The organism is Streptomyces sp. XH2 (assembly GCF_049725035.1).
GTDB classification, from domain to species: domain Bacteria; phylum Actinomycetota; class Actinomycetes; order Streptomycetales; family Streptomycetaceae; genus Streptomyces; species Streptomyces roseoverticillatus.
In genome coordinates this window covers 190,333-248,003 of record NZ_JBMMMZ010000015.1, presented here as the reverse complement: position 1 = coordinate 248,003, position 57,671 = coordinate 190,333, and the positions used below count along the sequence as shown (strand labels likewise).

Here is a 57,671-nt window from a genome sequence, read left to right as displayed (position 1 = left end):
TGACGCGGCCGTCGCTGATCTCCTTCAGGTAGCGCCCGGTGCCGCTGATGGTGCCGCCGGTGCCGACCCCCGCCACGAAGTGGGTGATCTTCCCCTCCGTCTGCTCCCAGATCTCCGGGCCGGTGGAGTAGTAGTGCGACAGGGGGTTGTTGGGGTTGCTGTACTGGTCGGGCTTCCAGGCGTTGGGCGTCTCGCGCACGAGGCGGTCGGAGACGTTGTAGTACGAGTCCGGGTGCTCCGGGTCGACCGCGGTCGGGCAGACGACGACCTCGGCGCCGTACGCCCGCAGCACGTTGATCTTGTCAGTGGAGACCTTGTCCGGGCAGACGAAGATGCACTTGTAACCCTTCTGCTGGGCCACGATCGCGAGGCCGACACCCGTGTTGCCGGAGGTCGGCTCCACGATGGTGCCGCCCGGCTTGAGCTCACCGGACTTCTCCGCGGCCTCGATCATGCGCAGGGCGATCCGGTCCTTCACGGAGCCGCCCGGGTTGAAGTACTCGACCTTGGCAAGAACGGTGGCCTTGATGCCTTCGGTCACGCTGTTGAGCTTCACGAGCGGGGTGTTGCCAACGAGCTCAATCATCGAATCGTGATACTGCACGGTGATCTCCGCGGTCGGGGGCACTAGCGGTCTCGCGTACCCATACGGCCAGCCTAGAACGCATCCGGCCGCTCCAACGGCGCGTTGCAGAAGCGGGCGCTCGGGGCAACCTGCTCATAGCGTGCCCTGCCAAGGGTGCGGTGTTTTTATGAAGTGTTTGTAAAACCGTGTACACGGCCCGCCGGCCGTGCTGCGAAGCCCGGTGACCGGCGCTGCGGAGGAGGTCCGGCCCATGTCACCCATCACCACATCGAGGGCGAGGGTCGCCCGGCGGATCGCCGCGGCCGCCGCCTACGGGGGCGGCGGGATCGGCCTGATCGGGGCCACGGCGGCGGGCGTCCTGCTCACCGAGGTGCGGCTGGCCCGCCGCGTGGTCGGCGGCTTCAACGGCGCCCCGCCCCACGCGGACGGCCGCTACGGCTCGGCGTTCGTGCACCGGCTCGGCCGCGAGCCGCTGCTGCTCGGCCTGCTCGGCGACTCCACAGCCGCCGGCCAGGGCGTGCACCGGCCCCGCCAGACGCCGGGGGCGCTGCTCGCCTCCGGGCTCGCGGCGGTCGCCGAGCGGCCCGTGGAGCTGCGGAACGTCGCCCTGTCCGGGGCGCGCTCACACGACCTGGACCGGCAGGTCACGCTCCTGCTCGACGAGACGGACCGGGTGCCCGACGTCTGCGTGGTCATGATCGGCGCGAACGACGTCACGCACGGGATGCCGGCGGCGCGCTCCGTACGGCTGCTGTCGGACGCCGTGCGGCGGCTGCGGGAGGCGGGCAGCGAGGTCGTGGTGGGCACGTGCCCCGACCTCGGCACGATCGAGCCCGTCTACCAGCCGCTGCGGTGGGTGGCCCGGCGGCTGAGCCGCCAGCTCGCCGCGGCGCAGACGATAGCGGTGATCGAGGCCGGCGGCCGCACGGTGTCGCTGGGCGACCTGCTCGGCCCGGAGTTCGCGGCGAACCCGCGGGAGCTGTTCGGGCCGGACAACTTCCACCCCTCCGCGGAGGGGTACGCGACGGCCGCGATGGCCGTCCTGCCGACGCTGTGCGCGGCGCTGGGCCTCTGGCCGGAGGACGAGGAGCGGCCGGACGCGGCCCGGCGCGAGGGCATCCTGCCGGTGGCCCGGGCGGCGGCGGAGGCCGCGGCGGAGGCGGGCACGGAGGTCACGGCGGCGCGGGGCCGCTGGGCGCTCCTCAAGCACCGCAAGCGGCGGCGGCTCCCGGCCCACACGGACCCGACGCCGCACCACGTGTGGTCGAAGATGACCCGGGGCTGACCCCGGCTCCCCCTTCGAAGGCCGCGGGCGCATCCTTGACCGCACGGGCAGGGCGCCCGCGCCCGCCCGGCCGCACGCCGGAGAGGAGAGTGCGAGGGGTCACAGTGACCAAGCCGTGACCCGAAGCCTACGGGCGGGTAACTTCCACCCAGTCCTGCTTTTCTCACGCCCTGGAGCCGTGATGCCCGAAGCCGTGATCGTCTCAACCGCCCGCTCCCCCATCGGTCGCGCCTTCAAGGGCTCGCTGAAGGAGATGCGCGCCGACGACCTGACCGCGACGATCATCAAGGCCGCGCTCGACAAGGTCCCCGGGCTCGACCCGCGCGACATCGACGACCTGATGCTCGGCTGCGGCCTGCCCGGCGGCGAGCAGGGCCACAACCTCGGCCGGATCGTGGCCGTGCAGATGGGCATGGACCACCTGCCGGGCTGCACGATCACCCGCTACTGCTCCTCGTCCCTGCAGACGTCCCGGATGGCGATGCACGCCATCAAGGCCGGCGAGGGCGACGTCTTCATCTCCGCGGGCGTGGAGACGGTCTCCCGCACCGTCAACGGCTCCTCGGACGGCATGCCCGGCAGCCACAACCCGTTCTTCGCCGACGCCGAGGCCCGTACCGCCGCCCGCGCCGAGCAGGGCCTGGGGGTCCCCCCAGCGGTAGCTGGGGGAGAGTGGCACGACCCGCGCGAGGACGGCCTCGTGCCCGACGCGTACATCGCGATGGGCCAGACCGCCGAGAACCTGGCCCGTCTGAAGGGCATCTCGCGCGAGGAGATGGACGAGTTCGGCGTCCGCTCGCAGAACCTCGCCGAGGAGGCCATCAAGGCCGGCTTCTGGGAGCGCGAGATCACGCCGGTCACCACCCCGGACGGCACGGTCGTCAGCAAGGACGACGGCCCGCGCGCGGGCGTGACCATGGAGGGCGTGGCGGGCCTGAAGCCGTCGTTCCGCGCGGACGGCCGGGTCACCCCGGGCAACTGCTGCCCGCTCAACGACGGCGCCGCCGCGCTGGTGATCATGTCGGACACGAAGGCGCGCGAGCTGGGACTGACCCCGCTGGCCCGGATCGTCTCGACCGGCGTCTCCGCCCTCTCCCCCGAGATCATGGGCTTCGGTCCGGTCGAGGCGAGCAAGCAGGCGCTGGCGCGGGCCGGCATGAGCATCGGCGACATCGACCTGGTCGAGATCAACGAGGCGTTCGCGGCCCAGGTCATCCCGGCCTACCAGGCGCTCGGCATCGACATCGACCGCCTGAACGTCAACGGCGGCGCCATCGCCGTCGGCCACCCCTTCGGCATGACGGGCGCCCGCATCACCGGCACGCTCATCAACTCGCTGCAGTGGCACGACAAGCAGTTCGGTCTGGAGACGATGTGCGTGGGCGGTGGCCAGGGCATGGCGATGGTCATCGAGCGGCTGAGCTGAGCCGCAGCGGAGGGTAGGGGTCGCCCGAGGCACGAGGGCGGCACCTGCCCGCAGTGAAGGCGAAGCTCGGCGCGACCGGGAAAACGAGCGGCTGAGCTGACGACGGACGTGTTCACGGGCCTCTGACGCAACCGTGACCGAATCGCCCCCAGGATGTGACCAACGTCCCGGGGGCGATTCGTTTCCGCAGGTCAGTGATGTTGAAGGGACAACGTCCGGGACGTAGGTCCCGCCCGCTTCATGACGTTTTGCACTGGGGTCACCAGAAAGAGGGCCTCAAGCTGAGGTAGGAATCTGGGGGATCCATAGCAACCGGGAGTACGTCAGTGAGCGCCATGTCCCTTGCCCTGCTGCTGGCCGCGGCCACCGCGACGGCCGCGGGCGCCGCCGCCCTGCACGCCACTCGCGGCCTGCGCCGCCAGATCTCCGCCCTGAGCGCCGAGCTCACGGCCGCCACGGCCGCCATCGCCGAACGCACCGCGCAGGCCACCGTGCCCGCCGCGCGCACCGCCCCCGGTGCGGAGCTCGCGGAAATACGGGCGGCCGTCGCCGACGCCCTCGCCGAGGAGCGCGAGCGGGAGCTCGCCGAGGCCCGCGCGTTCTGGGCCGCACAGGAGGCCCGCGACCTCGGCGGAGCCGGCGACTCCCCCTCCCTGCTGGGCGGCCTGGCCGGTCTCGACGACCTCACCGAGGGCCCGTACAGCGGCCTCTACCTGCCCCGCCAGGCCGACTTCGCGGGCCTGGAGCCGACGGCCGAGCTGACCGAGCTCACGGAGCTGACGGAGCTCACCGGCCTCGCCGGGCTCGCGGAGTTCGCCGAGTACTCCGAGGCCGCCGCGGCCGAGGCCGAGGCCGCGGACTCCCCCGAGCTGGCCGCCGCGCGCCGCCGCCACCCCTCCCACCCGGACTTCTCGCCGGTGCCGCCGCGCACCGGCGACCACGAGGCCACCGTGGAGCGGCTCACCGAGCTCGCGCAGGCCCGCGTCGCGCTCACCGACGTGCGCCCCGGCCCGCTCGGCACGCTCGACGTCTACGTCTTCGCCGACGGCACCACCGTCTGCATGACCCCCGGCCACCGCGAGACCGCCGAACGCCTCGCGGACGCCCTGCGGGCCGGGGAGGAACCGGTCCTGCTGGGCGGCTCCGGGGTCTCCGGCGCGTACGCTCTGACCTTCGGTTGCGGGGCGGAGAAGATCTACGTGCTGGCCGACCGGGTCATCGCGTCGCTGTGACGTGATGACGGCCCGAGGCGGCGTACGGCCTGGCGCCGGTCCGGCACCGCCGGACAGCGCCGTCGTGGCTGATCGCCGCGGCGGCGGATTCAAGGATGCGGAGCATCCTTGACCTGACCGCCACCGGTGAAGGGGCCTTGCCCCTTCGAATCCGCCGCGACGGCGATCAGCCACCACGGCGGAACTCGGCGGTGCCGAAGCCACCCCGGCCCGTACGGCCCCTACAAACCACACCTCCGCGCCGCCGCCTCCACCAGCGCCACCGCCTCCCCCGCGCCCTCCCCGCCGGAGGCGGCCAGCGCCTCCGCCAAATCGTGACCGGCCACCGCCACTTGGTCGGCGACCGCGAACATTCCGGCCTCGGGCATTTCCCTGGGCACCCCGGCCCCGGGTTCTTCGATCCGCTGCGCCCGCGCCGCCAGTTCCCGGGCCAGGGACAGCGCCTCCGCGGCCGCCCCCCTGCTCAGGCGGGACTGCGGCAGAGCACGCAGCCGGTCGGCGAAAGCGTCCACGGCGGCCAGAAGCGACGTCACATCATCCACAGCGCGAGCCTATGCGCCGTTGCGGGAGTGTTGCCAACGTCTGCACACTCGGGCACGGTGACATGAAGGACCATCATTCGACGCGTCCGGAGGCGCCGATGTCCCACGTCTTCTCCGACGAGACCCACCGGAATCTGCTCTCCCGAATCCCCCACTGCACCGGCCGTGAAGTCGCCGACTGGCTGCGCACGGTCGAAGAAGGACCCTCCCTCTTCCGCTTCGAGGAGAAGGTCAGCTGGCTGCGCGGAGAGCACGACCTCGCATATGGCCACGCCAAGGCGATCGTCCACGAGTACGACCTCCGACGGGCGGCTCGGAAGCTGCTGTAACGGGCAGCGCCCCCCGCACACCCCATGCGCACGCGTACGGCGAAGGGCCCGGGAAGATCTTCCCGGGCCCTTCGTCACGTCGTCACGCGGTCGTGAGGCGCGTCGGCGTCAGTCCTCGTTGAGGATGCCGACCAGCTGCAGCATCTGGACGTAGATCCACACCAGCGAGACCGTGAGGCCGAAGGCCGCGAGCCACGACTCCTCGCGGGGCGCGCCGTACTGGATGCCGTCCTCGACCTGCTTGAAGTCGATCGCGAGGACCGCCGCACCGATCAGCACGCCGGCGACGCCCACGAGGATGCCCAGCCAGCCCGTGCGCAGGCCGAGGCCGTCACCGCCGCCGAACACGGCGAACAGCAGGTTCACCATCGTCAGCAGGACGAAGCCGATCAGGGCGGCCGTCACGAAGCGCACGAAGCGGCGGTCGACGCGGATCAGGCGGGTCTTGTAGGCGATGAGCACGCCGACCGAGACGAGGATCGTGCCGAGCACGGCCTGGACCGGGGCGCCCTGGGCGTAGTGGTTGTAGGCCTTGCTGACCACGCCGAGGAAGAGGCCCTCGAGCGCGGCGTACGCCAGGATCACGGCGGGCACGGGCCTGCGCAGGAACATGGACTGCGCGAACACCAGCACCGCCGCGACGAGGCCGGCGCCGAAGCCGAGCCCGACCGGGAGGTTCATCCCCCAGCCGACGGCCGCACCGAGGATCACCAGGCCGAGCGACATGCCGGTGCGCATGACCACGTCGTCCATGGTCATGCGGCCCGTGGCGGCGGGGGCCTGCGGATACCCCTGCTGGAGATCCGGGCCGCCCTGCGCGTAGGGGTTGGTGGCGTACGGGTTGGCGGGCTGCGCGTACGGGTTGCTCCCGTAGGGGTTGCCCTGGGCCGCGGTCCCGGCCTGCGGCGCCGCGTTGAAGCCCGCGTAGCCGTTGTTGCCGCGGAACCGCCGCGAGAAGACCGGGTTGCTGCTCCTCATCCTCACTCCATCCATGGCCACCCTGCGCGGCCTTGCGCCCCAGGGTAATAGGTAGGCAAAGGAATGCGCTCGTGCTTGGGAAGGATCTTTTCCGGCACGCTCCCCCGCCGCTACGGGGAGAACGCAAACGGGTGGCACTCGGTTCCCTACGGAGAGTGCGGGACACGGAGCAGGTGAGTGCCCGGAGCCGGACTTGAACCGGCACGGCCCGAAGGGCCAGCGAGGTTTAAGCTCGCCGTGTCTGCATTCCACCATCCGGGCAGCGCTCTCGGGTGTACAGGCGTACAGGCAGGAAAGGCGCGCGAGCCTCCCTGGTAAGAGGAGAGCAGGACGAGCCTAGCCGGGGAGCGCCCCCCAAACAGCGGAACGATGACCCGAGGTTGTCTTATTTTATTGGCAACTGAGGGTGCATCAGTGCAGGAACGACGCCAAAGGCACATGCCACGGGCCGATACCCCCCGTTCACCGGGGCGGCCCGGGCGGGGTAGGGAATTGTCGCAATCTCGCCGCCTTCCGCCCGGTGCCCGGCCGCCCCCGCCGCCCCGCGCGCACCACCCCCGGCCCGGCCCGCGGTGTCATACCCAAGGAGGAGGAGCGGCGGCCCGGGTCCGACCGAGGTCTGCCCCGGGAACGGGAGCTGGGTCTGACCCCGCGCGGCCGATCGGCGCCGACGATGGAGTGGTCCGCCCGAGCCGTCGTCCTGATAGGAGCCCCCCACCGTGACCACCTCCCCCTACGGCGTCCAGACCGCCGCCCGCCCCACGGCAGTGGCAGCCCGCGCCACGGGCCTCACCAAGGTCTACGGACAGGGCGAGACCCAGGTGGTCGCCCTGGACGCGGTCTCCGTCGAGTTCCGGCAGGCCGAGTTCACCGCGATCATGGGCCCCTCGGGCTCCGGCAAGTCCACGCTGATGCACTGCATGGCCGGCCTGGACACCGTCTCCGGCGGCTCGGCCACGATCGGCGACACCGAGCTGACCACGCTGAACGACAAGAAGCTCACGCGGCTGCGGCGCGACAAGATCGGCTTCATCTTCCAGGCGTTCAACCTCCTCCCGACGCTGACCGCCCTGGAGAACATCACCCTGCCGATGGACATCGCCGGCCGGAAGCCCGACCGGCAGTGGCTGGACATGGTCGTCGACACCGTCGGCCTCTCCGGGCGCCTCAAGCACCGCCCCAACCAGCTCTCCGGCGGCCAGCAGCAGCGCGTGGCGGTCGCCCGCGCCCTGGCCGGCAAGCCCGAGATCATGTTCGCGGACGAGCCCACCGGAAACCTCGACTCGCGCTCCGGCGCGGAGGTCCTGGGCTTCCTGCGCAACTCGGTGCGCGAGCTCGGCCAGACCGTCGTCATGGTCACCCACGACCCCGTGGCCGCGTCCTACGCGGACCGCGTGGTCTTCCTCGCCGACGGCCGCATCGTCGACGAGATGCGCGAGCCCACCGCGGACGCGGTCCTCGACCGCATGAAGCGCTTCGACGCCAAGGGCCGCACCAGCTGAGGCACGGCTCCGCCGTCCCCCCGCTTCCGACGACGGCCCGGCACGGGCCCACTCCCCCAGGACACACAGACCATGTTCCGTACCGCCTTGCGCAACGTCCTCGCGCACAAGGCCCGGCTGCTGATGACCGTCCTCGCCGTGATGCTCGGCGTGGCCTTCGTCTCCGGCACCCTGGTCTTCACCTCGACCATCTCCGCCGCCCAGAAGAAGAGCTCCGAGAAGGGCTTCACCGGCGTCGACGTCGCCATCCAGCCGCACCGGCAGGACGGTGACAAGGGCAACCCCGGCGACGCCCCCAAGCTCACCCAGCGCCTGCTCGACCAGGCCGCCGCGGTGCCCGGCGCGGCCGGCGCCACCGGCACCGTGGGCGGCTTCGCCGCCATCGCCGACAAGCACGGCGAGCTCATAGGCGAGGGCTTCGGCTCCACCGGCTCCAACTACTACCCCGGCACCGGCGGCAAGGACGCCCGCTACCCGCTCAAGAGCGGCCGCGCGCCCCAGGGCCCCGGCGAGATCGCCCTCGACGCCAAGACCGCCGAGCGCGGCGGCTACAAGGTGGGCGACACCGTCCGCGTCTCCGTCGACGGCCCGGTGCTCCAGCAGAAGCTCGCCGGCATCTTCACCACCGACGACGGCAACGTCTCCGCGGGCGGCAGCCTCGCCCTCTTCGACACCACCACCGCGCAGAAGCTCTACGCCAAGCCCGGCGAGTTCGGCGAGATCCACGTGAAGGCCGCGGCCGGCACCTCCCAGGCCGCCCTGAAGTCCGCCGTCGAGAAGATCCTGCCCGCCGACGCCGAGGCCACCACCGGCAAGCAGCTCGCCGACGAGCAGGCCCGCATGATCGCGCAGGACCAGGACGCCCAGCGGACCATCCTGCTGACCTTCGCCGGCATCGCGCTCTTCGTCGGCATCTTCATCATCGCCAACACCTTCACCATGCTGGTCGCCCAGCGCACCAAGGAGCTGGCACTGATGCGCGCGGTCGGCGCGAGCCGCCGCCAGGTCACCCGCTCCGTACTCATCGAGGCGTTCCTCATCGGCACCGTCGCCGGCGTCGCCGGCCTCGTCACGGGCATCGGCATCGGCGTCGGCCTGCGGTCGCTGCTCAAGGGCAACGGCGCACAGCTCCCCGACGGCCCGCTGGTCGTCGAGCCGTCCACGATCGTGGTCTCCCTCGCCGTCGGCATCCTCGTGACCATGCTGTCCGCCTGGCTGCCCGGCCGCCGCGCCGCGAAGATCCCGCCGGTCGCCGCGATGAACAGCGTCCACGCCGTGCCCACCACGCGCTCCCTGGTCGTGCGCAACGCCATCGGCGGTGCCCTCACCGCGATCGGTACCGCCGTCGTGCTGACCGCCTCCGGCAGCAACACGATGGGCATGGGCGCCGGCATCGTCCTCATCGGCGTCTTCGTGCTGACCCCGCTGCTGTCCCGCCCGATGATCGCCGCCGCCGCGCCCGTGCTGCGCCTGTTCGGGATGCCCGGCAAGCTCGCCCGGCAGAACGCGGTCCGCAACCCGCGCCGCACCGCCGCGACCGCCTCCGCGCTGATGATCGGGCTGACCCTGATCACCGGCATGACCGTGATCGCGGGCAGCGTCCAGCAGGCCATCGACAAGATGGCCACGTCCTCCATGAAGGCCGACTACGTCGTCTCCATGGCCAGCATGACCTCGCTCTCCCCCGACGTGGAGAAGAAGCTGGCCGCGCACCCCGACGTCACGGCCACCAGCCCGCTGCGCATGTCCCCGTCCCGCATCGACGGCGACTTCGAGAACCTCACGGGCGTCAACGGCGCCACCATCGGGAAGCTGACCAAGCTCGACTTCACGGCCGGCTCGTTCGCCGGGCTGTCGGGCGACAAGGTCGTCATCGACGACGCCACCGCCCGCACCCACCACTGGAAGCCCGGCTCCTCCTTCCCCGTCACCTTCGAGGACGGCAAGAAGGGCACGCTGACCGTCTCCGGCGTCTACAAGGGCAACGACCTGATGCGCGGCATCATGGTCGACACCAGGACGATCGCCCCGCACCAGAGCGAGATCAGCGACCGCCAGGTCATGGTCAAGACGAAGAACGGCGCCGGCGAGTCCGTCAAGGAGTCCCTCCGCAAGACCCTGGGCGACAACCCCGCCATCCAGATCCAGACCAAGAAGGACATCTCCAACGGCATCGCCAAGGGCATCAACCTGCTGCTGAACGTCCTCTACGGCCTGCTGGCCATGGCCGTGGTCGTCGCCGTCCTCGGTGTCGTCAACACCCTGGCGATGTCCGTCTTCGAGCGCCAGCAGGAGATCGGCATGCTGCGCGCCATCGGCCTGGACCGCAAGGGCATCAAGCGGATGGTCCGCCTGGAGTCGCTGGTCATCTCGCTCTTCGGCGGTGTGATGGGCATCGGCCTGGGCGTCTTCTTCGGCTGGGCCGCGGGCGACCTCCTCAGCAAGGCCCTGAACACGTACGAGCTCGTGCTCCCCTGGGGCCGGATGGGCCTGTTCCTGCTGCTCGCCGGGGTGGTCGGCGTGCTGGCCGCGCTGTGGCCGGCCCGCCGGGCGGCGAAGCTGAACATGCTGTCCGCCATCAAGGCGGAGTAGCGGGGCACCCGCCCGCCGACGCGCAGGGCCCGGTCCGTACGGACCGGGCCCTGCGCCGCGTTCAGCGCCAGTCGCGCGCCCGCAGCGGCATCCCCGCCGCTCCCGACTCCGGCGTACGGACGGCCAGCACCTGGTTGACGCCGATCCGGTTGCGCTCGAAGGACAGCGCCGACGCGGCCATGTAGAGACGCCAGACCCGGGCGCGGCCCGCCGAGGTGAGGTCCACGGCCTCCGCCCAGTGCTTCTGCAGGTTGGCGACCCACTGGCGCAGCGTCAGGGCGTAGTGCTCGCGCAGCGATTCCACGTCGCGCACCTCGAACCCGGCCTCCTCCAGCTGGGCGACGGTGCGGCCGACGGGGGCGAGCTCGCCGTCGGGGAAGACGTAGCGGTCGATGAACTCGTCGACCTCGTACGCCTCCTCGTCCTTCAGGGGGCGGCGGGCGATCTGGTGGTTGAGCAGCCGGCCGCCCGGCTTGAGGAGGGCGTGGACGTCGGCGGCGTACTCGGCGTAGCGGGCGGAGCCCACGTGCTCGGCCATGCCGATGGAGGAGACGGCGTCGAAGGGGCCGTCGGAGATCTCGCGGTAGTCCTGGACCCGGATCTCGACGCGGTCCGCCAGGCCGGCCTCGGCGACGCGCTTGCGGGCGTAGGCGGCCTGCTCCTCGGAGAGGGTGATGCCGACGGCGCTCACCCCGTACTCGCGGGCGGCGTGCAGCACCATCGAGCCCCAGCCGCAGCCGACGTCGAGGAGGCGCTGCCCGGGTTCGAGGGCGAGCTTGCGGCAGACGAGGTCGAGCTTGGCGCGCTGGGCCTCTTCGAGGGTGGACTCAGGACTCTCCCAGTACGCGCAGGAGTACACCATCGAGGGGCCCAGGACCCGCTCGTAGAAGGTGTTGCCGACGTCGTAGTGGTGGCTGATGGACTGCTTGTCGCGGCGCAGGGTGTGCAGCGGGCCGTTCGTCCTGCGGGCCTCCTCGCGGGGCGGCCGGGGCGGCAGCCCGGGGCCCGCGAGCTTGATCAGCTCGCCGCCCGCGGCGCGCAGACGCGGGTCGCGCACGGCCGCCAGGAGGGCGGCGAGGCCGGAGCGGGGCGTGCCCTCGCCGCGCTCCCAGAGGGAGCCGGCCAGGAGGTCGAGCGCCTCGTAGAGATCGCCCTCGACGTCGATGTCGCCCGCGACCCAGGCCCGGGCGAGGCCCAGCTCGCCCGGCTTCCACAGCAGCCGGCGCAGGGCGCGGCGACGGCGGATCACCAGGACGGGCGTACCCGGAGGGCCGTACTCGCTGCGGTCCCAGGCGCGGATCCGGAGCGGGAGCGGGGCTCCCAGAACCTCTTCCGCGAGCGCGGTGAGCCGTCGAGCGGCGTCGGCCATGTCGCACACACCTCCATGATGCAAGGTCAGGAGAAACGTTCAACTGACACCTAAACACCAAGAGTCGGCACGGTAGTCCCGTTCAGTCAGATTAGATCAACTGTCGGTGGCCGGACATACGGCAACGGCGTCCACCCCACGGATTGGTGGACGCCGTTGCCGACTGGTTGACCGCGGCCGAGCCGCGACCGCCGTTAGGAGGCCTTCGCCTTCTCCGACGGGACGGAGTCGGCCTTGGGCTGCGGGGCCGGCTTCGCGGCCTCGTAGAACTCCTCGCGGGGGTTCTCCATGGCACGCAGGGAGACGACCTCGCGCTTGAGGAACATGCCGAGGGTCCAGTCCGCGAAGACGCGGATCTTGCGGTTCCAGGTCGGCATGGCCAGACCGTGGTAGCCACGGTGCATGTACCAGGCGAGGCGGCCCTTGAGCTTGATCTTCATCTTGCCCATGACGATCATCGCCACGCCCTTGTGGAGGCCGAGGCCCGCCACCGCACCCTTGTTGGCGTGCTTGTACTCGGTCTGGGCGGCACCGAAGCCGCGCATCGCCGAGATGACGTTGTCGCCGAGGACCTTGGCCTGGCGCAGCGCGTGCTGGGCGTTCGGCGGGCACCAGGCGTTCTCGTTGCCCGCGGCGCGGCCGACGAGGTCCGGAACCTGGGCGTTGTCGCCCGCGGCCCAGATGTAGTCGGTGCCGTTGACCTGGAGGGTCGGCAGGGTGTCGACGTGGCCGCGCGGGCCGAGCGGCAGGCCGAAGCGGGCCAGCGCCGGGTTGGGCTTGACGCCCGCGGTCCACACGATCGTGTTGGAGTCGACCTCGAGGCCGTTCTTCAGCACGACGTGGCCGTCGATGCAGGAGTCCATCGACGTCGAGAGGTGGATCTCGATGCCGCGGCTCTCCAGGTGCGCCTTGCCGTACGCGCCGAGCTTGGGGCCGACCTCGGGGAGGATCTTGTCGGCGGCGTCGACGAGGACGAACCGCATGTCCTCGCGCTTGACGTTCGGGTAGTACTTGGCGGCGTCGCGCGCCATGTCCTCGACCTCGCCGATGGTCTCCGCACCCGCGAAGCCACCGCCGATGAAGACGAAGGTCAGCGCCTTGCGGCGGATCTCCTCGTCGGTCGTGGAGTCGGCCTTGTCGAGCTGCTCCAGGACGTGGTTGCGCAGCCCGATGGCCTCCTCGACGCCCTTCATGCCGATGCCGTTCTCGGCGAGGCCGGGGATCGGGAAGGTGCGGGAGACGGCGCCGAGCGTGACGATCAGGTAGTCGAAGGGCAGCTCGTACGCCTCGCCGACGAGCGGCGCGACGGTGGCGACCTTGCGGTCCTGGTCGATGGTGGTGACGCGGCCGGTGAGGACCTCCGCCTTGGGGAGCACGCGTCGCAGCGGCACCACGACGTGGCGGGGGGAGATGCTGCCGGCAGCTGCTTCGGGCAGGAAGGGCTGGTAGGTCATGTACGAACGCGGGTCGACGACCGTGACGGTCGCCTCGCCGTACCGCATCTTCTTGAGGATGCGGCGCGCCGCGTACAGGCCGACGTACCCACCGCCTACTACGAGGATCCGTGGACGCTCCGTGGTGCTCATGATTCGAGTATCCAGCACTCTCCGCGGGCATGCTCGTGAGCCCCTTCACAAGGGGCCTGAGGGTATCTGCTACACTCCGCCGCCGCCGTGACCCATGCCATACGGCCGTAAGGGAACCACTTCGGCGTCGAACGCGTTGGGAACCCCTGTTGAACTGGCCTTGTGGGCGTCAGGTTGACTAGACCACTGCCGCAACGGCGATCACATAAACGCTCCTTTAACCCGCCCGAAACCGGACGGCGTCCCGCCGCAGGGACCACCGGAGCCCCCGGAAGGGCCCAACGGACCCCTTCGCGCCGCCAACGCTCCCTTTTTTCATGTGAAGGATTTCACGAACTTTCTCCCGGAGGCCCCCGGAGGGGCCGTCACAGGACGCCTTCTCAGGCGATGGACCAGGCGATTCCGTCCAGAATGTCGTGTTCGCTCACGACGACCTCATGGGCGCCCACGCGCTCCATGACCGCCTGCAGGACGAGGGCTCCGGCGCAGATCACGTCGACCCGGCCCGGGTGGATCACGGGGATCGCCGCGCGCTGCTCGTGCGTCGAGGCGAGCAGCCTGCCGGTGATCTCCCGGACCTGCTCCAGGGAGATCCGCGCGTGGTGGATGCGCGTCCAGTCGTACTCGGTCAGGCCCAGCGCGACCGCCGCGACCGTGGTCACCGAGCCGGCGAGGCCGACGAGCGTGCGGGCCTCCTCCAGCGGGACGGTCTCCTCGGCCAGGTCCAGCGCGGCCTCGACGTCCTCGCGTATCGCGGCGATGCGCTCCGGCGTGGGCGGGTCCACGACGGCGCCGTCCGCGACGAGGTGGCGCTCCGTCATGCGCACGCAGCCCACGTCGACGCTGCGGGCGAAGAGAGAGGGGCGGCGCGAAGCGTCTCCGGCAAGGGTGGTGGTGGGCGACGGGCGGGCATGCTCCTCGCCGACGACGAACTCCGTGGAGCCGCCGCCGATGTCCACGACGAGGAACGGCCTGGCCAGGTCGTCCCGGCCGGAGAGCTCCTTGGTGGCGCCGGTGAAGGAGAACTCGGCCTCCTGGTCACCGCTGATCACCTCGGGCTCCACGCCCAGGATGTCCACCACGCCGCGCACGAAGTCCTCGCGGTTCTCGGCGTCGCGCGAGGCGGAGGTGGCGACGAAGCGCACCCGCTCGGCCTTCAGCTCGCGGATGACCTCCGCGAACTCCCGGCAGGCCGCGAACGTCCGCTCCAGGGCCTCGTCCGCCAGCCGGCCCGTGCGGTCCACGCCCTGACCCAGGCGGACGATCGTCATCCGGCGGTCGAGCTCGGTGAACGCACCGGTCGCCGGGTCGAGGTCGGCGACGAGCAGGCGGATGGAGTTGGTGCCGCAGTCCACGGCGGCGACGCGGGTCACTGCTCGTCACCCCCGTCCGGGGCGGCGCACGGGGTCACGCACGGGCCCTTGGCCCACCACTCCGGCAGCAGCGCCAGCGCCTCGTCGCCGAACGGGTTCACGCCCGGACCCGCGACCAGCGAGTGACCCACCAGCACGTGCAGGCACTTGACCCGGTCGGGCATGCCGCCCGCGCTCGGGAAGCCCTCCAGGACCTCGATCGCGTCGCGGCGCCGGAGGTAGTCCTCGTGCGCGGCGCGGTAGGCGGCGGCGAGCTCCGGGTCGGTCGCCAGCCGGTCCTGCATCTCCTTCATCAGGCCCGAGCCCTCCAGCGTGCCGATCGCGGAGGCGGCGCGCGGGCAGGTCAGGTAGTACGTCGTCGGGAACGGCGTGCCGTCCGGCAGCCGGGGGGCGGTCTCGACCACGTCCGGCTGACCGCAGGGGCAGCGGTGGGCGATGGCGCGCAGCCCGCGCGGCGGGCGGCCCAGCTGCTCCTTGAACGCCTCGATGTCGGCGGCGGTGGGCTCGGTGGGCTCGGTCTGGGGCGGAGGGGTGTCCATGTGCTCGCTCGTGTCGTCTTCGCTCGGTGTTGTCGGCCGGTTCGCCGTTGTCGGCGTTCGTGAAGGGGCGGGACGGGGGCGTCAGCGCGGGGTGTCCGCGGCGTCCACACCGTCCCACAGATTGCTGTACCAGGGGCGGTCGGCGGCGCCCTGGTCCCGGGGCCGGCGGGCGGTGCCGCTGCCGTCGACCACGCTGTAGCCCGTCTCCCCGGGGCGCAGGTAGTGCAGGTGCTCGCGCGCCTGCTGCTCGACGTACGCCGGGTCCTCCAGCCGCGCCTTCTCGTCCTCCAGGCGCTGCACCTGCTCGCGGGCCCGCTCGGACTGGCGGCGCTGGTCGGCGATGTCGGAACGCTGGGTGACCCACTGGCGCATGGGGTAGGCGAGGGCGACGACCAGCGAGCACACGACGAGCGCCAGCAGCGCCGCGCGGCCGGTCAGCCGGCTGCGGCGCGGGCCCCGGGCGCGGTAGACGCGGGCCGTGGGGCCCTGGACGAGCACCGAGCCGAGTGCCCTGAGCCTGGTCGCGGTGGAACGGTCCGCCGCCACTTCGCCTCCCCGAGGTCCTGGTCGCCCGCAGCCCCGCTACGAACGTACGTCCCCGGCCACGGTACGGGACCGTGGCCGGGGACGTGGTGAGGCTGCGGTTCTGAGGCCGTGTCAGCCCCGGGGGCAGCGGCCCCCGGGGTTCCCGGCCCCCCCGGGACGTCAGCCCTTGAAGCGCGGGAAGGCGCTGCGGCCGGCGTAGACCGCGGCGTCGTCCAGGATCTCCTCGATGCGCAGGAGCTGGTTGTACTTGGCGACGCGCTCGGAGCGGGCCGGGGCACCGGTCTTGATCTGGCCGCAGTTGGTGGCGACGGCCAGGTCGGCGATGGTGACGTCCTCGGTCTCGCCGGAGCGGTGCGACATCATGCACTTGAAGCCGTTGCGCTGGGCCAGCTCGACGGCGTCGAGGGTCTCGGTCAGCGAGCCGATCTGGTTGACCTTGACCAGCAGGGCGTTGGCGGCGCCCTCCTCGATGCCGCGGCCGAGGCGCTCCGGGTTGGTGACGAACAGGTCGTCGCCGACGAGCTGGACCTTGTCGCCGAGCTTGTCGGTGATGGTCTTCCAGCCGTCCCAGTCGTCCTCGAACAGCGGGTCCTCGATGGAGACCAGCGGGTACGCCTCGACGAGCTCGGCGTAGTACTCGGTCATCTCGGCGGCGGTGCGGGACTTGCCCTCGAAGGTGTAGGCGCCGTCCTTGTAGAACTCGGAGGCGGCGACGTCGAGCGCGAGCGCGATGTCCTGGCCGGGGGTGTAGCCGGCCTGCTTGATGGCCTCAAGGATGAGGTCGAGGGCCTCGCGGTTGGAGCCGAGGTTCGGGGCGAAGCCGCCCTCGTCGCCCAGGCCGGTGGACAGGCCCTTGGCCTTCAGGACCGACTTGAGGGTGTGGTAGACCTCGGTGCCCCAGCGCAGGGCCTCGGAGAAGGACTCCGCGCCGATCGGCGCGATCATGAACTCCTGGATGTCCACGTTGGAGTCGGCGTGCGAGCCGCCGTTCAGGATGTTCATCATCGGAACGGGCAGCAGGTGCGCGTTCGGGCCGCCCAGGTAGCGGAAGAGCGGAAGGTCGGAGGCCTCGGAGGCGGCGTGCGCGACGGCGAGGGAGACGCCCAGGATGGCGTTGGCGCCGAGCGAGCCCTTGTTGTCGGTGGCGTCCAGGTCGAACATGGCCTGGTCGATCAGGCGCTGCTCGGTGGCGTCGTAGCCGACGAGCTCCGGGCCGATCTGCTCGATGACGGCCAGGACGGCCTTCTCGACGCCCTTGCCGAGGTAACGGTTCTTGTCACCGTCGCGGAGCTCGATGGCCTCGAAGGCGCCGGTGGAGGCGCCGGACGGCACGGCGGCACGGCCCGTGGAGCCGTCGTCGAGGCCGACCTCGACCTCGACCGTGGGGTTGCCTCGCGAGTCGAGGATCTCGCGAGCTACGACGACGTCGATGGACGGCACGAGGGTCTCCTTCGTGTGTGTCTGAGGTTCTGCAGCACGAGCCTAACGGGCGCCGGAGGCTCACCTCGCCGTTGGACCGTGTTTCCGGGCCGTGAAACCCGAAAAAACCGCAAAATCAGCACAACAGCTCAAATGCCGAGTTTGCCGCACACTTGAGGAATTTCCGTAAAACGACAAAGAGGGGCGGCCCACTCGCGTGGGCCGCCCCTGTCAGCTCGGTCAGCTGAGGTGCAGCTTCTGGCCGACGTAGATCACGTCCGCGTCCTGGACGATGTCCTTGTTGCGGTCGTACAGCTTCTGCCAGCCGCCCTTGACGTTCTTGGCGTCGGCGATCTTGGAGAGGGTGTCGCCCTCCTTGACCTCGTACTCGCCGTCACCGACCTTGTAGGACTGCGGAGCGGTGTGGCTCGGCGCGGCCGGCTTCGGGGCCGGGGCCTCTTCCCGCTCGGTGGTCTGCGGAGCGGTGCGGCTGGGCGCGTGCTTCTTCGGCGCGGCCTGGCGCTCGCTGCGGTCCGCGTGGGACTTGCCCGAGACGGTGCCGCCGGCGCGGGAGGACTTGGCGGTCGTGCCGGAGCCGGAGGTGTCGGCACCGGCCTTGGCGCCGCCCACGGTCATACCCGGCACCGCGCAGCCCCAGGCGCCCGGGCCCTGCATGGCGAGCAGCTTCTCGGCCACGGCGATCTGGGCGCTCTTGGAGGCGTGGTCGGCGCGGTCGGCGTACTTCTGGCCGCCGGCGGCGTTCCAGGAGGACTGCGAGAACTGCAGACCGCCGTAGTAGCCGTTGCCGGTGTTGATGGCCCAGTTGCCGCCGGACTCGCACTCGGCGACCTTGTCCCACGTCTGAACGGAGGCGGCGTTGGCGGAGGTGGCGACCATCAGCGGGGCGGCCACGGCGGCGCCGGCGACACCGGCGAGCGTGACGATACGGACGGCCTTGGACGGACGGCGGTGCTTGCCCTTGGACATGAGTCGTTTCCTCACCGACGCCTACGAGGTGAGCTGTCGGGTTCGGGCTGTGAGTTCGCCCGGCCTCGTGTGCGAGCTCTGCGAGCACACTCGGCTTCACCCCTAGCCGGTCCCGGTCCAGCGACCCGCTTCGGGCCGAGGAGCCGTTCCCGGCGCCTACCTTGGTTCCCCCGCTCCTGCCTACGGCGCTTGCGCGACGACTCCAGCGGCCGTCGGCAGGATTCGGCGTGACGACCGTGGTGCTCGCGGTGGCGAGCGGTCACGACGGTAAACACAGTAGAGGCAAGGGTTCAAACCCCTCTTTCCAGCCACAGTCGCCCCTGGTTACCCAGGGGAACACTACGTTTCCGCAGGTAGGAGGGGGTTTGCCAAGTTGGGGAAGGTGACATTCCGCCAACTGGCAAAGAGACCCATGTCTCACTTTCGACTGGAACGGACATTCGCCGCGAACTGCCGGTCTATTTACCGACCTCGAGCTTCTGACCAGGACGGATCAGGTCGGGATCGGTTCCGACCGCTTTCTCATTGTGGTGGTAGAGCGACTGCCAACCACCCTTGACCGCATGCTGTTCGGCAATGACTGACAGGTTGTCACCGGGACGCACGGTGTAGTCGGTGGCCGTGGGACTGCCGGTACGGCCTTCGCCGCCGCCGCGCGATGAACGGGTGTCGTCCGAACGTGACGGATCGGCACGGTGCTTGCCCGTACCGGCTTCGACGCCGTCGGACGCCTGCCCCGCCGCGGAACCGGAACCGTCCTGGGTGCCCTGGGACGGCGTCGCGGGGGACGTGGGGATCGAGGTCGGGTCGTCCGTGGGGGACGACGAGGGCTTGCGGTGCCGGCCTTCTCCGGGCTCGCCGGACTTGCCGTCACCGTCCTTGCCGTCACCCGGCTTCGTGTCTCCCGGCTTGGGCGACGAGGAGTCGGGGGACGAGCTGCCGGAGGGCTTGCCCGAGGGGGTGCCGGAGGGGGTCCCGGAGGGAGTGCCGGACGGCTGGTCCGGCGACGGCGTGCCGGACGACGGCTGAGCGGAAGGCTCCGTCGAGGGCTTCCCGGACTGCGAGGGGGCCGTGGAGGGCTTCTCCGGCTTGGCGGACTTGTCCGGCTCCGACGGCGTGGAGTGCGAAGTGGTGCGCTCCGGGGCGCGTGATGGCGTCGAGTCGCTCGCGGGGGCGTGCGTGCCGCCCGGGTTGACGTCGGCCTTGGTGCCGCCCGAGGTGAGGCCCGCGCTCGCGGCACAGCTCGACCAGGAGCCGTTGCCGCTGCTTTCGAGGATCTGATCGGCGACGGCGATCTGCTGCGCACGGCTGGCGAGGTCGGGCCGGGGGGCGTACTCCCGGCCGCCGTGGCGCTCCCAGAGGTCCTGGGTCAGCTGCAGTCCCCCGTAGGTCCCGTTTCCGGAGTTCGCACTCCACAGGCCTCCGCTCTCGCACTGGGCCACACGGTCCCAGGTGCCGGCGTCGGCGGCGGAAGCGCCGGTGGCCGCGAGCAGCGGCATGGCGATTCCGGAAGCGGTCACCCCTGCGGCGACCACGATGGCGGGTATCTGACGGGGGCGGCGATGTCGGCCGGTTCCGGGTCTCATGGGCGCTTGCCTCTCGTGTGGCGTCGCAACGGTCTTTTCGGAATGGTCGTTGAAGATAGCGACGCCCCACCGCAGTCACAAGCCGGTGTAGCGGAGGTCACGCCGAGGTCACGCCGGGTGACGAGAGGTCAGGCGGGCCCGGATTTGCGGTGGTTTGCGGGGCGGTACGGGTCAGCGTTTCGCGCCCGGAACGCCCTGGGATCCGCCCTCGGAACGACCCTCAGGAAGTGCCCTCGGGAAGGCTCCCGGGAACGCCCCCGGGAAGGCCCTCGGGCGTGAAGGCCACGGGGAGGGTGCGCAGGCCGCGCATGATGAGCCCGCCGCGCCACCGCAGGTCCTCCGGTTCGGCGTTCAGCCGCAGGTCGGGAAGGCGCCGCAGGAGCGTCGCGAGGGCGGTCTGACCCTCCAGGCGCGCGAGGGGCGCGCCGAGGCAGTAGTGGATGCCGTGGCCGTAGCCGAGGTGCTGGTTGTCGCGCCGGGAGAGGTCGAGGGTGTCGGGGTCGGCGAACCGCTCGGGGTCGCGGTCGGCGGCCGCGAGGACGACGAGGACGGGGTCGCCCTCGGCGATGCGCTGACCGCCGATCGTCAGGTCCTGCGTGGCGAACCGCCAGGTCGCGAGCTCCACCGGGCCGTCGTAGCGCAGCAGTTCCTCGACGCCCGTGGCGAGCAGGGTCTCGTCGCCGTCGGCGAGCGCGCGCTGGAGGCGCTCGCGCTGCTCCGGATTGCGCAGCAGGGCGTAGGTTCCGTTACCGATCAGGTTCACAGTTGTTTCAAAACCCGCAAAGAGCAGGATGAAGGCCATCGCCGCGGCCTCGTTCTCGGTGAGGTGCTCTCCGTGGTCGCTTGCCCTGATGAGTCCGGAGATCAGGTCTTCGCCGAGATCCTCCCGCTTCCGGTGGATCAGTTCCGCGAGATACGTCCGCATCTTCTTCACGGAACGGGCCACTCCGCCGCGGGGGCCGCCGCCGTGGCGGATCATCATCCCGGCCCAGTCCCGGAAGTCGTCCTGGTCCTCGGGCGGGACGCCGAGCATGTCGCAGATGGCGTAGATGGGGAGCGGGAACGCAAACTCGTGGATGAGGTCCGCTTCCCCCTTGCTCGCGAACCCGTCGATGAGCCGGTCGGTCAGCTCCTGCACCCGGGGCGCGAACTCGGCGACGCGGCGCGGGGTGAACGCCTTGGAGACGAGGCGGCGCAGCCGGGTGTGGTCCGGGGGGTCGATGTTGAGCAGGTGCGTCATCAGGTTGGCGCTGCGCTCGCCCGGGATGCCGACCTTGCCCTTGCCGTGGGCCGACTCGGAGTGGTGCACGGGGTTCTTCGACAGGCGCTGGTCGGCGAGCGCCTGGCGGGCGTCGGCGTACCGGGTGACCAGCCAGGCCTCCACTCCGCTGGGCAGGGCGGTGCGGTGCACGGGGGCGTGCTCGCGCAGCCAGGCGTACGCGGGGTAGGGGTCGGAGGCGAACTCCCAGGTGAAGAGGGAGGGGGCGGGGGCGGGCGGGGTGTTCGTGTCGTTCGCGTCGTGCACCCCTTGACGCTACTAGGGGGGAGTCGGGGCGGCTCAGTGGTGGCGGCGTGCCGGGCCGGTGCCGTACGGCCCGGAAGCGGGCTTGGTGGTGACCGGGGCGGCCTAGTGGTGACCGGGGCCGCCGCTGCCGAAACCGCCGCTGCCGCCAGGGTTCCACTTCTTCCTCTCCTCGGAGAGCTCCTCGGGGTGGCTGCCGGGGTTGTGGATCTCGTGCGGCAGGACGCGCTCGCCGTTCGCCTCGGGATGCAGCTCGTCCGCCTCACGGTGCTCGGTGACGTACCCGACCTTGTTCTCCTCGTCGTCGTTGTGCCCCGGCCCGTGGTCGGGCGAGGTGGGCCCGGTGTCGTGCTCCTGCCGGGTCTGCCAGGCGCCCTGCCGGCGCTGGGGCTGGGAGGGCGGGGGCGGTTCCTCGTCACGCTTCTTGAAGCCCTTGACCACGGCCATGATCAGCAGGGCGACGACGAAGAGGCCGACGACGAACTGGATGATCCCGCCGGCCCAGTGCGGCGCGGCGAGGTCGGCGAGGTGTACGTACTGGATGCGCATGACATTCCGGGTACCCGCCCGCCGCCCGGACAAGACGGCCCGTAGGCCGAACGGGTGCCCGAGCGGAAGGGCCACTCCGGCATGTGCATACTTGCGTTCGAATTTTGGTCTTTTTGATCATTCCCTTATCTCGGCAAGTCTCTGCACGTCTCTGCACAAAGGAATCCCCTGTGGACATTCGCCCCCGCCGGGTCGCCCTCGCGGCCCTCGTCGCCGCCTCGTCGCTGCTGCTCGCCGCCTGCGACGGCGGCTCCGACTCCGCCTCCGGTCCGGGTACGTCCTCGGGCTCCGGAAGCAAGAAGGACAAGGGTGCGCCCTCCGTCCCCGCCGCCATCACCGCCGACCAGGCCCAGCAGGCGCTCGTCGCCCTGACGGACCTGCCGGCCGGCTGGAAGCTGGAGCCGAACACGGGCCTGGACAAGTCGCAGGGAGGGGAGGACGAGCTCCTCAACGGCTCCAGACCCGAGTGCGCGCCGATCACGGCCGTCCTCAACACGGGCCGGCTGGAGGAGGACCACAAGGCGAACGCCCAGGTGGTCTTCACCAAGAAGGGCGACCAGACGACGGTCGCCCAGGACGTCAGCGGCTATGAGCGCGCGGTGGCCGAGAAGGCCATGGCCGGGCTGCGGACGGCGGTCGAGAAGTGCGCGGCCTTCGACGCCAAGGAGAGCGGCAAGAAGGCCACGGTGAAGGTGAAGAAGCCCGCCGGGCAGCAGCAGAAGTACGGCGACGAGTCGGTCTCGTACGCCGTCACCGTCGTCGCCGGCGACATGCAGATGGACTTCGACCTCGGCACGGTCCGCAGCCACGGCGCGATCACGACCGTCCTGAACAACTACAGCGACCACGGCGACCGCGGCAAGGCCGCGTTCGCCAAGGCCCTGACCAAGGCGGCGGAAAAGCTGACGGCGGCGGCAGCGAAGACGGCGTAGCGACACCCCGGGCGCCCCACAAGAGTCCCCGCCGCGACGGCGGGCGGCTGCGACGGCGGCGCCCGGCGGTGCCGAACCGCCGTAGCCGTACGTACCCCCTAAAAACCCTCCGCGGAGCGAATCGCGTCGCGGTACGTGCGCGCCGCCGCCCGCAGCGCCGTCTCCGGTTCCACGCCCGACGCCTCCGCCCGTACGGCCAGGGCGAGCAGTTCGTAGCCGATGCCGTCGCCCGCGGGGACGGCGACGTCGAGGCCCTGCGACCGCACCCGGGAGGCCAGCTTCGCCGTGAGGGCGAGCGCCGGCTGGCCGAGCGGGACGCCCTCGGTCACCGACTCGCGCCCCTTCTCCTCCGCCTTCGTCCGCATCCAGTGGGCCCGTACGTCCTCCGGGGTCTCCGCGGACTCCTCGCCGAAGACGTGCGGGTGCCGGTGGATGAGCTTGTCCACGATCGCTCCGGCGACGTCGTCGACGGAGAACGCCTCGTCGGGGTCGTCCTGCGCGATCCGCGCGTGGAAGACGACCTGCAGCAGGACGTCGCCCAGCTCCTCCCGCAGCGCCTCCCGGTCCCCCGTCTCGATCGCCTCGAGAAGCTCGTACGTCTCCTCCAGCGCGTACTTCGCGAGGTCCTCGTGGGTGCGGATCCCGCTCCACGGGCAGGCGACCCGGATCCGGTCCATGACCTGCACCAGGTCCAGCAGCCGCGCACCGGGCAGGTCGTACGAACCGGGCAGCAGCTCCAGCGCGGGCATCGTCTCGCGGCCGGAGCCGGCGAGCCGGGCGAGACCGTCGGTGAGGGCCGACTCGCCTTCGGCGGAGGTGATGACGACGGCGCTGCGCCGCCCGCTCGCGCAGAAGTCGACGAGCTCGCGGGCCGTGGCCGAGCCGTGCTCGACCTCGATGCCGGCCTCCCGCAGGTACGGCAGCTGCGGGTGGCCGGCGTCGGCGCACAGCACGCGGTCGGCGGCGCGGAGCGCCTGCCACGCGGGCCAGGACAGCAGCCCCGGGGCGACCCGGTGGCTGGTGGTGAGCAGGACGATGCGGCCAGGTGCGGAGTCGGCGGAGGCGTTCACACCGCCGAGCCTAGGCGACCGGGCCGCGGAGGGCTCCGCCGGGCGCAGGGCTCACGACCGGCGGCGGGCACACCTCTCTTATTTCTCTTATGGCGAGCGCACCGCTTCAGCCGCGCGCACCGATTACGCCGGGCACACCGCTTACGCCGGGCGATCGGCCGCCGCGGCCGTCGCGGACCGCAGCCACGGCTCCAGCGCGGTCTGAGCGGTGCCGCGCTTGCCGTCCCACACGCCGTAGCGCGGGTTCACGTCGACGTGGAGGGAGTCGGAGGTGTGCATGAGGATCTCGTTCGTGCGGGCGGTGCCGAACTTGCCGTCCAGCTTGGCGCGGACGAGGTCCACCGAGAGGGCCCGGTCGATCTGGTCGGGCGCGATGCCGAGGGCGAGGAACCGGGCACGCACCGCGGCGGCCCCTCCGTTGGCCGCCTCGACGTCGGCCCGCTGGCGCTGCAGCTCGCGCCGCGTGACCTCGACGCCGTTGTCCTTGCCGGCCTGCTCGACGATCCGGTACTGGATGAGGCGGACCAGGGTGTCCTGGCCGAGGCGGGCGCTGTTCGCCGTGAGCTGCTCCCCCTGCGGGGAGGAGCGCTGCGCGTCGCGGACGTCCGCGACCTGCTGCTGCAGCTGGGAGACGGTGATCCGGTCGTCGCCCACGACGGCCGCGGCCCCCGGATGGGCGGTCCGCCCGCAGGCGGTGAGGAGCGGGGCCGCGGCGAGCAGCGCGGCGGCGGTGACGGAGAGCGCGGTCCTTCGGCGGATCATGAAGCCTCCCGGCGGCGGTCGTGCGACGGTGATCGACCTGCGTTGATCGATGGTAGGGAGTCCGGGTGGCCCGGGCCACCGATTCGACCAACGATTCGCGGGGCGCCGGGATGTGCGGGTGACGCCGCGGAAGCCCGGGGCCGGGCCGCGGAAGCTCAGGCCCTGACCTGTCCCAGCCACTGCAGCGTGTGACGGATCTCCGCGGGGAGCGGGTGGTGCGGGCCGTGCAGCCGCTCGGCGTCGTGCAGGAGGGTGACGAGCGTGTCGTGGGCTGCCTGCCGGTCTCCGAGGGAGAGCAGCAGGTGGCCTATGCGGCGGCGGATGTCGAGCGGGGTGGCCGGGTCGTCGGGGTGGCTCTCGAAGTGCGGGAGGAGCGCGCGGTATTCGTCGAGCGCGGCCACCGCCTCGCCGAGCTGCTCCAGGCACTGCGCGGCGTCGTACTGGCAGCGCAGCCGCTGGCGGACCGCGCGCGGAGTGGCCTCGGCGGCGTAGTCGTCGGCGAGCCGGCGCAGCTCGGGCAGCGCGCGCCGGTACTGGCCGTCGTCCATGAGGGTGGCCGCGTACTGCTTGCGCAGCGTCCGGACGACGGTGGAGTGCTCGCCGTGCTCGGCCGCGGCGGCGGGCAGGATCGAGCCGAGCAGGTCGACGGCCTGGGTGATGCCGCCCTGGTCGAGGAGGCGCTTGACCTCCTCGACGGCTTCGGCGACATCGGGTCCGCTGGGCGCGGGCGGGGCGGGGGCGAAGGCCTCGGCCTGCTGCCGGGCGCCGGGGACGGTGGCGGACCGCTCGGGCCAGGGGGCGTGCGGCAGCAGGAAGGGGCGCGTGGGGTTCATGGGCCCGAGGGGTCTCGCCGTGGCGGAGCCCGGCGCGGGCAGGAGGGGCGCGAGGGCCTCGTACGCCTCCTGGGCGTCGGCGAGCCGGTGCAGCGGGTCCTTCGCGAGCAGGCGCAGCACGAGGTCTTCGAGGGGCTGGGGCAGCTCGGGGCGCAGCCGCCGCAGCGGGACGGGGGGCTCGTAGAGGTGGCGGTGCAGGACGCCGAGCGCGGTGGACCCGGCGAAGGGAACGCTGCCGCTGAGCAGTTCGTGCAGGAGCACGCCGAGGGCGTAGAGGTCGGTGTACGGGCCGACGGCGCCGCCCATGGCCTGCTCGGGGGCCATGTAGGCGGGGCTGCCGATGGGGGAGCCGGTGCGGGTGAGGCGCGTGGTGTCGGCGTCCATGACGGAGGCGACGCCGAGGTCGAGGACGATGACGGAGCCGTCGGGGCGGACCATCACGTTCCGCGGCTTGAGGTCGCGGTGGACGATCGGCACGGCGTGCACGGCGGCGAGCACCGAGCACAGCTGCGCGGCGACCGAGACGGCCCAGGGCCAGGGGTAGGGCTCGTGCTCGGCGAGGTGGTCGGCGAGGTCGGCGCCCTCGACGTACTGCATGACGAGGTAGAGGTCGTCGCCGTCGCTGCCGGCGTCGTGGACGGTGACGAGGCCGCGGTGGTCGACCTGGGCGGTCACCCGGCACTCGCGCACGAAGCGGCGGCGCAGCTCGTCCGCGGCGCTGTCGGTGCCGGCCATGCGGTCGGGGCGCAGCAGCTTCACGGCCACGCGCCGGTCGAGGCGCCGGTCGTAGGCGGTCCAGACCTGCCCCATGCCGCCCTGGCCGATGACGGTGGCGAGCTCGTAGCGCCCGGCGATGATGCGGCCGTTCACCGCTCCTGCTCCTTACGGCCGTCCTGCGGCCCGTCCTTGGGCTCCTTGCGGAGCAGATCGCTGAGTTCGTCGAGCTCGGCGCGGACTTCGTGGATGCGCCGGGGGCGGGGCGGGGGCGTGCCCGGTGCCGCGTGCTCCGGGGGGCGGCGGTGGCGGCCGCCCCGCTGCGGGGGCGGCGGTGGCGGCGGGGGCGCCTGGAACGGTGCCGGCGCCGGTGCCGAGTGGGCGTGCGGGCCGGGGGCCGGCTGCGGCATGCGGACGTAGGAGCGGGTGTCGGCGAAGGGGTCGTCCATCCGCGGGGCCGGAGGGGCGGGAGGGGCGGGAGGGGCCGACGGCACGAGGGTGGGCTCGGGGGCGGGCTCCGGGGCGGGCTCCGGGGCGAAGAGGGAGGCCTTGATGGCCTCGGCGAGCGCCGCCTCGTTGTGGGCGACGGCCTGGCGGTGCGCCGCGGCTTCCCGCTCCGCGGCGAGCGCCCGCGCGACGGCGTAGCGGGTCTCCAGCTCCCGGTAGTGGCGGATGTCGAAGCGGAGGTAGTACCAGATGGACCAGACGCCGGTGCACACGAGACTGATGGCACCCGCCTGCACCTGCGCGTCGGCCGTCCACGACTCCGCGCCGTTGATGCGGGACAGGTTGAAGAAGGACAGGACGAGGACGATCCAGAACAGCGCCCAGTCCAGCTTCCTCCTGCGCATGATCGCCACACGCAGGACCGGCACCCAGGGCAGCAGGAGGATCGTGCCCACGGTGATCGCCACCACGACCACCCGCACAGCAATGATCTTTGCTCTGCCGGGTGGCGGCTGCGGCGGTTCGTGGCCGTTCATTCCTCGCTCCTGGAGTGCGCGTTTGTGTCCTGAGCCTATATACCGACACGGGCAACTCCCCCCAGGTTGTGCACATCAGACGGTGTGACAGGTCACTCGAACCGCGCGGAAGTCACGGAAGCATGCATTCCGTGATGTAGGCCAGGATTCGGTGCGGGATTCAGGCCGGGATTCAGTCCGGGATGTGTTCCGGCCGGACGCTCCCGTCCGTCAGCCCGTCGAACATCCCCTGCACCAGCCGCTCCCCCAGCCGCTCCGCCTCCCGCAGCACCTCCTCGAACTCCGCGAGTCCGCGGAAGCGGGCGCCGTAGCGCCGCTGGTCGGCGAGCGGGAGCCGGGGCACCTGGAGGCGGCGGACGTCGAGGCGGGTGGCGGTGGAGGCGTAGCTGCTGGCCTGGCGCTGGTTGGCGGTGCCGCGCAGGAAGCCGGCGAGGAACCACGGGTCCAGGGCGGCCGGGTCGGGGCGCAGCAGGAACAGGCCCCGGCCGAGGGCGGCGCCGGCCGTCTCCTCGCCGATGACCCGGGCCACGGTGACATCGCCGACGACGGGGACGACGACATCGCCGGCCTGCACCAGGACGGGCTCCTCCGCCTGGCCCTCGGGCAGCGTGCCGGTGGGGCCGCTGCCGGCCTTCACGTCGTAGTCGGTGAGCACCGGCGGGGCGGCGGCGCCCGGGTCGGGAACCGTACCCGGGCCGCCCGCGCGCAGCACCAGCGCCCCGGCGCGGGCGAGCTCGCCGACGGTGGTGGCGGGCCAGCGGGCCGGGTCCCCGGGACCGGCGGGCGGGGCGGGGGTGAGCTCGCCGGTGCGCCGCAGGGCGGACCGGAGCCGGTCGTGGACGTCCGCGAGCCCGGCCGCACCGCTGCCGGCGGCGGGCGGCGGCAGATGGCGGGCGGGGGCGAGGTCGACGTCGTCGTCGAGCAGGTCGATGACGGGGAGGGAGCGGCACCGGCCGGGCCGCTCCTCGACGGTGCCGTGCCGCTCGAAGTCCTCCCAGGCGCCGAGGACCTCGGTGCGCACGGCCTGCCAAGGCAGCTTGTCCCGCCCGGCCGGGGCGAGGTCACCCGTCTCGGCCAGGAGGACGTGCGGGGCGGGCGAGCCCTGGGCGCCGGGCCGGCGCAGCACCCACAGGTGCAGCGGGATGTTGTAGGGCGGGGCGGCGCCCGCGGGCAGGGCGATCACGGCGCGCAGGGCGCCGCGGCGCAGGAGGTCGGCGCGGATGCGGCGGCCGGAGCGGCGGGAGGCCGCGGCCGGCGGCATCAGCAGGACGGCGGTGCCGCCGTCGCGCAGCCGGGCGAGGGCGTGCTGGACCCAGGCGAGCTCGGATTCCGTGCGGGCGGGGAAGCCGTACTCCCAGCGGGGGTCGTACGCGAGCTCCTCGTGGCCCCAGTTGCGCTCGTTGAACGGGGGGTGGCACAGCACCGTGTCGGCTGCGGTGTCCGGGAAGGCGTCGGCGCGGAGGCTGTCGCCCGCGTGAACCCGGACCTGGGCGTCGCTGTGCAGGGCGAGGCGCAGGGCGGTGAGCGCCGCGAGGTCGGGGTCGGACTCCTGTCCGAGGACCGCCGGCGCGGGGGTGCCGGTGCCGGCCGCGGCGGCGTGGAGGAGGCCGCCGGTGCCGCAGGCGGGGTCGAGGACGGTGCGCGGCCGGTGACGGTCGGCGGGGCTCCCCTCGCCGAGGGCGGCCATGAGCTCGGCGGGACCGGGCGGGGTGAGGGTGTACTGCCGGGGGTTGGCCTCGAGGTGGCGGCCCAGAAGGAATTCGTAGACGTGGGCGGCGCCGCGCCCGGAGGCGAGCTCGGCGGCGCCGCGCAGCAGGGCGGAGGAGACGGCCAGCTCGGCGGTGGTGGGGACGCCGACGGGATGATGCTGCCCCAGGCGGGAGGCGAGCGCGGATTCCAGGGCCGTGGGCAGCCGCTCGGAGAGCTTGAGGTCGCCGAGGGCGGCCAGCTCCAGCCAGGCGGCGGGCCGGTCGCGGACGAGGAGGAGGACGGAGCCCGCGTAGCGCAGGGCGGTCACGGCGCCGGCGGGGTGGCCGGCGACCTGCTGCCAGACCCGCTCGCGCAAGGGAACCTCGGCGAGCTTGCCCTGGTGGCGCAGCCACTGCTCGACGTCGCCGAGGGCGAACGTGGGGCTGGTCTCGCTGCCTCCCGTCGGCTGCGGGAAATCGGGGTGGCGCCTGCGCCAGTTGCTCACGGCCGCGCGGCCCACTCCGGCCAGCCGTGCGATCCCGGCCGCGGTCACCTCCGCCGCGCTCTCGCTGTCCGGCATGGCTTCCCCTCTCCGGACCGCCCCCGCCCTGCACGGAGCGGCCCGCCTCGTCGCTGTGGTCCGAGCATACCCGCGGAACCCGAGCACACCCCTTCACAGGCGTGAACTAACCCCATCGCGTGAACGTGGTTGACTCGGTTCACAGGCTCTGCTGTCATTGACGCGTCGGTCCGAGAAGATTTCCCTGCCGAAAGGTGTCAGTCATGTCTCAGCACTCCCAGCCCAAGCAGCGGAACTGGTTCGCGCGGCACAAGCTCCTCACGGCCGCCGGCGCCCTCGTCGTGGTCGTGGGCATCGGCGGCGCCCTGGGCGGCGGCGGTGACGACGACGGCAAGACCTCCGCCGCGGGCTCGACGGAGAAGAAGGAGAAGGGGACGGGGCAGGAGAGCGGCGGAGGAAAGGAGAAGGCCGCGAAGGGCGCCCTGAAGGGAAGCGGCACCTACCAGGTGGGTTCGGACATCGAGCCCGGCACCTACCGCTCGCTCGGCAACAAGCTCGGGTGCTACTGGGAGCGCGCCAAAGACTCCAGCGGCGACCCCGACGCGATCCTCGCCAACGACAACGTGATCGGCGCCTCGTACGTGACGGTCAAGGCCGAGGACAAGATCTTCAAGACGCAGGGCTGCAAGGGCTGGGAGCGTGTGGCCGAAGGCCGGGCGGCCGGAAGCCCGAAGACCGAGATGCCCGGCAACGGCATGTACAAGGTGGGGGCCGACATAGCCCCCGGCACCTACAAGTCGGTCGGCAACAAGCAGGACGGCTGCTACTGGGAGCGCGCCAAGGACGCCCTGCACGAGAGCGCGGACTCGATCCTCGCCAACGAGAACGTGACGGGCAACGCCGTCGTGACCATCGCCCCCGGCGACGCCTACTTCAAGACCAACGGCTGCTCGGACTGGAAGAAGACGGGCTGAACGCCAGGGCCCTGAGAGAAGAACGACAGATTCCAGCCGAACCGCTCCAGGGGACCGCTCGTCTCTCGGAAAGGGGGCCGGGCGCCGACGAGGCTCCGCGTATCTTTTCCGACAGTCATCCCGTAGTCATCCCACCGTTCCCGGAACAAAGGACTCCCCCATGGACTCGGCCGCCGCCACCGTTCCGGCACCGGGCGGGCCCGCGGCCGAGGCGGCCCCGGGCCCCCGGCCCCGCGCCACGGCCCTGCGCGCCCCGCGCTGGGATCCGTACTGGCTCGCGGGCGTCCTCTTCGTCCTCTACACCGCGCTGTCCCTGTGCCGGCACCGCCGCATGCTCACCATGTCCTGGGACCTGGGCATCTTCGAGCAGGCCATCCGCGGCTACGCCCACCTCCAGGCACCCATAGCCGACCTCAAGGGCCCGGGCACCAACATCCTCGGCGACCACTTCAGCCCGGTCACCGCCCTCCTCGCCCCCCTCTACCGGCTCTTCCCCACCCCGGTCACGCTGCTCGTCGCCCAGGCCGTGCTCTTCGCCCTCTCCGCGATACCGGTCACCCGGCTCGCCGCCGGGCTGCTCGGCCGCAAGCGCGGACTGGCCATCGGCATCGCCTACGGCCTGTCATGGGGAGTCCAGCGCGCGGTCGACTTCGACTTCCACGAGATCGCCTTCGCGATGCCGCTGCTCGCCTTCTCCCTCGAAGCGGTGGTGCGCGGGCGCTGGCGGGCCGCGGTCTGGTGGGCCGTGCCCCTCGTCCTGGTCAAGGAGGACCTGGGCATCACGGCGGCCGCGATCGGCGTGATCATCCTGATCCGGCTGCGCGGCGCGAAGTCCCGCGGTGAGGGCGTCCCCCGGGGAGCCGCCCCGCTGGCCGCCGGCCTCGTGGCCTTCGGCCTGGCAGCGGCCGCGATCACCTTCGGGCTGATCATCCCCGGCTTCAACACCAGCGGCGCCTACGACTACTGGAACAAGCTCGACGGCGGCGGGGCCGACGGCTCCCCGGCCACGATCCCCGCCGACACCGCGATACGCACCCTGCTGTGGATCCTGCTGCCCACCACCGGCCTCCTGGCCCTGCGGTCCCCCGTCCTGATCGCCGCCGTGCCGACCCTGGCCTGGCGGTTCGCCTCCCACGACGACCACTACTGGAGCACGGACTGGCACTACAGCGCCGTCCTGATGCCCGTCGTCCTCATCGCGCTCACCGACGCCCTGGCCCGGAGCCGCGACAGCCGGCGCCCGCTCCTGCGCTCCTACGCGCACCACCTGCCCGGCGCGGTGCTCGCCGCGTCCCTCGCCCTGACCGCGTCCCTGCCCCTGTACTCCCTGACCGAGCCGGGCACGTACAGCGTCCCGGAGAGCGTCCGCGCGACCGAACGGCTCCTGGACCGCATCCCCGACGGAGCGACCGTCGAGTCCGACATAGCCCCGATAAGCCGCCTCGCCGGCCGGTGCCGGGTCTTCTGGATCGGCGACACCCGCGGCATCACCCCCGACTACATAGCCATGCGCCTCGGCGACGGCAAGAGCCAGGAGGACCTCATCGCGGACGGGGAGCGGATGCACCCGGGCGTGCGGTACGCCTTCCTCGGGGGCGAGGGGGGTTACGTGGTGCTGAAGAAGGCGGAGGCGGAGGCGGGGGTCTCCTGACCCCCGCCGCCCCTGCCTTCTCCTCCGGCCGGCCTCCTACGACCCCAGGATCGTGGTCAGGAACTCACCCGTCCACGCCAGCAGTTCCCGTCCGACCAGGGGCTTGCCGCCGATCGGGCGGGTGGCCGGGCGGGGCACCAGGATCTGCTTCGTGGCCGGCTTCATGACCGTGCGCGGGTAGAGCCGCTTGAGGCGCAGCTCCTGGGACTCGCGCAGCTCCACCGGGCCGAAGCGGACGTTGGAGCCCTGGAGGGTGATGTCGGAGACGCCGCACGCCCGGGCCAGCATGCGCAGGCCCGCGACGAGCAGCAGGTTCTCCACGGGCTCCGGCAGCTTGCCGTAGCGGTCGGTGAGCTCCTCGCGGACGGCGCGGATGTCCTCCTCGCTGTTCGCGGAGGCGATCGCACGGTAGGCCTGCAGGCGCAGGCGCTCGCCGGGCGCGTAGTCGTGCGGGACGTGCGCGTCCACCGGCAGTTCGATCTTGACTTCGAGGGGTGCCTCGGGCTGCTCCTCGCCGCCCTCGACCGACGCCCGGTAGTCCGCCACGGCCTCGCCGACCATGCGGATGTAGAGGTCGAAGCCGACGCCCGCGATGTGGCCGGACTGCTCGCCGCCGAGGAGGTTGCCCGCGCCGCGGATCTCCAGGTCCTTCATGGCGACGTACATGCCGGCGCCCATCTCCGTGTGCTGGGCGATGGTGGCGAGCCGCTCGTGGGCGGTCTCGGTCAGCGGCTTCTCCGGCGGGTAGAGGAAGTAGGCGTAGCCGCGCTCCCGGCTGCGGCCGACACGGCCGCGCAGCTGGTGCAGCTGCGACAGCCCGAAGTTGTCGCCCCGCTCCACGATCAGCGTGTTGGCGTTGGAGATGTCGATGCCCGACTCGACGATCGTGGTCGAGACCAGGACGTCGAACTTCTTCTCCCAGAAGTCGACGACGACCTGCTCCAGCCGGCTCTCGCCCATCTGCCCGTGCGCGGTCTGGATCCGCGCCTCCGGCACGATCTCGCGCAGCCGCGCGGCCGCCCGGTCGATGGACTCCACCCGGTTGTGGATGTAGAAGACCTGACCCTCGCGCAGCAGCTCGCGGCGGATCGCGGCGCCGATCTGCTTCTGGTCGTACGGGCCCACGAAGGTCAGCACCGGGTGGCGCTCCTCCGGCGGGGTGGTGATGGTCGACATCTCGCGGATGCCGGTGACCGCCATCTCCAGGGTGCGCGGGATCGGGGTGGCGGACATCGTCAGCACGTCGACGTTGGCCCGCAGCTTCTTCAGCTGCTCCTTGTGCTCGACGCCGAAGCGCTGCTCCTCGTCGACGATGACGAGACCCAGGTCCTTGAACTTGGTCTCGGACGAGAACAGGCGGTGCGTGCCGATGACGATGTCGACCGAGCCGTCGCGCAGGCCCTCCAGCACGGCCTTGGCCTCGGCGTCCGTCTGGAAGCGGGACAGGGCCTTGGTGACCACCGGGAACTGCGCGTACCGCTCGGAGAACGTGCCGAAGTGCTGCTGCACCAGCAGCGTGGTCGGCACGAGCACCGCCACCTGCTTGCCGTCCTGCACGGCCTTGAACGCGGCGCGGACCGCGATCTCCGTCTTGCCGTAGCCGACGTCGCCGCAGATCAGGCGGTCCATGGGGACGGACTTCTCCATGTCCTCCTTGACCTCGGCGATGGTCGTGAGCTGGTCGGGGGTCTCCGCGTACGGGAAGGCGTCCTCCAGCTCCCGCTGCCAGGGGGTGTCGGGGCCGAAGGTGTGGCCGGGGGCCGCCATCCGCGCCGAGTACAGCTTGATCAGGTCGGCGGCGATCTCCTTGACCGCCTTCTTGGCGCGCGCCTTCGTCTTCGTCCAGTCCGCGCCGCCGAGGCGGTGCAGGGTGGGGGCCTCGCCGCCGACGTACTTGGTGACCTGCTCCAGCTGGTCGGTCGGGATGTAGAGGCGGTCGCCGGGCTGGCCGCGCTTGGCGGGCGCGTACTCCACGAGCAGGTACTCGCGGGTGGCGCCCTGGACGGTGCGCTGCACCATCTCGATGTAGCGGCCGACGCCGTGCTGCTCGTGGACGATGTAGTCGCCGGCCTGCAGCGTCAGCGGGTCGATGGTCTTGCGGCGGCGGGCCGGCATCCGGCCCATGTCCTTGCTGACCGACTTCTGCCCGGACAGGTCCGTCTCGGTCAGGACGGCGATCTTCAGCCCGGGGTCGACGAAGCCGTTGTCGATGCTGCCGCAGGAGACGTGGACGACGGAGGGGGCGAGCTCGGCGATGTCGGCGTCCAGCCGGGCCGCGATGCCCTCGCCGCCGAGGACCTCGACCGTACGGGCCGCGGGGCCGTGGCCCTCCGTGACGAAGACGGTGCGCCAGCCGTCGGCCAGCCAGCCCTTGGTGTCGGCGAGCGCGCGGGCGGTGTCGCCGCGGTACGTCTCCGGGGCGTGCATGCCGAGCTTGAGCGTGTCGCCGTCGAGCTCCTCGTCGGCCGCGAAGGGGCTCACCGACCACCACATCTGGCCCAGCTCGCGGGCGCGGTCGCGGACGTCCGCGATGCCCCACAGGGAGGCCGCGTTCACGTCGATGGGGGCCTCCCCGCCGCCGGCCGTGGCCGCCCAGGACGCCTGCAGGAACTCCTGGCTGGTGGCCACGAGGTCCGCGGCACGCGTCCGCACGCGCTCCGGGTCGCACACGACCGTCATCGCGCCCGCCGGCAGCACGTCCAGCAGCAGCTCCATGTCGTCCACCAGGACCGGGGCGAGGGACTCCATGCCCTCCACCGCGATGCCCTCGGCGATCTTGGAGAGGAGCTCGCCGAGCTCCGGGTGCTCCTCCGCGAGCTCCGCCGCCCGGGCCCGCACGTCCTCCGTCAGCAGCAGCTCACGGCAGGGCGGCGCCCACAGGCCGTGCTCGGCGACCTCCAGCGAACGCTGATCGGCGACCTTGAAATAACGGATCTCCTCGACCTCGTCGCCCCAGAACTCGACCCGGAGCGGGTGCTCCTCGGTCGGCGGGAACACGTCGAGGATGCCGCCGCGGACGGCGAACTCGCCGCGCTTCTCCACCAGTTCGACACGGGCGTACGCGGCGGCCGCCAGCGCGTCCACGACCTCTTCCAGGTCGGCGCCCTGCCCGCTGCGCAGGCTGACCGGCTCCAGGTCGCCGAGCCCCTTCACCTGCGGCTGCAGCACGGACCGGACCGGCGCGACGACCACGCTCACCGGCCCCGCCGCCGGGTCGTCCTTGCTCGGGTGCGCGAGCCGGCGCAGCACGGCCAGACGGCGGCCGACGGTGTCCGAACGCGGCGAGAGGCGCTCGTGCGGCAGCGTCTCCCAGGCCGGGAACTCCACGACGCCGTCCGGCGGCAGCAGCGAGCGCAGCGCCGCCGCGAGGTCCTCGGCCTCGCGGCCGGTGGCGGTCACCGCCAGGACGGGCCGCCCGGCGTCCCGGGCGAGCGCCGCAACGGCGAAGGGCCGGGCGGCGGGCGGGCCGACGAGGTCGACGTGCGGGCGGTTGCCGTCGGCCGCGGCCTTCACCGCTTCGGCGAGCGCCGGATCATTGACGACGGCGTCGAGCAGACCGTGCAGGCTCATGGAGAGGTTTCCCGTCCCGGAGGTGGACAACGCGAATCGCCCGACACGAGACAACGGGCCGGGTTGTCTCCAGACTACGACGGCGCGCCGACACAGGCCCCTGGACGGCACTACGGCACCACGGGCCGCTTCGAGCCCCGCCGCGCCCGCGCCGGTGCGCCTGCGGCTCAAGACTCTGACGTGGCGATGTCAGAATTCCGATCATGGACGACCGCCGGCCCGAGCAGCCCCCGCCGCCCCGAGAGACCCTGCCTCCCGAGCCCGTCGACGCCCCGGAACCGGCGAAGGCGACGGATGCGGATACGGACTCCAGCACAGGCCCGGCGGATGCGCCGGAACCAGCGGGTTCGCGCGACGCGTCCGCGGAGCGGGCGGACGCGGACGATGCCCCGGAGCCGACCGCCGTGGAGGAAGCCGACAGCAGGCCGGAGGACACCGACGCACCGGAACCGGAGACCGGGCAGCCCGACGCCGACGCCCCTGAACCGACGGCTGCGGAGGAAACCGACAGCGCACCGGAGAGCAGTGACGCACCGGAACCGGGGGCCGATCAGCCTGATACCGAGGCTCCGGATCCGGAATCCGCGGAAGCCTCGGACTCCGGCGCAAGCCCGGCGGACGCCCCGGAATCGACAGACGCGCGCGACGCGGGCACCGGGCAGACAGACGACGCTCCGGAACCGACGGACGCAGAGGAAACCGACAGCGCACCCGAGGAGACCGGCGCCCCGGAACCGGAAACCGAGCAGCCGGACGCTGATGCCGCGGAATCGGCCGATGATGAGGACGCGGATTCCGAAACAGGCCCGGAAGGCACGCACGAAACGGATGCCGAGCAAGCAGACGACGCCCCGGAACCGGAAACCGTAGAGGAAACCGACAGCACACTTGAAGAGACCGACGCCCCGGAGCCGGAGGCCGAGCAGCAGCCCGAAGCCGAGGCACCGGAACCCACGGATGCGGAAGACGCAGACTCCGAAACAGGCTCCGTAGACGCGCACGACGCCGACGCCGAGCACGTGGACGACGCTCCGGAACCGACGGCCGCGGAGGACACCAAAAACGCGGATGCGGAAGAGGCGGATGCCCCGGAGTCCGGCGAGGGGCCCGCGAGCGACGGTGCGGGGGACGAGGCTCCCGGCCCCTGGGAGGCTCCGTCCTCGGACAGCACGGACGACGCCGCGCAACCGCACGAACCGGCGGACGAACTGTACGAATTCGACATGGTCCGTAACCCTGGACCGCTGGCCGAAGGGGACTACCCGCCGGCCGCCAATTTCGCGGGCGGCCGGTACAGTGAAGTGACTTTGACCGAGCCGACGGAGTTCTACCGCGCCGGCGTGCTCGGCGGCGCGAAAGAGGAGCTCGGCCAATGGTTCACCCGTGAGGCACCCTCATCGGTCGCCCACGTCCGCATCGACACCGCGGTACGCCCCCAGTGGATTGACATGAACAGTCAGCGCATGACTGGAGATTCACCGATCGACACGGTGTACCGAATCGAGATCCCGGCCGACACCAAGATCTATCCGGGGCCCGTCGCCAATCAGGGTGACGTCTACGTGGGCGGCGCCGAGCAGATATTCATTCCCGAGCCCTGGAACATAAAGGGAGTGCGGGTCATGGGACGGGAGCCTTTGAGATGACATCACGCACACCCGAGTCCCGACGCGAGCGGGCCACCGCCGCTGCCGCGCAACTCGCGGAGATCGTGCACGGGGAAGGCCGGGAGCACGCCTTTTCCTATCTGACACTCACGGATATCCGCGACATTCTTGCCGACCCGGAGAGCGAAGCCGAGACGGCGCTGACAGCGGCTACCCAAAGGTTCGACGAGCTCTGCAAGACACGGAACTTCTCCGAATTCTATGTCTACATCGCCGACTGGGAGCAGCGCGTGGCGGCGAATAAGAGATTCAAGGAACTGGTGAACGAGCTCCGTTCCACGCTTCACGATTCCTGACCGTCTCTACCCACTGCCATTCCCGCGCGACACCCGTCAAGAACGAACCGGAGTCCCTGTAAATGTTCCCCGCCAACAAGCTGGAAGAGACGCTGGCCGCCGCAAAGGCCGGCTCTGTCCCTCCCGAGGACATTCTGGAGGCGCTCGCCGCGGCCGAACTGTGGATGCCGCTCCCGGAATCCCCCGGCGGTGACCGGGGAACACGGCTGCCGATCGTTGCGATCGACGGTCAGCCGCACGTCGCCGTGTACACCTCCGCGCACCAGCTCAAGGTGTGCGCGGGCGACGTGGCGCACGCGGTGATGGGCGCCCGCGAGCTGATCGACGCGATCCCGCAGGAGCTCGGTCTCGCGCTCAACCCTGGTGGCGAGGTCGGACTGCCCATTCACGCCGCCGGTGTGCAGGCCGTACGGGAAGACGGCCGGAAGACCGTGCAGCCCGGCGAGAGCGTCCGGCTCGGTGAGCCTGCGGAAGAGCCCGTCGCGCTGCTCGCGGCGCTGCGCCGCGCCTTCGACGCGGTTCCCGCGGTCTCGTCGGCCAGGCGGGCTCTGGTGCAGGTGGGGAATCAGCGCCCCGGACTGCTGATCGGCGTGACGGTTCGCGGTGCGGTCGAGGAATCGCGTGAGGCCGTGCTCGCGGCCGTTTCGGATGCCGTCGCGGCGGAGGCGGTGCCCTTCACCGTGGACACGCTCTTCCTCGGCAAGCCGGGTGATCAGACGTCGGCGTGGATGCTGGGCAACGTCGAGCCCTTCTACGTCGCCTGACCGCAACAGGCAGCAAAAGGCCCGGCCCGGACTCGCACCCCCGTGGCGCGTCCGGGCCGGGCCTCCTTCGGGGGCCGGGGCGGGTCGGGACCCGCGTGACGGCCCCCTCGCAGGGCAGCGGTCTGCTAGTCCGTGGCGATGGCGTTCAGGACGTTCATCCGGCCCGCCCGGAACGCCGGGACGAGCGCGGCGAGCAGGCCCACCACCGCCGAGCCGAGGAAGACCGTGATGATCGTCGGCCAGGGGATGTCCAGGACGCCGAGGCCCTGGAGGGCCAGGAGCTTCTGGGACGTGGTGCCCCAGGCCATGCCGAGGCCGAGGCCGAGCAGGGCGCCGAAGAGGGCGATGACGACCGACTCCAGGCGGATCATGCGGCGCATCTGGCGGCGCGAGAGGCCGATGGCCCGCAGGAGGCCGATCTCCCGGGTGCGCTCGACGACCGACAGGGCCAGGGTGTTCACCACGCCCAGGATCGCGACGATGATCGCGAGGGCCAGCAGGCCGTAGATCATGTTGAGGAGCTGGCCGACCTGGTCCTGGATGAGCTTCTTGTAGTCGGACTGGTCGCGGACCTTGATCTGCGGGTACTGCTCGACGGACGCCTTGAGGGCGGCGGCGGCCTCCTTCGTCTGCCCGTCGGCGGCCTTGGCGAGGACCATGAAGTCCAGCGGCATCTTGTCGGCCGGGAGGTAGTTCCGCGCGGTGGCGATGTTGGTGTACATCGCGCCCTGGTCGATGCTGGTGTCGTCCGAGGTGATGGCGCTGACCGTCAGCTCGGCCGGGCGGCCGCCGGTCATGGCGACCTTGAGCCGGTCGCCGAGCTTGATGCCGTTGTCCTTGGCGAAGCCCTCCGGCACGGACATGGCGTCCTTGGCGTAGGCGTCCTTGAGCTTGCCCTTGACCGTCTCGGCGCGCACGTCGTCGGCGTAGGTGGGGGTGACGGCGGAGAGCCGCTTGGTGGCGGTCTTGCCGTCGGGGGTGGTGATCTTCGCGTTGACGACCGTGTATTCGGTGACGTGCTCGACGTGGCCGGCGCCCTTGACCGCCTTGACCGCGGCCGGGCTCAGCGGCTGCTGGTTCTCGGACTGGACGATGAAGTCCGCGCCCACCGACTTGTCGAGCTGGTCCGTGGCCGAGGCGACCATCGAGGAGCCGACCACCGACAGCGCGGCGACCAGCGCGAGGCCGATCATCAGCGCGGAGGCGGTGGCGCCGGTGCGCCGCGGGTTGCGCAGCGCGTTGCGCTCGGCGAGGCGGCCGACGGGGCCGAAGACCCGCAGCACGATCGCGCTGAGCACGCGGACGACGAAGCCGGCGAGCAGCGGCCCGACGACGATGAAGCCGACGAGGGTCAGGAAGACTCCGAGGCCCAGCATGCCCGAGCCGGCCTTGGCGTCGTCCGCCTTGGCCGCGGCGGCCAGCGACAGCCCGCCCAGAGCGGTGAGCAGCACGCCGATCGTGGCGCGCACCTTGCCGGCCTTGCCGTCCGCCGGGGTGCCGGCGTCGCGCAGGGCGGACATCGGGGAGATCCGGGTGGCCTTGAAGGCGGGCAGGAGGGCGGCCAGGACGGTGACGACCACGCCGATGGCCAGGCCCACGATCGGCGTCGAGGCCTTGATCGTGAGCTCGCCCAGGTCGAGCTTCATGCCCATGGAGCCCATGAGCTCCATCAGCCCCACGGCGAGGGCGATGCCGCCGCCGATGCCGAGCACCGAGCCGACGACGCCGAGCAGCACCGCCTCGGTCAGCACGGAGCGGAGGACCTGCCGGCGGCTGGAGCCGATGGCCCGCATCAGGCCGATCTCCCGGGTGCGCTGGGCGACCAGCATGGAGAAGGTGTTGACGATGAGGAAGATGCCCACGAGGACGGCGATGCCGGCGAAGCCCAGCAGCGCGTACTTCATGACGTCCAGGAAGGAACCGACGTTCTTCTTGTTCTCCTCCTTGGACTCGGCGGCGGTCCGCACCGCGTAGTCACCAGCGGAGGAGCCGAGGACGGCGGTGACGCGCTCCTTGAGCTGCTCGTTGCTGACGCCGGACGCGGCGGTCAGGCCGTAGCTGCTGAAGCCGTCCGTGCTGCCGAGCAGCTTCGCCTGCGCGGTCGGGGTGTCGAAGTAGAGGAGGGCCGCGCCGGGGTTGGTGGTCTTGAACGTGGCGATGCCGACGACGCTCACGGTGAAGTCGCCGGGGACGGCGATGACGCGGAGCTTGTCGCCCTCCTTCACGCCGTGCTTGTCGGCGGTGTCGGCGTCGAGGACGGCCTCGGCCGGGCCGTGCGGGGCGTGGCCGCTGGTGATCTCGACGGACTTCTTCTGGCTCTCGTCCCAGTTGGTGCCCACGGTGGGGGCGCCGGAGGCGGGGCTGAGGCTCTTGTTCTTCCCGTTCACGACGGTCAGCTGCATGCTGGTGACGTGCGGCTCGACCTCGGCGACGCCGTCGACCTTCGTCAGCTTCGCCTGCAGGGCGGCGGGCAGTGCCTGCGGCTTGCCGGTCTCCTGGGCGTCGTCGTCCTTCTTGGGGGCGACGGAGACGTCGGAGGCGGTGTTCGCGAAGAGCTTGTCGAACGTGGCGTTCATGGTGTCGGTGAAGACGAGCGTGCCGCACACGAACGCCACCGACAGCAGGACCGCGACGGCGGAGAGCGCCATGCGGCCCTTGTGCGCGAGGAAGTTGCGCATCGAGGTCTTGAGGACGGTCACGACACCCGTCCACGCGCGTCGAAGTTCTTCATGCGCTCCAGGACCGCGTCGGCGGTCGGGCTGTACATCTCGTCGACGATCCGGCCGTCGGCCAGGTAGAGCACGCGGTCGGCGTAGGAGGCGGCCACGGGGTCGTGGGTGACCATGACGATCGTCTGGCCGAGTTCGTCCACGGAGCGGCGCAGGAAGCCCAGGACCTCGGCGCCGGCCCGCGAGTCGAGGTTTCCGGTGGGCTCGTCACCGAAGATGATCTCGGGGCGGGCGGCGAGGGCGCGGGCCACGGCGACGCGCTGCTGCTGGCCGCCGGAGAGCTGGTTCGGCCGGTGCTTGAGGCGGCCGGCGAGGCCGACGGTCTCCACGACGCGGTCCAGCCAGGCCTTGTCCGGCTTGCGGCCGGCGATGTCCATGGGGAGCGTGATGTTCTCGATCGCGTTGAGTGTCGGGAGCAGGTTGAACGCCTGGAAGATGAAGCCGATGCGGTCGCGGCGGAGCCGGGTGAGCTTCTTGTCCTTGAGGCCGGTTATCTCGGTCTCGTCGATGAAGATCTCCCCGGACGTGACGGTGTCCAGGCCGGCCAGGCAGTGCATCAGGGTCGACTTGCCGGAGCCGGAGGGGCCCATGATGGCGGTGAACTGCCCGCGGGCGATGTCCACGTCCACGTGGTCGAGGGCGGTCACGCGGGTCTCGCCGGCCCCGTAGGCCTTGACCACCTGGCGGGCCCTCGCGGCGACGGCCGTATGCCCTCCACTGCCCCCGGTCTTGGGAATCGATACAGCCGTTGTCACGGTCCATCTCCTAGGTGCTCATTGCGGTGCGGTCCACAGCCTGCCTGGATGCGGGGTGCCGGGGCGATGGTGCTCGTCCGTGTATCCGAGGTGGGGCTAGCCCCACCACCGCCTCTCCGGCCGGTGCCGGGCCGGCGTGGCCACTTTGACGTGGGCATCGTCGTCGGCACCGACATCGAAAAGGCTAGGCAACGGGTCGTGCCCGCTCCTCCCCCTGCGGTACGAACCGGGCGGCCGGTACGAGCAGGAGAAAGCCAGGAACGACCCTTAGGGGTTGCGCGGCCGGCGGGCCCCCCGGTCTCGGGGTTCACCGGAGCCCGAGTCTGCACCCTGCCGTTACGTCAGGCGCAAACACGCCCCTGGCGGGCGGATGCGTGCCGGGGGAAACGATCTCCCCCGCCGGCGCGCCGGGCCCGCCGCGGGCACCCGCCGCCGTACCGAATCCGCCACGGACAAACGACAGGAAGCGGGCAAAGGGTAAGGAGTTACCGGGGAACGAAGGGCGAATAATACGTGAAGGCGGCCACCGGGCAAGACAATTGAGGCCACAGGGAATTAGTGTTCGGTGTCATGGTCGAGGGGGGACGTCGTGCACCCCTTCGCACAGGCCGCAGGTCTCCGAAGGAAGCAGCATCGTGAAGATACTCCCTACGCGCGCTGCCAGTGTCTCCCGGCAGGGTCTGTGCACGGCCCTGCTCGTGGCCAGCCTGACGGCCGCGGTCGGCGTCAGTCCCCCGCACAACACGGCGGATGCGGACGACCCCGCGAAGGACCCGAAGAACCCCCAGGGGATGCCGCACGGCACCCCCAACCTCACGCTGCCCGACCTCAGACCGAAGGGCCGCCCCGGCCTCCCCGGCGCGAACGGCCCCGGCAAGGAGGACACCAAGGACGCCGCCACGGGCATACCCGCGACGGCCCTGGACGCCTACCGCAAGGCCGCGCAGCGCGCCGCGGCCGACATGCCGGGCTGCCACATGCCGTGGGAGCTCATAGCCGGCATCGGCCAGGTCGAGACGCAGCACGCCACGTACAACGGCGCGCGCATGACCGCCGACGGCACGACGGACAAGCCGATCCTCGGCCCGCAGCTGGACGGCAACGGCTTCGCCACCGTCAAGGACACCGACCAGGGCCTGTGGGACGGCGACACCGTCTACGACAAGGCCGTCGGCCCCACGCAGTTCCTGCCCTCCACCTGGGCGCAGTACGGCGCCGACGGCAACGGCGACGGGGTGAAGAACCCCAACAACATCTATGACGCCGCGCTCGGCACCGCCAAGTACTTGTGCGCGGGCGGCAAGGACATGAACCGGCCCGGGGACCTCGACCGGGCGATCCTCAGCTACAACAACTCGCGCTCGTACGTGAACGCCGTCACCGAGTGGATGCGCGCGTACCAGCAGGGCAACGTGCCCTCGCTGCCGGACCGTACGGGAGTGGGGACGGGCAACACGCCGTCGGGCAACGCGCCTTCGCGGAACGTGCCGTCGGGCTCGGGCAGCAGCACCCCTTCGGGCAACGCCCCATCGACGAAGCCGCAGCCTTCGAAGCCGTCGCCCGGCGGATCGACGGGGACGACGCCGAGCAAGCCGGAGCCCGGCAAGCCCGGACCGAACAAGCCGGATCCGGGCAAGCCCGGGCCCGACAAGCCCGAGCCCGGCAAGCCGACCCCGCCCGCACCTCAGGCGAACCGCCTGGAGCGGGTCGGCGACGGCAAGACCTGGGAGGCGAACGCCGGCGAGACGTTCAAGGAGAAGGCGCGGGTCCTGGTCAGGGACCAGTCCGGGAAGCCGATGGCGGGGGCACGCGTACGGTTCGTGCTGAGCGGCGACGGGGCCGCGTTCACGGACGCCTCCACGGAGCTGACCGTCACCACGGGCAAGGACGGCACGGCGGAGGCGCTGCGGGTCGTGGCCGCGCCCAAGATCGGCAAGGTCGAGGTGACGGCGACGGTGGTCGGGCGGGACCTCGCCGCGGTGAAGTTCGCGGGCAAGGTGTCCGTTCTGGCGGCCGAGCAGGTTGACGTCGTCGGCAAGCCGAGCCTGCAGGCCGACCCCAACAGCGCGTTCGCCGACCGGTTCACGGTCAAGGTGCTGGCGAAGGGCGGCAAGGACGTCGTCGGCTCGGCCGTCACCGCCAAGGTCACCAAGCTCGACGGCAAGCCCGCCACCGACAAGGGCGGCAAGCCCATCGGCCCCTACTTCAAGGGCCCCGACGGCAAGCGGACGTGGTGGCTGGAGGCCGGGACGACGGACAAGGACGGCGTCCTCGCGCTCCCGGCGCTGCTGACGGACGGGGAGTCCGGCGAGTACGTGCTGACCGTGACGACGGCGGACGGCAAGGCCCACACGTTCAACCTGACGGTGAAGGCCCCGACGGCCACGCTCTCGTCGCCGAAGCCGACGCCGGCGGCGTAGCCCTTGCGGCGGTGCCGTACGGGCTCAGGCCGGTTCGGCACCGCCGGACACCACCGTCGTGGTTGCTCGCCGTTGCGGCGGATTCAAGGAAGCAGGCTTCCTTGGGACCTCCCGGCAAGGATGCCGGACCCGCCGTACGCGTACGTGACCGGGTTACGCGTACGTGACCGGATCAATCCCCCGCCCCCAGGTCCTCCGCCACCGGCTTGCCGGTGAGCGCGGCCAGGCTGTGGCGGACATGGGCCATGTGGGCGCGGAGCTCCTCGCGCCGCTCCTCGTGCTCGCGGAGGTTGCGCTCCATGTCCCGTACGACCCGCTCCTCGCGGACCCGCGCCTGCGCGATGAGCGCCGCGCCCTGCGCCTCCGCGTCCTCCTGCCCGTGCCGGGCGGCCTCTTCCGCCTCCGCGTAGCGGCGCTGCGCCTCCGCCAGGGCGTTGCGGGCGTACTCCTCCATCGCGGCGATGCGCGTGTCGAGCGCGGCCTCGCGCTCGGCGATCTCGCGCCCCGCCGTCTCCCACCGCTCGGCGTGGTCCTTCTCCTGCTCGGCGAGCGCCGCCGCCGTCCGTTCGCGCATCTCCGCGAGGGCCGCGACGGCGTCCTCGCGCCGCTGCTTCGCGTCGCGCCGGGCGACGGCGATGACGTCGTCGGCGACGGACTCGGCCGCGACGAGCGCCTGCCGCGCCCATTCCTCGGCCTCGGCGCGCACCGCCGTGGCCGCCTGGTGGGCCGCGTCCCGGACCGACCGGCCGTGCGCCTCGGCCGCCTCCATCATCTCGGCGGCGGCCGCCTCGGCCCGCTCCCGCAGCCCGGCCGCCTCGGCCTGGGCCGTGAAGAGCAGGCCCTGCGCGCGCTGGCCGAGCGACTCGTACGTCTGCGGGGGGAGCTGCGTCACCACCTGCCCGAGCCGCTGGGCCTCCTCCTCCATCTCGCGCGCCAGTACGGTCAGCCGCGCCACCCGCTCCCAGGCCGCGTCCCGCTGGCGCGCGAACTCGGCGAGCACGCGATCGACCTGCTCGGGCCGGTAACCCCGGCCCCGTACGACAGCGAAACCGTCGGGAGACACCGATGCACTCATCCTTGAAGCCCCTTATATCCCGGATGTCCGGTATGTGACGCAGTCTGGCGCACATCATCCCTGGACCACGGGAAGTGCCGATGACGCGACACTCCGCCCGCTTCTTCTGTCAAGGATGCGCCAACCTACGACACGGGGCGCCCGACCCTCATCCCGGATCGAGCGCCCCGCGCCGTCAGCAGCCGGCCCGCTCGGCTAGAACAGGCCGTCCCACATCTGCTCCACCAGCACCGACCACCAGTTCTCCGGCGAGGACAAGGCAGCCGTGTCCAGCGCCATCAGCTGTTCCTGGAAATCCACCGTCCAGCGGCCCGCCTGCTCCGGCGTCAACCCGTAGCGCCACCGCCACATCTTCCCGAGCAGCGCCAAAGAGCGAACGAACTGAGGCAGGCTCGTGTTGACGAACTGCGGAGGAACGGACGAACCGCCCGGCCCCGCCTCCAGCGGCACCGCCACGATGTGCGCCGTCCCGTACTGCACGCACAGCTGCTTGCCGAAGTCCGTGCCCATCACGAGGTACGAACCCGCGTCCGGCGCCGCCTGCACCCGCCGCTCCGCCGCCAGCTCCGCCAGCGTCGGCACCGGCCGGCCCGGCTGCGCCTGGCCCCAGAAGAACGGCCCGCAGTCCACGGGCACGCCGGCCCACACCAGCGTCTGCGCGACGACGTCCGGCACGCCCTGGCGCGACACCGCACGCTGCTCGAACCGGAACACGCCCTGCGGGCCGAACGACTCGGCCAGCTCCCGGGCTATCACGTCCGGGCCGACCGGCGGCGCCTGCTGCACCTGGCCGGGGTGCGGCAGCGGCACCCGGTTCGGCGCGGGGCGCGCCGGGCCGTCGGCGACCTGGTGCAGCTCGCCCTGATGCTCGATCAGGTGACGGACGCCCTGCTGGCGCGTGGCGTGGTCGCGGCCGTACGCGGCCGTGTGACTGACCGTCGCCTGCGGCCAGTTGTCGCGCACCATGCGGGCGCAGTAGCCGCCCGGGCCGTCGCAGGACTCCAGCTCCGTGTGGAGCTCCAGCACCTGCTCGCGCGGCACGTTCATCGCCATCAGCTCGTGCAGGATCTGCCACTCCGGGTGCGGCGTGCCCGGCGCGCTGCGGCGGATGAGCTGCTGCTCGGAGCCGTCGTGCGCGCGGTAGCGCAGGACGGCCATGTAGCCCGGGCCGACGGTCGGCAGACCGCCGGGGGGCTGGGGGTAGCCGTACGCGGGGGCCGCGGGGGCCTGCGCCGCGACCGGGCCCTGCGGGACCGGGGGCATGCCGGGAGCACCCGGGCTCGCGAGCATGGTGGCGGCGTGGTGCACGCCACCGGGGCCCGCGGGCGGCGGGGTGGCGCCCGGGCGGGCGGGGGGCTGCCCCGGGGCGCCGGGAGCACCCGGGGCCGCCGGGCCGCCGGGAGCGCTCGCGAGCATGGTCGCCGCGTGGTGCACCCCGCCGGGGCCGGCCGGAGCCGCGGGCGGCGCGGCGGGGCCGGCCGGCTGCCCGGGGGCACCGGGCGGACCGGGCGGTACGGGCGCGCCCGGTGCCGGCGCGCCGGGCGCGGCTCCGGGCATGCCCGGCGTACCGGGGGCGGCGAGCATCGTCGCGGCGTAGGCCGCACCACCACCGGGCGCACCAGGAGCGCCGGGAGCGCCCGGAGCACCGGCCCCGGGGGCCGGGGGCGCGCCGGGGGGCGTGGGAACACCGGCGCCCGGAGGCTGCCCCGGAACACCGGGGGCACCGGGCGGCGTGGGCGCCTGCGGACCACCGGCGCCGGGGCCCGGCGGCGGCGGAACGGGCGCGCCGGGGCGGGCCGCGGCGGGAGCAGCGGGCGGCGGCACCGGGGCACCGGCGGGGGCCGCGGGCGGCGGGGCCGGGGAGCCGGGAGCACCCGGAGCTGCCAACTGGCCTTCCAGGGCGTCGAGGGACGGGGCGATGGCCGTCTTCGGCAGCGAGCTGCCGGCCGACATCAGGGCCGTCTTCGCTTCCGGGCCGACGCCCGGGGGCGGCGTGTCGTCCTCGTCCGTACCCGACAGGGCCGGCGCCAGCACCGTGGCCGGCAGGCCGACCGAGCGGTCGTCTTCGCCGTCCGCGGTGTGCGTGTCCGCGGCGGCCCACGGCGTCGCCTCCGGCGCGGGAGGCGCGGGAGGGGCCGTGACCGGCGCCGCGGGCGCGGGCGGTGCGGCGGGCGCTGCCGGCGACGGCGCCGGGGGCTGCCCGTCCGCCGCGGGCCAGGGCGTCGCCGGCTCCGGCCCCTCCGGCGGTGCGGCAGCCGGCCCCGTGGGAGCGGCCAGCGGCACCGGCGCGCCCAGCGACGCGTCCGAGGACGCGTCGGAGCGCGCGGACGCACTCGAAGGCCCGTCGTCGGAGGCGCCGGCGGACGCGCCCACCGGCGCACCCGAAGCCCCGCCCGCAGACGCACCGTCAGGCGCACCCGTAAGCGCACCCGAAGCGCCGCCGGCAGACCCGGCCGACGGCCCGCCCGCAAGCGCGCCGCCCTGCGCACCGGCCGATGCATCCGTGTCACCGCCCGCAGGCTTACCGGCCGACAGGCCCGAAGCCCCACCGGCAGACCCGCCCGCGGGCGAGCCCCCGGACACACCCGCAGCCGCGGACGCGCCCGCACCGCCAGGCGCAGACGCCCCCGCGCCCGCACCGGCAGGCGAACCCGCACCCGCACCGGAAAGCGAACCCGCGCCCCCGCCGGCCTGCGAACCCCCGCCCGACGTCGACCCGTCGCTCCTCCGGTCCGGAATGCCCATCGCGTCCGCCGCGTCCTGCAGCCACTGCGGCGGGCTCAGCAGGAACGACGTCGCGTTCAGGTCCAGCCGTTTCGGCGGGGCGTCCGACGGTTCCGGTTCCTCCACGGCCACCGCTCCGTACTCCTCCTCGTAGCGCCGGATGACCTCGCCCACCGGCAGCGCCGGCCACAGCGTGGTCTCCCCGCTGTCCCGGGCGATCACCAGCCTGACGTGCCCGCCGTCGGACGTCGGACCGTCCTCGCGGTCCTCGGCCCACACCACGAACCCCAGGTCGAACTCGCGGACCCGCACCTCCCGGTGCTGGTACGCCGGCACGTCACCGTTGGCCCAGCGCTCACCGCGCTCCTGCGCCTGCGCGAACGTCACCACCGCGCGCTCACCCCTCCACCGGGACGGCATAGGCGAAGCCGCCGTCCACCATCAGGCCGGCCACCGTCTCCAGCTCCGGCGGACCACCCGCCAGCCGCGACAAAAACACGTCGAAGTCCTCACCACAGGGCAGCAGCAACCGCTCCACCCGCTCCTGCACCGTCCAGCCGTCCCCGTCGCGCGCGTCGTCGTACGGGCAGAACCAGACCGAGCCGATCGCCTCGCCCTTCACCTTCACCGCGAGTACGCCCCCCTGGACGAATCCCACGCCCAGATAGTCCTTGGTGAAGTGGTCGCGCAGACACTTGTTGACGTAGACGAGGTCGTTCACGGCGGCCTCGTCGCGCACGGTGAAGAACGGCTGGTCGATCAGCAGGCCCAGCTCCGCGTCCAGCGCGGCACCGACCGGCGCGCAGCCGCCCGCGGCCTTCAGGAAGGCCCGGTACGCGCCCGGCAGGCGGTAGCCGAGGTCCTCCTCGACGCCCTGGACCTGTTCCTCCGTCACCGCGAGGTCCCGCTGCGGCAGTACGAAGTGCACCGGCCGGGTCTCCTGCAGCGGGCGCGTGCCGCGCTTCTCCTGGTCCACGGCGGCCGTCGCCAGCCCGCCGTGGTGCCGCAGCAGCGCCTTCACCTCGGCGGGCACCAGCTCCAGCCGGCGCGTGCCCGCCACGTGGTGCCACGTCCAGCCGTGCGGCGTCGCGACCGGCGGCAGGCTGGCCCACAGCTCGTGACCGGCGGCGTGCAGGGCGGCGTTCGCCGACACGTAGTCGGTCAGCCGCAGCTCGTCCACGCCGAAGCCCTCCGGCGGCTCCGCGATCTCCGCGGCCGCCCGCGCGTACGGCGAGAAGTCCGGGTGACCCGAGTCGTCCATCCGCACCCCCTTGGGGTAGCGGGCGGCGCGGACCGGGTCCGGGAAGTGCACGACCTGCCCGGCGTAGGCCGCATTCGGTGGCGCGGCCTGCTGCCCGAGCCGACCTGTCGTCATGGCGGAAGCCCCCTGCTGACTGTGGATCCGAAAGGCCCCGACGAACGCCGCGGTCGCCGCGCGTCACCGGACCCCCGCCCGGGCCACGGGGGGCCCGGCCGGCCGGTGTCCCCATGGCCGAGAACACCCCGTGCGGCACAGCCTATGCGGTACCGCAAGACGGGGGCCGCGCCCAGGTCCGCCCCCGCCTCCCCCGGCCCGGCCGGCGGGCGCCCGTCACGCCCCGTGAGCGCCGTCCCGCCGAAGCCGCCGCGCCTCCGCCGGTGCGACCATCCGACCCCTGAACACCACGCGACACCCCGTCAACCCCGACCTGACTTCCGCACCTGCCGTCCCGTTTGGCAGGCTGATCCCCGCAACAGGGGGATTGCAGGGAGGGAAGAACCACCATGCACACGACTCAGGACCGACCGCCGGCCGACGACCACGGCACGACGGCCTCCGGCGACCCCCGGCTCACCTGGAGCACCGAGGACGCCGACCGGCCCCCCGCCCTCCTGCACCGCCGCGACGGCATCCTGCCCGCCGTGGCCGCCGCGCTGTCCGTCCGCGGCGAGACGCTGACCTGCACCGGCGGCAAGGGCGACGTGCCGCCCGCGCTGCACCCCCTCGTGCAGGACTTCCTCGACACCCTCACCAGCGACCGGCGCGAGCGCTTCACCGGCCGCTGCTCCGAGGCACTGCTGCTGACCCGCTTCCTCACCGCCCACGAGAACGGCCGCAGCAAACGTGCCGCCCGCAAACCCCTCACCCACGGCGAGGCCCGGCGCGCCCTCAAGCACGCCAAGCTCACCGCCCGGCACATCCGCGAGGAAGGCGACCCCCGGCACGGCGCGTACGCCCCGCCCTGCCGCTCCTGCACGGCCCTGCTGACCCACTTCGGTGTACGCAGCGTCGACCCCGCCGCACCCGCCAAGGCCGCCACGCTCACCGCCAAGGCCGCCACACTCAAGAACAAGGGCTGACCCACATGCGCGCCTTCGACCGCACCGCGGCCACCCGGTTCCCCGCCGCCGTGGACGCCGCCCTGCGCGAAGCCGGGTGGCAGCCCGGCCGCTGGGACATCAAGGCCGCCGAGAACTGGGCCGACGCCCTGCGCGCCCACTCCTCCCCGGCCGGCCACCGGCACACCGTCTTCCCCGCCGCCGTCGAGGCCTGGGCGGAGTTCGGCGGCCTGCACATCGCGGGGACGGGGCCGGGCCGGCACATCGCCCCGACGCCCTTCCACATCGACCCGCTGCACGGCCTCCACCTCGCCCGCACCGTCGCCGACCTCGGGCGCGCGCTGGGGGCCGAGGTCTGCCCGCTCGGGCAGGAGGCGGACGGGCAGGCGCTCCTCGCCATCGACGCCCACGGCCGCGTCTACAGCCTCGACCACACCGGCGACTGGTACCTCGGCTCGGACATCGACCACGCCATCGGCACGCTCGTCAGCGGAACCCGGCCGTCACGGCTGTCGGCGGGCACGGGACGCCGCTGACCGGATCCGTACGGGATCCACGGGCACCGCCGGCCGGAGACCGCGCGGACGCCCGTACGGACACCGCTGACCGGAGCAGCGCGAACCGGCCAAACGCCAGGCGAAAACCAGCCGAATCCCGGCCGGGCACCGGCCCGTCGCAGACCGGCACACACCGCACCGAACCGGAAAGGCCGAGCGCCCGCGCCCGGCCACGCGCCCCCGTCCCGCCCTACGCCCCCGCGCCGGCGCCGTCCGCCACCGCCGCCGGGATGACCGCCGACACCCGGAAACCGCCCGCGTCCGTCGCGCCCGACACGAACACGCCGCCCAGCGCCGACACCCGCTCCCGCATGCCCACCAGGCCGTTCCCGCCGCTCGGCAGGCCGGGCGCCGCCGCACCGCCGTCCGAAGGGCCGTTCTCCACCTGCAGCGCCACCTCGTCCCCGCGGTGGGCCACCCGCACGACGGCCTTCGCCCCCGGCGCGTGCTTGTGGACGTTGGTCAGCGCTTCCTGCACCACCCGGTACGCCGTGCTCTCCACCCGCGCGCCGTACGCACGCTCCTCGCCCTCCACGGACAGCTCCACGGCCATCCCGGCCGCCCGCGACTGCCCGACGAGATCCTCCAGACCGTCCAGACACGGACCGTCACCGGACGCGGACCCGCCGTCCACGGGGCCGGCCCCCGCCCGCCCCACGGCGCCGACCCCCGCGGACACCCGCGCGGACGCCGCCGCGGCGACCTCCGCCAGACGCCGCGAGTCCACCGCCGAGGCCGCCTCGGGCACGGACTCCTCCGACGACGTGCGCAGCACGCCGAGCATCTCCCGCAGCTCCGTCAGCGCCTGCCGGCCCATGTCCCCCACCAGACCCGCGTTCCGCGAAGCCTTCTCGGGATCCTTCAGGGCCACCGCCTGCAGCGCCGCCGCGTGCACCACCATCAGCGACACCCGGTGCGCCACCACGTCGTGCATCTCGCGCGCGATGCGCGTCCGCTCCTCGTTGCGCGCCCAGACCGCGCGCTCCTCGGCCCGCTCGGCCAGCAGCGACAGCTCCCGCTCCAGACCGTCCGCCCGCTCCCGCAGGCTCTCGACCAGCCGGCGCCGCGCCCCCACGTACAACCCCGTCAGCACCGGGGGCGCCGTGAGCCCCAGCGCCACCAGGGTCGAGAAGAACAACATCGCCCACAGGTCCTGCGGGCTCCCGTCGTCGGCCACGTTCTGGTGGAACTTCGCCAGCGTGACCACGAACGTCCCCGCCACGGACACCCCGGCCAGGATCACCGTCAGCCGGCGCGGCGCGTCCGACGCGGCCAGCGTGTACAGCCCGACGATCCCGAGCAGGAACCCCAGCTCGGCCGGGGTGATCGCGATCCCCAGCAGCACCACGGCCACCGGCCACCGGCGCCGGAAGATCAACGTGGCACCGACGAGCAGCCCCACCAGCGTCGGGAGCGCCATGGGTATCCCGTGATCACTGGCGAACGCCGCGCCCTCCGCCGCGCACTCCAGCGCGGACACCAACGCCAGCGCGACGTCCAGCACCATGCTCCGCCGCCGCGCCCACCACCAAGGCCCGTCCGGCGCGCCGCGCGCGCCCGCCTCCGCGATTGCCCCCGTTGTGGTCATACCACCCAGACTACGGAAGGCCGCCACACCTTTTCCCGTCCACGTTCCGGTCCGGGGCCGGAGCACGGAGCGGGCACCGGCAGGGCGGAATGACACACACCTCCCTCGAACTGCTGAATGATCCGAGGATTTCCCCTATCCACCGACATGCATCGCAACGCTGTACGCATGGTCCAAGCGAAAACAGAGCTCCAGAGCCGCGCCCGCGAGCTGCGGCGAGCAGGCAAGACGTACGACGAGATCGTCGCGGAGCTGGGGGTTTCGAAGAGTTCGGTGTCGCTGTGGGTGAGGGATCTCCCGAAGCCGCAGAAGACGGCGGAGCAGATGCACGCGATGCAGGAGGCACGGTGGGTGCCTCACCGGCAGAGGCAGGCGATCATCCGGTCGCAGACCAAGCTCACCGCCGCGCATGAGATCGGCCGAATGAAGGACCGCGAGCTGTTTCTCGTGGGCGTGGGTCTCTACTGGTCCGAAGGTGCGAAGAGCAAGCCGCACAGGCCCACTGAGAGGGCAACCTTCATCAACAGCGATCCGGACATGATCCAGGTCTATCTCGCCTGGCTGGCGCTCCTCGGCGTGGAGCCGGGACGGATCCAGTATCGCGTCATGATCCATGAGAATGCCGACATTGCCAGGGCGGAGCGGTTCTGGGCCGACCTGACCGGCGTCGATGTCACCGCCCTGCAGAAGACGACGCTCAAGAAGCACAACTCGAAAACCGTCCGCAAGAACGTGGGCGAGGGCTACCACGGCTGCCTCGTCGTCGACGTCCGGAGAAGCGCCGACCTATACCGTCGCATCGAGGGCTGGTGGTACGGCATAGTGGTGGGGGCCAAAGCGACGATCTAAGGGTTGTCCTTTTTGGCCTAGTTTGCCATCCGCCGTAGTGTAATTGGCAGCACGGGAGCTTTTGGTGCTCTTCGGTCCGGGTTCGAGTCCTGGCGGCGGAGCTGCAGGTTCGAATACTTCGGGTCCTGACCGCCCAGGTCAGGACCCGCCCGCGTTTCAGCAGTAAAACGCACCGGTATCCTTCGGATGTCCACCACCCGAAGCCGAAGGGCACACCCGTGAGCGCCAACCGCCCGGCAGCCGTCGTCGTTCTCGCAGCGGGTGAGGGCACCCGCATGAAGTCGGCGACCCCCAAGGTCCTGCACGCCATCTGCGGACGTTCCCTCGTCGGCCACGTCGTCGCCGCCTCCCGCGAGCTGGACCCCGAGCACCTCGTCGTGATCGTCGGGCACGCCCGCGAGCAGGTCTCCGCACACCTCGCGCAGATCGACCCCGAGGTCCGCACCGCCGTCCAGTACGAGCAGAACGGCACCGGCCACGCCGTGCGCATGGGCCTGGAAGAGCTGTCGAACAACGGGATCGTCCTCGACGGCACGGTGGTCGTCGTCTGCGGCGACACCCCGCTGCTGACCGGCGCCACGCTCAAGACCCTCAGCGACACCCACGCCGCCGACGGCAACGCCGTCACCGTGCTGACCGCCGAGGTCCCCGACTCCACCGGCTACGGGCGCATCGTGCGCGACGACAGCGGCGCCGTCACGGCGATCGTCGAGCACAAGGACGCCACGGACGCCCAGCGCGCGATCAGCGAGATCAACTCCGGGGTCTTCGCGTTCGACGCGCAGCTGCTGGCGGACGCCCTCGGCAAGGTCCGCACGGACAACAGCCAGGGCGAGGAGTACCTGACCGACGTCCTGGGAATCCTGCGCGAGGCCGGGCACCGGGTGGGCGCGGCCGTCGCGGACGATCACCGCGAGATCCTCGGCATCAACAACCGCGTCCAGCTCGCGGAGGCCCGCAAGCTGCTCAACGAGCGGCTGCTGCACGCGGCGATGATGAGCGGCGTCACGGTCGTGGACCCGGCGTCGACCTGGATCGACGTCACCGTCACGGTCGAGCCCGACGTGCTCGTCCACCCCGGCACCCAGCTGATCGGCGCCACGAGCCTGGCCACCGGCAGCGAGGTCGGCCCGAACACGCGCCTGACGGACACCGCGGTCGGCGCCGGCGCGCGCGTGGACAACACCGTCGCGGACTCGGCCCTGATCGGCGAGGGTGCCCTCGTGGGCCCCTTCGCGTACCTGCGCCCGGGCACGAAGCTCGGCCCGAAGTCCAAGGCCGGCGCGTACGTCGAGATGAAGAACGCCGAGATCGGTGAGGGCACGAAGGTGCCGCACCTGTCCTACGTCGGTGACGCGACGATCGGCGAGTACAGCAACATCGGCGCGGCGAGCGTCTTCGTGAACTACGACGGTGTGAGCAAGCACCACACCACGATCGGCTCGCACTGCCGTACCGGATCGGACAACATGTTTGTGGCTCCGGTCACGATCGGGGACGGCGCGTACACCGCTGCCGGCTCGGTCATCACCAAGGATGTGCCCCCGGGTTCGCTGGCCGTCGCACGTGGACAGCAGCGGAATATCGAGGGCTGGGTGGCACGTAAGCGCCCGGGAAGCGCAGCCGCACAGGCCGCTTCCGCCGCTCACCGGGAGACCGACGGCGAGCAGTGACCGTGACACGGGTACGCCGTGCGGGGCGTACCGTGATAAGCGCACACAAAGCGACATCCAAGGAGACTGTGCTGTGACCGGGATCAAGACGACCGGCGAGAAGAAGCTGATGCTCTTCTCCGGCCGCGCCCACCCCGAGCTTGCCGAGGAGGTCGCGCACCAGCTGGGCGTCGGCCTGGTCCCGACCAAGGCATTCGACTTCGCCAACGGCGAGATCTACGTCCGCTTCCAGGAGTCGGCGCGTGGCGCGGACTGCTTCCTGATGCAGAGCCACACGGCTCCCATCAACAAGTGGGTCATGGAGCAGCTGATCATGATCGACGCGCTGAAGCGCGCGTCGGCCCGCTCCATCACGGTGGTCGTGCCGTTCTACGGCTATGCCCGTCAGGACAAGAAGCACCGCGGCCGTGAGCCGATCTCGGCCCGTCTGATCGCCGATCTGTTCAAGACGGCGGGTGCGGACCGGATCCTCACGGTCGACCTGCACACGGACCAGATCCAGGGCTTCTTCGACGGCCCGGTGGACCACCTGTTCGCCCTGCCGATCCTGGCGGACTACGTGGGCGCCAAGGTCGACCGCGAGAAGCTGACGGTCGTCTCCCCGGACGCCGGTCGCGTGCGCGTCGCCGACCGCTGGTGCGACCGCCTGGGCGCGCCGCTGGCGATCGTCCACAAGCGCCGTGACAAGGATGTCGCCAACCAGGTGACGGTGCACGAGGTCGTCGGTGACGTGAAGGGCCGCGTCTGTGTCCTCGTCGACGACATGATCGACACGGGTGGCACGATCTGCGCCGCCGCGGACGCCCTGTTCGCCAACGGTGCGGAGGACGTCATCGTGACGGCCACGCACGGTGTGCTGTCCGGTCCGGCCGCGGACCGTCTGAAGAACTCCAAGGTGAGCGAGTTCGTGTTCACCAACACCCTGCCGACGCCGGGTGAGCTGGAGCTCGACAAGATCACGGTGCTGTCGATCGCCCCGACGATCGCGCGCGCCGTGCGCGAGGTCTTCGAGGACGGCTCGGTGACGAGCCTCTTCGAGGAGCAGTGAGCCTTCGGCGGCGCTAGCCTGCCGGCTGCAAAAACGATCGGCCTGGGACCGGCACGGTCCTGATCGATTTCTGGGCGGCCTCCCCGCCGGGTACACTCCTGGAGTTGCTCGGCGAGGGAGGCCGCACTCATGTGCGGCGGTCCGTTATCGACGCGCTCTTCGTAGCAGGTCCGTATGTGGCCGGGTAACGGCCCATCCGATCCACACCTCACGAGGAGTGCACCATGGCTGAGATCAAGATCCCCGCCCAGGTCCGTGCCGAGTTCGGCAAGGGCGCTGCCCGTCGCATCCGCCGCGCCAACCAGGTTCCCGCCGTCGTCTACGGCCACGGTTCCGAGCCGGTCCACGTCACCCTGCCGGGTCACGACCTGATGATGGCCCTGAAGACCCCGAACGTCCTGCTCTCCCTGGACATCGAGGGCCGCTCCGAGCTCGTCATCCCCAAGGCCGTCCAGCGTGACGCCCTCAAGGGCTTCCTCGAGCACGTCGACCTGCTGGTCGTCAAGCGCGGCGAGACGGTCACCGTCGAGGTCCCGGTCCACACCGAGGGCGAGATCGCCCCGGGCGGCAACCTCATCGAGCACACCCTGACCGCCCTGCCGGTCGAGGCCGAGGCCACCCACATCCCCGAGGCCGTCACCGTCTCCGTCGCGGGCCTCGAGGCCGGTGCCTCCGTCCTGGCCAAGGACGTCGTCCTGCCGGCCGGTGTCGCCCTCGCCGTCGACGCCGACGCCGTGGTCCTGCACGTCGTCGCCGGCCAGGCCGCCCCGGCCGAGGCCGCTGAGGGCGCCGAGGCCTGATCCTCGCCGCACCCGGCTTTTCTTTTCCGACCGCCGTCCCGCTCCGATGAGGAAGCGGGACGGCGGTTGGCGTATGAAGGAGACATGCAGATGACGGACGACTCCAGCCCCTGGCTGATCGTGGGCCTGGGCAACCCCGGGCCGGAGTACACGGGCAACCGCCACAACGTGGGCTTCATGGTCGCGGACCTGCTCGCGGAGCGGATGGGCGCCAAGTTCAAGGCGCACAAGGCCTCGCGGGCCCAGGTCGTCGAGGGCCGCCTCGGTGCGCCCGGCCTGTCGAGCCGTCGTGTGGTGGTCGCCAAGCCGATGTCGTTCATGAATCTGTCGGGCGGGCCGACGGCTGCGCTGCGGGACTTCTACAAGGTGCCCGCCGAGCGCGTGATCGCCGTCCACGACGAGCTGGACATCGACTACGGCACGCTGCGGCTGAAGCTCGGCGGCGGCGACAACGGCCACAACGGCCTGAAGTCGATCACGAAGGCGCTGGGGCCGGACTACCTGCGGGTGCGGTTCGGGATCGGGCGGCCGCCGGGGCGGATGCCCGTTGCGGACTTCGTCCTGAAGGACTTCTCGTCCACGGAGCGGAAGGACCTCGGCTACGAGGTGGACCGGGCCGCGGACGCGGTGGAGTCCCTGATCGTGGACGGCCTGGAGCGCGCGCAGAGCACGTACAACTCCTGACACACGCGAAGTGGCCCCCCCCCCGAACGGGGGGGGGCCCGTATCCTGTGTGGGGGACCCCGCGTTGGGCCCGCCCC

General features: G+C 72.0%; 45 protein-coding genes, 2 tRNA genes and 1 riboswitch (1 of these 48 running past the window's edge). Of the genes, 21 read left to right on the top strand and 26 right to left on the bottom strand.

Features of this window, described 5'->3' with window-relative positions:
* Window positions 1-604: the start of a cystathionine beta-synthase gene (locus ACOTKD_RS29885; RefSeq protein ID WP_424892098.1), read on the bottom strand. The gene continues 803 nt to the left of window position 1, outside the view; the window shows 604 of its 1,407 coding nt (coding positions 1-604); the start codon lies at window positions 602-604; the stop codon falls past the left edge of the window.
* 232 nt (window positions 605-836) lie between these two features.
* Between ACOTKD_RS29885 and ACOTKD_RS29880 the strand changes: the two genes are divergently transcribed.
* From ACOTKD_RS29880 to ACOTKD_RS29870, 3 genes are all read left to right on the top strand, one after another.
* Window positions 837-1,871: an SGNH/GDSL hydrolase family protein gene (locus tag ACOTKD_RS29880; protein WP_424892097.1), complete on the top strand. Its 1,035-nt coding sequence runs from the start codon at window positions 837-839 to the stop codon at window positions 1,869-1,871.
* A gap of 181 nt (window positions 1,872-2,052) precedes the next feature.
* Window positions 2,053-3,297 (top strand): acetyl-CoA C-acetyltransferase, encoded by a 1,245-nt coding sequence (locus ACOTKD_RS29875; RefSeq protein ID WP_424892096.1) that lies wholly within the window; start codon window positions 2,053-2,055, stop codon window positions 3,295-3,297.
* A gap of 335 nt (window positions 3,298-3,632) precedes the next feature.
* Window positions 3,633-4,529, top strand: a complete 897-nt coding sequence (locus ACOTKD_RS29870) for a hypothetical protein (protein WP_424892160.1) — start codon at window positions 3,633-3,635, stop codon at window positions 4,527-4,529.
* Between the two features lie 221 nt (window positions 4,530-4,750).
* On the opposite strand, the gene ACOTKD_RS29865 is transcribed toward ACOTKD_RS29870, so the two are convergent.
* Window positions 4,751-5,071 (bottom strand): hypothetical protein, encoded by a 321-nt coding sequence (locus ACOTKD_RS29865; protein ID WP_424892095.1) that lies wholly within the window; start codon window positions 5,069-5,071, stop codon window positions 4,751-4,753.
* Between the two features lie 98 nt (window positions 5,072-5,169).
* Between ACOTKD_RS29865 and ACOTKD_RS29860 the strand changes: the two genes are divergently transcribed.
* Window positions 5,170-5,400 (top strand): DUF4287 domain-containing protein, encoded by a 231-nt coding sequence (locus tag ACOTKD_RS29860; protein ID WP_030365184.1) that lies wholly within the window; start codon window positions 5,170-5,172, stop codon window positions 5,398-5,400.
* A gap of 108 nt (window positions 5,401-5,508) precedes the next feature.
* Here ACOTKD_RS29860 and ACOTKD_RS29855 read toward each other — a convergent pair whose 3' ends face one another.
* Both ACOTKD_RS29855 and ACOTKD_RS29850 read right to left on the bottom strand, forming a co-directional pair.
* Entirely contained in the window at window positions 5,509-6,378 is an 870-nt protein-coding gene (locus ACOTKD_RS29855; RefSeq protein WP_424892094.1) for a Bax inhibitor-1/YccA family membrane protein, read from the bottom strand.
* Window positions 6,379-6,556: 178 nt separating this feature from the next.
* Window positions 6,557-6,639, bottom strand: a tRNA-Leu gene (locus ACOTKD_RS29850).
* Between the two features lie 458 nt (window positions 6,640-7,097).
* Here ACOTKD_RS29850 and ACOTKD_RS29845 point away from each other — a divergent pair.
* Together ACOTKD_RS29845 and ACOTKD_RS29840 are read left to right on the top strand one after the other, a co-directional pair.
* Entirely contained in the window at window positions 7,098-7,880 is a 783-nt protein-coding gene (locus ACOTKD_RS29845; RefSeq protein ID WP_424892093.1) for an ABC transporter ATP-binding protein, read from the top strand.
* Between the two features lie 72 nt (window positions 7,881-7,952).
* Window positions 7,953-10,472: an ABC transporter permease gene (locus ACOTKD_RS29840; protein ID WP_424892092.1), complete on the top strand. Its 2,520-nt coding sequence runs from the start codon at window positions 7,953-7,955 to the stop codon at window positions 10,470-10,472.
* Between the two features lie 61 nt (window positions 10,473-10,533).
* Here ACOTKD_RS29840 and ACOTKD_RS29835 read toward each other — a convergent pair whose 3' ends face one another.
* The 10 genes from ACOTKD_RS29835 to ACOTKD_RS29790 all read right to left on the bottom strand — a co-directional run bounded on the left by ACOTKD_RS29835 (window position 10,534) and on the right by ACOTKD_RS29790 (window position 21,948).
* The gene (locus ACOTKD_RS29835; protein WP_424892091.1) at window positions 10,534-11,841 is read right to left on the bottom strand and encodes a class I SAM-dependent methyltransferase; all 1,308 of its coding nucleotides are present in this window, start codon (window positions 11,839-11,841) and stop codon (window positions 10,534-10,536) included.
* A gap of 194 nt (window positions 11,842-12,035) precedes the next feature.
* The gene (locus ACOTKD_RS29830) at window positions 12,036-13,427 is read right to left on the bottom strand and encodes an NAD(P)/FAD-dependent oxidoreductase (RefSeq protein ID WP_030365179.1); all 1,392 of its coding nucleotides are present in this window, start codon (window positions 13,425-13,427) and stop codon (window positions 12,036-12,038) included.
* Between the two features lie 380 nt (window positions 13,428-13,807).
* Window positions 13,808-14,800, bottom strand: coding sequence for an exopolyphosphatase (locus ACOTKD_RS29825; RefSeq protein ID WP_424892090.1), 993 nt, complete (start codon window positions 14,798-14,800; stop codon window positions 13,808-13,810).
* Window positions 14,797-15,339, bottom strand: a complete 543-nt coding sequence (locus tag ACOTKD_RS29820) for a DUF501 domain-containing protein (RefSeq protein ID WP_424892089.1) — start codon at window positions 15,337-15,339, stop codon at window positions 14,797-14,799. Before ACOTKD_RS29820 ends, ACOTKD_RS29825 begins: the two co-directional genes overlap by 4 nt.
* A gap of 81 nt (window positions 15,340-15,420) precedes the next feature.
* Window positions 15,421-15,885: an FtsB family cell division protein gene (locus ACOTKD_RS29815; RefSeq protein ID WP_030365176.1), complete on the bottom strand. Its 465-nt coding sequence runs from the start codon at window positions 15,883-15,885 to the stop codon at window positions 15,421-15,423.
* Window positions 15,886-16,044: 159 nt separating this feature from the next.
* Window positions 16,045-17,325, bottom strand: coding sequence for a phosphopyruvate hydratase (gene eno, locus ACOTKD_RS29810; protein ID WP_424892088.1), 1,281 nt, complete (start codon window positions 17,323-17,325; stop codon window positions 16,045-16,047).
* A 219-nt stretch (window positions 17,326-17,544) separates the two neighbouring features.
* A complete protein-coding gene (locus tag ACOTKD_RS29805) occupies window positions 17,545-18,291 on the bottom strand; it encodes a transglycosylase family protein (RefSeq protein WP_424892087.1) in 747 nt (248 codons plus the stop codon).
* 3 nt (window positions 18,292-18,294) lie between these two features.
* Window positions 18,295-18,489, bottom strand: a riboswitch (cyclic di-AMP (ydaO/yuaA leader).
* A 260-nt stretch (window positions 18,490-18,749) separates the two neighbouring features.
* Window positions 18,750-19,811, bottom strand: a complete 1,062-nt coding sequence (locus tag ACOTKD_RS29800; RefSeq protein ID WP_424892086.1) for a transglycosylase family protein — start codon at window positions 19,809-19,811, stop codon at window positions 18,750-18,752.
* A 286-nt stretch (window positions 19,812-20,097) separates the two neighbouring features.
* Window positions 20,098-21,402 carry a cytochrome P450 family protein gene (locus tag ACOTKD_RS29795; RefSeq protein WP_424892085.1) on the bottom strand — a complete coding sequence of 435 codons (1,305 nt, stop codon included), beginning with the start codon at window positions 21,400-21,402 and terminating at the stop codon, window positions 20,098-20,100.
* Between the two features lie 102 nt (window positions 21,403-21,504).
* Window positions 21,505-21,948, bottom strand: coding sequence for a DUF6479 family protein (locus ACOTKD_RS29790; RefSeq protein WP_424892084.1), 444 nt, complete (start codon window positions 21,946-21,948; stop codon window positions 21,505-21,507).
* Between the two features lie 170 nt (window positions 21,949-22,118).
* Between ACOTKD_RS29790 and ACOTKD_RS29785 the strand changes: the two genes are divergently transcribed.
* Complete coding sequence (locus ACOTKD_RS29785; RefSeq protein ID WP_424892083.1) at window positions 22,119-22,880, top strand: hypothetical protein; 762 nt, start codon at window positions 22,119-22,121, stop codon at window positions 22,878-22,880.
* A gap of 98 nt (window positions 22,881-22,978) precedes the next feature.
* On the opposite strand, the gene ACOTKD_RS29780 is transcribed toward ACOTKD_RS29785, so the two are convergent.
* From ACOTKD_RS29780 to ACOTKD_RS29760, 5 genes are all read right to left on the bottom strand, one after another.
* Window positions 22,979-23,950 (bottom strand): nucleoside triphosphate pyrophosphohydrolase, encoded by a 972-nt coding sequence (locus ACOTKD_RS29780; protein WP_424892082.1) that lies wholly within the window; start codon window positions 23,948-23,950, stop codon window positions 22,979-22,981.
* Between the two features lie 141 nt (window positions 23,951-24,091).
* The gene (locus tag ACOTKD_RS29775; protein WP_424892081.1) at window positions 24,092-24,712 is read right to left on the bottom strand and encodes a SurA N-terminal domain-containing protein; all 621 of its coding nucleotides are present in this window, start codon (window positions 24,710-24,712) and stop codon (window positions 24,092-24,094) included.
* 155 nt (window positions 24,713-24,867) lie between these two features.
* A complete protein-coding gene (locus ACOTKD_RS29770; protein WP_424892080.1) occupies window positions 24,868-26,415 on the bottom strand; it encodes a protein kinase domain-containing protein in 1,548 nt (515 codons plus the stop codon).
* The gene (locus ACOTKD_RS29765; protein ID WP_424892079.1) at window positions 26,412-27,242 is read right to left on the bottom strand and encodes a hypothetical protein; all 831 of its coding nucleotides are present in this window, start codon (window positions 27,240-27,242) and stop codon (window positions 26,412-26,414) included. Before ACOTKD_RS29765 ends, ACOTKD_RS29770 begins: the two co-directional genes overlap by 4 nt.
* Window positions 27,243-27,414: 172 nt before the next feature.
* Window positions 27,415-29,511, bottom strand: coding sequence for an N-6 DNA methylase (locus ACOTKD_RS29760; protein ID WP_424892078.1), 2,097 nt, complete (start codon window positions 29,509-29,511; stop codon window positions 27,415-27,417).
* A 203-nt stretch (window positions 29,512-29,714) separates the two neighbouring features.
* On the opposite strand from ACOTKD_RS29760, the gene ACOTKD_RS29755 reads away from it, so the two are divergent.
* A complete protein-coding gene (locus ACOTKD_RS29755; protein ID WP_424892077.1) occupies window positions 29,715-30,425 on the top strand; it encodes a hypothetical protein in 711 nt (236 codons plus the stop codon).
* Between the two features lie 160 nt (window positions 30,426-30,585).
* Window positions 30,586-32,076 carry a DUF2079 domain-containing protein gene (locus ACOTKD_RS29750; RefSeq protein WP_424892076.1) on the top strand — a complete coding sequence of 497 codons (1,491 nt, stop codon included), beginning with the start codon at window positions 30,586-30,588 and terminating at the stop codon, window positions 32,074-32,076.
* Window positions 32,077-32,112: 36 nt separating this feature from the next.
* On the opposite strand, the gene mfd is transcribed toward ACOTKD_RS29750, so the two are convergent.
* On the bottom strand, window positions 32,113-35,646 hold the full coding sequence (gene mfd, locus ACOTKD_RS29745; RefSeq protein ID WP_424892075.1) for a transcription-repair coupling factor: 3,534 nt from the start codon (window positions 35,644-35,646) through the stop codon (window positions 32,113-32,115).
* A gap of 203 nt (window positions 35,647-35,849) precedes the next feature.
* Here mfd and ACOTKD_RS29740 point away from each other — a divergent pair, with 203 nt between their 5' ends.
* The 3 genes from ACOTKD_RS29740 (at window position 35,850) to ACOTKD_RS29730 (ending at window position 38,373) form a co-directional block, all read left to right on the top strand.
* Window positions 35,850-37,292 carry a hypothetical protein gene (locus ACOTKD_RS29740; protein WP_424892074.1) on the top strand — a complete coding sequence of 481 codons (1,443 nt, stop codon included), beginning with the start codon at window positions 35,850-35,852 and terminating at the stop codon, window positions 37,290-37,292.
* A complete protein-coding gene (locus ACOTKD_RS29735; RefSeq protein ID WP_424892073.1) occupies window positions 37,289-37,609 on the top strand; it encodes a hypothetical protein in 321 nt (106 codons plus the stop codon). The genes ACOTKD_RS29740 and ACOTKD_RS29735 overlap by 4 nt, the downstream gene beginning before the upstream one ends.
* Window positions 37,610-37,671: 62 nt before the next feature.
* Complete coding sequence (locus ACOTKD_RS29730; protein ID WP_424892072.1) at window positions 37,672-38,373, top strand: enhanced serine sensitivity protein SseB C-terminal domain-containing protein; 702 nt, start codon at window positions 37,672-37,674, stop codon at window positions 38,371-38,373.
* A gap of 125 nt (window positions 38,374-38,498) precedes the next feature.
* Here the strand turns inward: ACOTKD_RS29730 and ACOTKD_RS29725 are convergent, their stop codons facing one another.
* Together ACOTKD_RS29725 and ACOTKD_RS29720 are read right to left on the bottom strand one after the other, a co-directional pair.
* Complete coding sequence (locus ACOTKD_RS29725) at window positions 38,499-41,072, bottom strand: ABC transporter permease (protein ID WP_424892071.1); 2,574 nt, start codon at window positions 41,070-41,072, stop codon at window positions 38,499-38,501.
* The gene (locus ACOTKD_RS29720; protein WP_106681306.1) at window positions 41,069-41,857 is read right to left on the bottom strand and encodes an ABC transporter ATP-binding protein; all 789 of its coding nucleotides are present in this window, start codon (window positions 41,855-41,857) and stop codon (window positions 41,069-41,071) included. The genes ACOTKD_RS29725 and ACOTKD_RS29720 overlap by 4 nt, the downstream gene beginning before the upstream one ends.
* A 635-nt stretch (window positions 41,858-42,492) precedes the next feature.
* On the opposite strand from ACOTKD_RS29720, the gene ACOTKD_RS29715 reads away from it, so the two are divergent.
* Entirely contained in the window at window positions 42,493-44,277 is a 1,785-nt protein-coding gene (locus ACOTKD_RS29715; protein WP_424892070.1) for a lytic murein transglycosylase, read from the top strand.
* 172 nt (window positions 44,278-44,449) lie between these two features.
* Here the strand turns inward: ACOTKD_RS29715 and ACOTKD_RS29710 are convergent, their stop codons facing one another.
* The 3 genes from ACOTKD_RS29710 to ACOTKD_RS29700 all read right to left on the bottom strand — a co-directional run bounded on the left by ACOTKD_RS29710 (window position 44,450) and on the right by ACOTKD_RS29700 (window position 49,451).
* On the bottom strand, window positions 44,450-45,340 hold the full coding sequence (locus ACOTKD_RS29710) for a cellulose-binding protein (protein ID WP_424892069.1): 891 nt from the start codon (window positions 45,338-45,340) through the stop codon (window positions 44,450-44,452).
* Between the two features lie 207 nt (window positions 45,341-45,547).
* On the bottom strand, window positions 45,548-48,466 hold the full coding sequence (locus ACOTKD_RS29705) for an SUKH-4 family immunity protein (RefSeq protein WP_424892068.1): 2,919 nt from the start codon (window positions 48,464-48,466) through the stop codon (window positions 45,548-45,550).
* A 7-nt stretch (window positions 48,467-48,473) separates the two neighbouring features.
* Window positions 48,474-49,451: an HNH endonuclease gene (locus ACOTKD_RS29700; RefSeq protein WP_424892067.1), complete on the bottom strand. Its 978-nt coding sequence runs from the start codon at window positions 49,449-49,451 to the stop codon at window positions 48,474-48,476.
* 389 nt (window positions 49,452-49,840) lie between these two features.
* Between ACOTKD_RS29700 and ACOTKD_RS29695 the strand changes: the two genes are divergently transcribed.
* Together ACOTKD_RS29695 and ACOTKD_RS29690 are read left to right on the top strand one after the other, a co-directional pair.
* Window positions 49,841-50,416, top strand: coding sequence for a YwqJ-related putative deaminase (locus tag ACOTKD_RS29695; RefSeq protein WP_424892066.1), 576 nt, complete (start codon window positions 49,841-49,843; stop codon window positions 50,414-50,416).
* A 5-nt stretch (window positions 50,417-50,421) separates the two neighbouring features.
* Entirely contained in the window at window positions 50,422-50,931 is a 510-nt protein-coding gene (locus ACOTKD_RS29690; RefSeq protein WP_030365152.1) for an SUKH-3 domain-containing protein, read from the top strand.
* Window positions 50,932-51,142: 211 nt separating this feature from the next.
* Here ACOTKD_RS29690 and ACOTKD_RS29685 read toward each other — a convergent pair whose 3' ends face one another.
* Window positions 51,143-52,540 carry a sensor histidine kinase gene (locus ACOTKD_RS29685; protein WP_424892065.1) on the bottom strand — a complete coding sequence of 466 codons (1,398 nt, stop codon included), beginning with the start codon at window positions 52,538-52,540 and terminating at the stop codon, window positions 51,143-51,145.
* Window positions 52,541-52,708: 168 nt separating this feature from the next.
* Here ACOTKD_RS29685 and ACOTKD_RS29680 point away from each other — a divergent pair, with 168 nt between their 5' ends.
* From ACOTKD_RS29680 to pth, 6 genes are all read left to right on the top strand, one after another.
* On the top strand, window positions 52,709-53,389 hold the full coding sequence (locus ACOTKD_RS29680) for a hypothetical protein (protein WP_424892064.1): 681 nt from the start codon (window positions 52,709-52,711) through the stop codon (window positions 53,387-53,389).
* Window positions 53,390-53,417: 28 nt separating this feature from the next.
* Window positions 53,418-53,490: transfer RNA gene (locus ACOTKD_RS29675), tRNA-Gln, on the top strand.
* A 117-nt stretch (window positions 53,491-53,607) separates the two neighbouring features.
* Window positions 53,608-55,062 (top strand): bifunctional UDP-N-acetylglucosamine diphosphorylase/glucosamine-1-phosphate N-acetyltransferase GlmU, encoded by a 1,455-nt coding sequence (gene glmU, locus ACOTKD_RS29670; RefSeq protein ID WP_424892063.1) that lies wholly within the window; start codon window positions 53,608-53,610, stop codon window positions 55,060-55,062.
* A 73-nt stretch (window positions 55,063-55,135) separates the two neighbouring features.
* Window positions 55,136-56,110, top strand: coding sequence for a ribose-phosphate diphosphokinase (locus ACOTKD_RS29665; protein ID WP_058046637.1), 975 nt, complete (start codon window positions 55,136-55,138; stop codon window positions 56,108-56,110).
* A 224-nt stretch (window positions 56,111-56,334) separates the two neighbouring features.
* On the top strand, window positions 56,335-56,910 hold the full coding sequence (locus ACOTKD_RS29660; protein ID WP_424892062.1) for a 50S ribosomal protein L25/general stress protein Ctc: 576 nt from the start codon (window positions 56,335-56,337) through the stop codon (window positions 56,908-56,910).
* Between the two features lie 90 nt (window positions 56,911-57,000).
* Complete coding sequence (pth, locus tag ACOTKD_RS29655; RefSeq protein ID WP_424892061.1) at window positions 57,001-57,594, top strand: aminoacyl-tRNA hydrolase; 594 nt, start codon at window positions 57,001-57,003, stop codon at window positions 57,592-57,594.
* Window positions 57,595-57,671 lie beyond the last annotated feature (77 nt).

Excerpts from the sequence above, each read along its gene's own strand:
- ACOTKD_RS29880 (WP_424892097.1), top strand. The coding sequence starts at position 837 with ATGTCACCCATCACCACATCGAGGGCGAGGGTCGCCCGGCGGATCGCC.
- ACOTKD_RS29875 (WP_424892096.1), top strand. The coding sequence starts at position 2,053 with ATGCCCGAAGCCGTGATCGTCTCAACCGCCCGCTCCCCCATCGGTCGC.
- ACOTKD_RS29870 (WP_424892160.1), top strand. The coding sequence starts at position 3,633 with ATGTCCCTTGCCCTGCTGCTGGCCGCGGCCACCGCGACGGCCGCGGGC.
- ACOTKD_RS29860 (WP_030365184.1), top strand. The coding sequence starts at position 5,170 with ATGTCCCACGTCTTCTCCGACGAGACCCACCGGAATCTGCTCTCCCGA.
- ACOTKD_RS29855 (WP_424892094.1), bottom strand. The coding sequence starts at position 6,378 with ATGAGGAGCAGCAACCCGGTCTTCTCGCGGCGGTTCCGCGGCAACAAC.
- ACOTKD_RS29840 (WP_424892092.1), top strand. The coding sequence starts at position 7,953 with ATGTTCCGTACCGCCTTGCGCAACGTCCTCGCGCACAAGGCCCGGCTG.
- ACOTKD_RS29835 (WP_424892091.1), bottom strand. The coding sequence starts at position 11,841 with ATGGCCGACGCCGCTCGACGGCTCACCGCGCTCGCGGAAGAGGTTCTG.
- ACOTKD_RS29830 (WP_030365179.1), bottom strand. The coding sequence starts at position 13,427 with ATGAGCACCACGGAGCGTCCACGGATCCTCGTAGTAGGCGGTGGGTAC.
- ACOTKD_RS29820 (WP_424892089.1), bottom strand. The coding sequence starts at position 15,339 with ATGGACACCCCTCCGCCCCAGACCGAGCCCACCGAGCCCACCGCCGCC.
- ACOTKD_RS29805 (WP_424892087.1), bottom strand. The coding sequence starts at position 18,291 with ATGTCCAAGGGCAAGCACCGCCGTCCGTCCAAGGCCGTCCGTATCGTC.
- ACOTKD_RS29790 (WP_424892084.1), bottom strand. The coding sequence starts at position 21,948 with ATGCGCATCCAGTACGTACACCTCGCCGACCTCGCCGCGCCGCACTGG.
- ACOTKD_RS29775 (WP_424892081.1), bottom strand. The coding sequence starts at position 24,712 with ATGATCCGCCGAAGGACCGCGCTCTCCGTCACCGCCGCCGCGCTGCTC.
- ACOTKD_RS29765 (WP_424892079.1), bottom strand. The coding sequence starts at position 27,242 with ATGAACGGCCACGAACCGCCGCAGCCGCCACCCGGCAGAGCAAAGATC.
- ACOTKD_RS29760 (WP_424892078.1), bottom strand. The coding sequence starts at position 29,511 with ATGCCGGACAGCGAGAGCGCGGCGGAGGTGACCGCGGCCGGGATCGCA.
- ACOTKD_RS29755 (WP_424892077.1), top strand. The coding sequence starts at position 29,715 with ATGTCTCAGCACTCCCAGCCCAAGCAGCGGAACTGGTTCGCGCGGCAC.
- ACOTKD_RS29750 (WP_424892076.1), top strand. The coding sequence starts at position 30,586 with ATGGACTCGGCCGCCGCCACCGTTCCGGCACCGGGCGGGCCCGCGGCC.
- mfd (WP_424892075.1), bottom strand. The coding sequence starts at position 35,646 with ATGAGCCTGCACGGTCTGCTCGACGCCGTCGTCAATGATCCGGCGCTC.
- ACOTKD_RS29740 (WP_424892074.1), top strand. The coding sequence starts at position 35,850 with ATGGACGACCGCCGGCCCGAGCAGCCCCCGCCGCCCCGAGAGACCCTG.
- ACOTKD_RS29735 (WP_424892073.1), top strand. The coding sequence starts at position 37,289 with ATGACATCACGCACACCCGAGTCCCGACGCGAGCGGGCCACCGCCGCT.
- ACOTKD_RS29730 (WP_424892072.1), top strand. The coding sequence starts at position 37,672 with ATGTTCCCCGCCAACAAGCTGGAAGAGACGCTGGCCGCCGCAAAGGCC.
- ACOTKD_RS29700 (WP_424892067.1), bottom strand. The coding sequence starts at position 49,451 with ATGACGACAGGTCGGCTCGGGCAGCAGGCCGCGCCACCGAATGCGGCC.
- ACOTKD_RS29695 (WP_424892066.1), top strand. The coding sequence starts at position 49,841 with ATGCACACGACTCAGGACCGACCGCCGGCCGACGACCACGGCACGACG.
- ACOTKD_RS29690 (WP_030365152.1), top strand. The coding sequence starts at position 50,422 with ATGCGCGCCTTCGACCGCACCGCGGCCACCCGGTTCCCCGCCGCCGTG.
- ACOTKD_RS29685 (WP_424892065.1), bottom strand. The coding sequence starts at position 52,540 with ATGACCACAACGGGGGCAATCGCGGAGGCGGGCGCGCGCGGCGCGCCG.
- ACOTKD_RS29680 (WP_424892064.1), top strand. The coding sequence starts at position 52,709 with ATGGTCCAAGCGAAAACAGAGCTCCAGAGCCGCGCCCGCGAGCTGCGG.
- ACOTKD_RS29660 (WP_424892062.1), top strand. The coding sequence starts at position 56,335 with ATGGCTGAGATCAAGATCCCCGCCCAGGTCCGTGCCGAGTTCGGCAAG.
- pth (WP_424892061.1), top strand. The coding sequence starts at position 57,001 with ATGACGGACGACTCCAGCCCCTGGCTGATCGTGGGCCTGGGCAACCCC.